50 protein-coding genes and 2 pseudogenes (2 of these 52 cut by a window edge) are annotated in these 57,671 nt (G+C 40.7%); 34 read left to right on the top strand and 18 right to left on the bottom strand.

All coding sequences use genetic code 11. The annotated features are described in order from the left end of the window. The 8 genes and pseudogenes from FCV43_RS06220 to purF form a co-directional block, all read left to right on the top strand. On the top strand, positions 1-1,100 hold part of the coding region annotated (locus FCV43_RS06220; RefSeq protein ID WP_276607064.1) for a FimV/HubP family polar landmark protein (this coding region is incomplete at its 5' end). The annotated region extends 1,057 nt beyond the left edge of the window; 1,100 of 2,157 annotated nt are visible. 149 nt (positions 1,101-1,249) lie between these two features. Then, entirely contained in the window at positions 1,250-2,044 is a 795-nt protein-coding gene (truA, locus tag FCV43_RS06215; protein WP_017053067.1) for a tRNA pseudouridine(38-40) synthase TruA, read from the top strand. Between the two features lie 175 nt (positions 2,045-2,219). Beyond that, positions 2,220-3,146 (top strand): acetyl-CoA carboxylase, carboxyltransferase subunit beta, encoded by a 927-nt coding sequence (accD, locus tag FCV43_RS06205; protein WP_017053068.1) that lies wholly within the window; start codon positions 2,220-2,222, stop codon positions 3,144-3,146. A gap of 44 nt (positions 3,147-3,190) precedes the next feature. Next, positions 3,191-4,453, top strand: a complete 1,263-nt coding sequence (gene folC / locus FCV43_RS06200) for a bifunctional tetrahydrofolate synthase/dihydrofolate synthase (protein WP_136994343.1) — start codon at positions 3,191-3,193, stop codon at positions 4,451-4,453. Beyond that, a pseudogene (locus FCV43_RS20830) lies at positions 4,454-4,679 on the top strand (cell division protein DedD); the annotation flags it as partial. 68 nt (positions 4,680-4,747) lie between these two features. After that, a pseudogene (locus tag FCV43_RS20825) lies at positions 4,748-5,029 on the top strand (SPOR domain-containing protein); the annotation flags it as partial. A 60-nt stretch (positions 5,030-5,089) separates the two neighbouring features. Then, positions 5,090-5,581, top strand: coding sequence for a CvpA family protein (locus tag FCV43_RS06190; RefSeq protein ID WP_017053071.1), 492 nt, complete (start codon positions 5,090-5,092; stop codon positions 5,579-5,581). A gap of 34 nt (positions 5,582-5,615) precedes the next feature. Further along, positions 5,616-7,130 (top strand): amidophosphoribosyltransferase, encoded by a 1,515-nt coding sequence (gene purF / locus FCV43_RS06185; RefSeq protein WP_136994341.1) that lies wholly within the window; start codon positions 5,616-5,618, stop codon positions 7,128-7,130. 107 nt (positions 7,131-7,237) lie between these two features. Here the strand turns inward: purF and FCV43_RS06180 are convergent, their stop codons facing one another. Beyond that, entirely contained in the window at positions 7,238-8,113 is an 876-nt protein-coding gene (locus FCV43_RS06180) for a LysR family transcriptional regulator (RefSeq protein ID WP_017053073.1), read from the bottom strand. Positions 8,114-8,356: 243 nt separating this feature from the next. On the opposite strand from FCV43_RS06180, the gene FCV43_RS06175 reads away from it, so the two are divergent. The 7 genes from FCV43_RS06175 to recR all read left to right on the top strand — a co-directional run bounded on the left by FCV43_RS06175 (position 8,357) and on the right by recR (position 14,289). After that, on the top strand, positions 8,357-9,460 hold the full coding sequence (locus FCV43_RS06175) for a response regulator (protein WP_029203424.1): 1,104 nt from the start codon (positions 8,357-8,359) through the stop codon (positions 9,458-9,460). A gap of 153 nt (positions 9,461-9,613) precedes the next feature. After that, positions 9,614-9,775 carry a hypothetical protein gene (locus FCV43_RS06170; protein WP_170961611.1) on the top strand — a complete coding sequence of 54 codons (162 nt, stop codon included), beginning with the start codon at positions 9,614-9,616 and terminating at the stop codon, positions 9,773-9,775. A 75-nt stretch (positions 9,776-9,850) separates the two neighbouring features. After that, the gene (locus FCV43_RS06165) at positions 9,851-10,216 is read left to right on the top strand and encodes a YbaN family protein (protein ID WP_017053075.1); all 366 of its coding nucleotides are present in this window, start codon (positions 9,851-9,853) and stop codon (positions 10,214-10,216) included. A 164-nt stretch (positions 10,217-10,380) separates the two neighbouring features. Further along, positions 10,381-10,926: an adenine phosphoribosyltransferase gene (apt, locus tag FCV43_RS06160; RefSeq protein ID WP_017053076.1), complete on the top strand. Its 546-nt coding sequence runs from the start codon at positions 10,381-10,383 to the stop codon at positions 10,924-10,926. Positions 10,927-10,983: 57 nt separating this feature from the next. Further along, a complete protein-coding gene (dnaX, locus tag FCV43_RS06155; RefSeq protein ID WP_136994339.1) occupies positions 10,984-13,266 on the top strand; it encodes a DNA polymerase III subunit gamma/tau in 2,283 nt (760 codons plus the stop codon). 76 nt (positions 13,267-13,342) lie between these two features. Further along, the gene (locus FCV43_RS06150) at positions 13,343-13,672 is read left to right on the top strand and encodes a YbaB/EbfC family nucleoid-associated protein (RefSeq protein WP_113799868.1); all 330 of its coding nucleotides are present in this window, start codon (positions 13,343-13,345) and stop codon (positions 13,670-13,672) included. A gap of 17 nt (positions 13,673-13,689) precedes the next feature. Continuing rightward, positions 13,690-14,289 (top strand): recombination mediator RecR, encoded by a 600-nt coding sequence (gene recR / locus FCV43_RS06145; RefSeq protein ID WP_029203426.1) that lies wholly within the window; start codon positions 13,690-13,692, stop codon positions 14,287-14,289. Between the two features lie 29 nt (positions 14,290-14,318). Here recR and FCV43_RS06140 read toward each other — a convergent pair whose 3' ends face one another. Next, entirely contained in the window at positions 14,319-14,567 is a 249-nt protein-coding gene (locus tag FCV43_RS06140; RefSeq protein WP_084654963.1) for a YkgJ family cysteine cluster protein, read from the bottom strand. Positions 14,568-14,714: 147 nt separating this feature from the next. Between FCV43_RS06140 and FCV43_RS06135 the strand changes: the two genes are divergently transcribed. Next, positions 14,715-15,155, top strand: a complete 441-nt coding sequence (locus tag FCV43_RS06135) for a YcgN family cysteine cluster protein (RefSeq protein ID WP_017053080.1) — start codon at positions 14,715-14,717, stop codon at positions 15,153-15,155. Positions 15,156-15,375: 220 nt separating this feature from the next. Then, a complete protein-coding gene (locus tag FCV43_RS06130) occupies positions 15,376-17,052 on the top strand; it encodes a mechanosensitive ion channel family protein (RefSeq protein WP_136994485.1) in 1,677 nt (558 codons plus the stop codon). A gap of 104 nt (positions 17,053-17,156) precedes the next feature. Here FCV43_RS06130 and FCV43_RS06125 read toward each other — a convergent pair whose 3' ends face one another. The 6 genes from FCV43_RS06125 to gap form a co-directional block, all read right to left on the bottom strand. Continuing rightward, the gene (locus FCV43_RS06125) at positions 17,157-18,734 is read right to left on the bottom strand and encodes an alkaline phosphatase (RefSeq protein WP_136994338.1); all 1,578 of its coding nucleotides are present in this window, start codon (positions 18,732-18,734) and stop codon (positions 17,157-17,159) included. A 295-nt stretch (positions 18,735-19,029) separates the two neighbouring features. After that, positions 19,030-19,383, bottom strand: a complete 354-nt coding sequence (locus tag FCV43_RS06120) for a hypothetical protein (RefSeq protein WP_136994336.1) — start codon at positions 19,381-19,383, stop codon at positions 19,030-19,032. Positions 19,384-19,620: 237 nt separating this feature from the next. Then, positions 19,621-20,598 carry a ChaN family lipoprotein gene (locus FCV43_RS06115; RefSeq protein ID WP_136994334.1) on the bottom strand — a complete coding sequence of 326 codons (978 nt, stop codon included), beginning with the start codon at positions 20,596-20,598 and terminating at the stop codon, positions 19,621-19,623. A 121-nt stretch (positions 20,599-20,719) separates the two neighbouring features. Next, on the bottom strand, positions 20,720-21,538 hold the full coding sequence (gene rlmA / locus FCV43_RS06110) for a 23S rRNA (guanine(745)-N(1))-methyltransferase (RefSeq protein WP_136994332.1): 819 nt from the start codon (positions 21,536-21,538) through the stop codon (positions 20,720-20,722). A 152-nt stretch (positions 21,539-21,690) separates the two neighbouring features. Next, the gene (locus FCV43_RS06105; RefSeq protein ID WP_136994331.1) at positions 21,691-22,575 is read right to left on the bottom strand and encodes a D-hexose-6-phosphate mutarotase; all 885 of its coding nucleotides are present in this window, start codon (positions 22,573-22,575) and stop codon (positions 21,691-21,693) included. 280 nt (positions 22,576-22,855) lie between these two features. After that, positions 22,856-23,851, bottom strand: coding sequence for a type I glyceraldehyde-3-phosphate dehydrogenase (gene gap / locus FCV43_RS06100; protein ID WP_029203427.1), 996 nt, complete (start codon positions 23,849-23,851; stop codon positions 22,856-22,858). Positions 23,852-24,170: 319 nt separating this feature from the next. Here gap and msrB point away from each other — a divergent pair, with 319 nt between their 5' ends. Next, positions 24,171-24,608, top strand: coding sequence for a peptide-methionine (R)-S-oxide reductase MsrB (gene msrB, locus FCV43_RS06095; protein WP_136994483.1), 438 nt, complete (start codon positions 24,171-24,173; stop codon positions 24,606-24,608). Positions 24,609-24,675: 67 nt separating this feature from the next. Here msrB and FCV43_RS06090 read toward each other — a convergent pair whose 3' ends face one another. Then, positions 24,676-25,503 (bottom strand): DUF2989 domain-containing protein, encoded by an 828-nt coding sequence (locus tag FCV43_RS06090; protein WP_136994329.1) that lies wholly within the window; start codon positions 25,501-25,503, stop codon positions 24,676-24,678. 103 nt (positions 25,504-25,606) lie between these two features. Here FCV43_RS06090 and FCV43_RS06085 point away from each other — a divergent pair, with 103 nt between their 5' ends. Continuing rightward, positions 25,607-25,891: a YeaC family protein gene (locus tag FCV43_RS06085; protein ID WP_136994327.1), complete on the top strand. Its 285-nt coding sequence runs from the start codon at positions 25,607-25,609 to the stop codon at positions 25,889-25,891. Between the two features lie 95 nt (positions 25,892-25,986). Here FCV43_RS06085 and ansA read toward each other — a convergent pair whose 3' ends face one another. Beyond that, positions 25,987-27,000, bottom strand: a complete 1,014-nt coding sequence (gene ansA, locus FCV43_RS06080) for an asparaginase (protein ID WP_113799886.1) — start codon at positions 26,998-27,000, stop codon at positions 25,987-25,989. Positions 27,001-27,127: 127 nt separating this feature from the next. Further along, positions 27,128-28,978 (bottom strand): signal peptide peptidase SppA, encoded by a 1,851-nt coding sequence (gene sppA, locus FCV43_RS06075; RefSeq protein WP_136994325.1) that lies wholly within the window; start codon positions 28,976-28,978, stop codon positions 27,128-27,130. Between the two features lie 302 nt (positions 28,979-29,280). Between sppA and FCV43_RS06070 the strand changes: the two genes are divergently transcribed. The 3 genes from FCV43_RS06070 (at position 29,281) to FCV43_RS06060 (ending at position 34,025) form a co-directional block, all read left to right on the top strand. Continuing rightward, entirely contained in the window at positions 29,281-31,293 is a 2,013-nt protein-coding gene (locus FCV43_RS06070) for an NADPH-dependent 2,4-dienoyl-CoA reductase (RefSeq protein ID WP_170961612.1), read from the top strand. Between the two features lie 131 nt (positions 31,294-31,424). Beyond that, complete coding sequence (locus FCV43_RS06065) at positions 31,425-31,976, top strand: NAD(P)H nitroreductase (RefSeq protein WP_017053488.1); 552 nt, start codon at positions 31,425-31,427, stop codon at positions 31,974-31,976. A gap of 114 nt (positions 31,977-32,090) precedes the next feature. After that, positions 32,091-34,025, top strand: a complete 1,935-nt coding sequence (locus FCV43_RS06060) for a DNA topoisomerase III (protein ID WP_136994323.1) — start codon at positions 32,091-32,093, stop codon at positions 34,023-34,025. 107 nt (positions 34,026-34,132) lie between these two features. Here the strand turns inward: FCV43_RS06060 and FCV43_RS06055 are convergent, their stop codons facing one another. Then, on the bottom strand, positions 34,133-36,415 hold the full coding sequence (locus FCV43_RS06055; protein ID WP_136994321.1) for a beta-prism lectin domain-containing protein: 2,283 nt from the start codon (positions 36,413-36,415) through the stop codon (positions 34,133-34,135). 299 nt (positions 36,416-36,714) lie between these two features. Here FCV43_RS06055 and FCV43_RS06050 point away from each other — a divergent pair, with 299 nt between their 5' ends. Then, the gene (locus FCV43_RS06050) at positions 36,715-37,878 is read left to right on the top strand and encodes a glycosyl hydrolase family 28-related protein (RefSeq protein ID WP_136994319.1); all 1,164 of its coding nucleotides are present in this window, start codon (positions 36,715-36,717) and stop codon (positions 37,876-37,878) included. Here FCV43_RS06050 and FCV43_RS06045 read toward each other — a convergent pair. Continuing rightward, on the bottom strand, positions 37,875-38,654 hold the full coding sequence (locus FCV43_RS06045) for an RbmA family biofilm matrix protein (protein ID WP_136994317.1): 780 nt from the start codon (positions 38,652-38,654) through the stop codon (positions 37,875-37,877). The genes FCV43_RS06050 and FCV43_RS06045 overlap by 4 nt on opposite strands. 495 nt (positions 38,655-39,149) lie before the next feature. Here FCV43_RS06045 and FCV43_RS06040 point away from each other — a divergent pair, with 495 nt between their 5' ends. The 11 genes from FCV43_RS06040 (at position 39,150) to FCV43_RS05990 (ending at position 51,892) form a co-directional block, all read left to right on the top strand. Continuing rightward, positions 39,150-39,617, top strand: coding sequence for a low molecular weight protein-tyrosine-phosphatase (locus FCV43_RS06040; RefSeq protein WP_136994315.1), 468 nt, complete (start codon positions 39,150-39,152; stop codon positions 39,615-39,617). 205 nt (positions 39,618-39,822) lie between these two features. Further along, positions 39,823-40,941 (top strand): non-hydrolyzing UDP-N-acetylglucosamine 2-epimerase, encoded by a 1,119-nt coding sequence (gene wecB / locus FCV43_RS06035; RefSeq protein WP_136994313.1) that lies wholly within the window; start codon positions 39,823-39,825, stop codon positions 40,939-40,941. Positions 40,942-40,956: 15 nt separating this feature from the next. Then, positions 40,957-42,198, top strand: coding sequence for a UDP-N-acetyl-D-mannosamine dehydrogenase VpsB (gene vpsB, locus FCV43_RS06030; RefSeq protein WP_136994312.1), 1,242 nt, complete (start codon positions 40,957-40,959; stop codon positions 42,196-42,198). A 100-nt stretch (positions 42,199-42,298) separates the two neighbouring features. Further along, positions 42,299-43,447 carry a VpsD family glycosyltransferase gene (locus tag FCV43_RS06025; RefSeq protein ID WP_136994310.1) on the top strand — a complete coding sequence of 383 codons (1,149 nt, stop codon included), beginning with the start codon at positions 42,299-42,301 and terminating at the stop codon, positions 43,445-43,447. After that, entirely contained in the window at positions 43,434-44,843 is a 1,410-nt protein-coding gene (locus tag FCV43_RS06020; RefSeq protein WP_240697131.1) for an oligosaccharide flippase family protein, read from the top strand. The genes FCV43_RS06025 and FCV43_RS06020 overlap by 14 nt, the downstream gene beginning before the upstream one ends. Continuing rightward, positions 44,840-46,048, top strand: a complete 1,209-nt coding sequence (locus FCV43_RS06015; protein ID WP_136994308.1) for a VpsF family polysaccharide biosynthesis protein — start codon at positions 44,840-44,842, stop codon at positions 46,046-46,048. The genes FCV43_RS06020 and FCV43_RS06015 overlap by 4 nt, the downstream gene beginning before the upstream one ends. Positions 46,049-46,369: 321 nt before the next feature. After that, entirely contained in the window at positions 46,370-47,701 is a 1,332-nt protein-coding gene (locus FCV43_RS06010) for a phenylacetate--CoA ligase family protein (protein ID WP_136994306.1), read from the top strand. A 2-nt stretch (positions 47,702-47,703) separates the two neighbouring features. Continuing rightward, on the top strand, positions 47,704-48,789 hold the full coding sequence (locus tag FCV43_RS06005; RefSeq protein WP_136994305.1) for a glycosyltransferase family 4 protein: 1,086 nt from the start codon (positions 47,704-47,706) through the stop codon (positions 48,787-48,789). Continuing rightward, positions 48,782-49,951, top strand: coding sequence for an aspartate-semialdehyde dehydrogenase (locus tag FCV43_RS06000; RefSeq protein WP_136994303.1), 1,170 nt, complete (start codon positions 48,782-48,784; stop codon positions 49,949-49,951). The genes FCV43_RS06005 and FCV43_RS06000 overlap by 8 nt, the downstream gene beginning before the upstream one ends. 49 nt (positions 49,952-50,000) lie before the next feature. Beyond that, entirely contained in the window at positions 50,001-50,753 is a 753-nt protein-coding gene (locus FCV43_RS05995; protein ID WP_136994301.1) for a WecB/TagA/CpsF family glycosyltransferase, read from the top strand. A 98-nt stretch (positions 50,754-50,851) separates the two neighbouring features. Beyond that, positions 50,852-51,892 (top strand): acyltransferase family protein, encoded by a 1,041-nt coding sequence (locus FCV43_RS05990; protein WP_017053505.1) that lies wholly within the window; start codon positions 50,852-50,854, stop codon positions 51,890-51,892. Positions 51,893-51,980: 88 nt separating this feature from the next. Here FCV43_RS05990 and FCV43_RS05985 read toward each other — a convergent pair whose 3' ends face one another. The 5 genes from FCV43_RS05985 to vpsO all read right to left on the bottom strand — a co-directional run. Further along, positions 51,981-53,321: an O-antigen ligase family protein gene (locus FCV43_RS05985; protein ID WP_136994299.1), complete on the bottom strand. Its 1,341-nt coding sequence runs from the start codon at positions 53,319-53,321 to the stop codon at positions 51,981-51,983. A 68-nt stretch (positions 53,322-53,389) separates the two neighbouring features. Continuing rightward, on the bottom strand, positions 53,390-54,301 hold the full coding sequence (locus tag FCV43_RS05980; protein ID WP_136994297.1) for a hypothetical protein: 912 nt from the start codon (positions 54,299-54,301) through the stop codon (positions 53,390-53,392). A gap of 127 nt (positions 54,302-54,428) precedes the next feature. Next, positions 54,429-54,875, bottom strand: a complete 447-nt coding sequence (locus FCV43_RS05975; protein WP_136994295.1) for a VanZ family protein — start codon at positions 54,873-54,875, stop codon at positions 54,429-54,431. After that, complete coding sequence (locus tag FCV43_RS05970) at positions 54,872-55,579, bottom strand: VpsP family polysaccharide biosynthesis protein (RefSeq protein WP_136994293.1); 708 nt, start codon at positions 55,577-55,579, stop codon at positions 54,872-54,874. Before FCV43_RS05970 ends, FCV43_RS05975 begins: the two co-directional genes overlap by 4 nt. Further along, positions 55,579-57,671, bottom strand: the 3' portion of a protein-coding gene (gene vpsO / locus FCV43_RS05965; RefSeq protein ID WP_113799922.1) for an exopolysaccharide regulatory tyrosine autokinase VpsO. Its footprint extends 115 nt past the window's final position; the window shows 2,093 of its 2,208 coding nt (coding positions 116-2,208); the start codon falls outside the window, past its right edge; the stop codon is at positions 55,579-55,581. Before vpsO ends, FCV43_RS05970 begins: the two co-directional genes overlap by 1 nt.

The raw sequence follows: 57,671 nt of genomic DNA, 5'->3' as shown, positions 1-57,671 counted from the left end.
AGTCGCTTCTAGATGAGTCGCTTATAGACGAACAGCTTGTCGATGAGCCAATAAGCAATGAATCTGTTGCTGAAGATTCTGAACCAGAAGCACCAGCACAACCCTCAATGCAAGAGTTCGATGAGCTAGAGCTTCCTGAATACGGCGAAGAAGATGCCCTTGCGGATGCATTTGCAGAACCAAGTTCAGACGCGGATATCGCTCAAGAACCTGAACCTGCGACTTTAGCGCAAGAGTTTGATGAGTTAGACCTTCCTGAATATAGCGAACAAGATGCTCTTGCGGATGCATTCTCTAGTGTGGGAGCTGATACTGGCTTCGACCTAGACTCAGATTCAGATCTAGATCTAGGTAGTGAGGAGGGCGAGGTAGAAGCGGTTCAAAATACGGCCCCTTTCGAAGACAATTCCGATAAAGATGCTCTACAAGATCTGTTTTCAGCAAGTGCCGATGAAATCTTAGAAGAAGATATTGTTGGGGACTTTGATGAGTCAGCACTAGCGGAATTGCTATCAGAAGATGTCCAGCACTCTGTGGACGATATGTTCCGTCAGCCGATGGATAGCCGTGCTTCAGATAGTGCCGGGTTAGATATTGAAGCGATGCTTGATGTTGGCGGAGAAGATTGGGATGGATTCAATTTATCTCCAGATCAGAACGCAAGTAACTTAACCGGAGTTCCAGAAGATCAGCGTGAGGTTTGGCAAGATGATGCGCAATTAGAGCAGCCAAAAATCCAAGCTGAGGATTGGGGCAATCAAAATGAATTTTCTGATTTTGATGCAAAAAAATCGGAGTTCATGACCATTGACCAATTAATGGCTGAAGTCGATCAGAATGAGCCACAACCGAATCCAGATGAAGAAGAGTTAAAGCTTGATGTAGGCTTAAATGAATTCCCGGATGTGATCGGCGACAATGGTGATGTGGATGTCGACAGCCATGGTGAAGCGGCCGGCAAGCTAGATTTGGCTAAAATTTATATTGAGATGAATGATAGCAACGGTGCGATTAAGTTATTGGAAGAGGCGATTGTTTACGGTGATGATACGATTCGCCGAGAAGCAAAAAATTTAATCGATACCTTAAATCGTCAATAACGGGTTAATCGTCCGCAATAAGTAAATTCAAAGAGCAGCAATTTTGTTGCTCTTTTTCTTTTTTAACGATAGAAGAAATCACCAACGAGATTAGAAATCTCAATGGATTGATATTATACTCTTCGCCCCATTTTCAAAGAGAGCACAACATGAAAATTGCTTTAGGTATTGAGTATGACGGTACTCACTACTATGGTTGGCAACGCCAGAAAGATGTAATAGGTGTCCAAGAGAAATTAGAGAAGGCACTGGCTATTGTCGCTAACCATCCTGTTGAAGTGTTTTGTGCAGGTCGTACTGATGCTGGTGTACATGGTACTGGGCAGGTTGTTCATTTTGAAACGACCTCCACACGCAAAATGGTGGCATGGACAATGGGCGTAAATGCAAACATGCCTAAAGATATCGCGGTACGATGGGCTAAAGAAGTCCCTGATGAATTCCATGCTCGCTTTACTGCCACAGCAAGGCGTTATCGCTATATTATCTATAACAGCCCGTATCGTCCGGGAATCATGTCTTCAGGTGTTAGCCATTACCATGGTGAGCTTGATGAGGCGAAAATGCAGGAAGCGGGGCAGTATCTATTAGGCGAGAATGATTTTACTTCATTTCGCGCTTTGCATTGCCAATCAAGAAGTCCATGCCGAAATATGATGCATTTAAATGTCACACGACATGGTAAATACGTCATTATTGATATCAAAGCAAACGCCTTTGTTCACCACATGGTGCGCAATATTACGGGCAGTTTGATTGCAGTCGGGCGTGGAGAGAAAGATCCGGAATGGATCAAATGGCTATTAGAAGCAAAAGAGCGAAAGCTGGCAGGAGCGACCGCAAAAGCAGCAGGTTTATATCTGGTTGATGTGGACTATCCGGCTGAATATGAGCTGCCAAGAGAGCCGATCGGACCGTTGTTTCTCGCGGATAATTTGAACTAATTGTGAGACTTAGGTTCAAAAACTAATATTAATGGGCAGGTAAGATAGAATTTGAAAATAGGTACAACCAGTTTTTTATCTACACTTGCCATTTATTGTGGTTTAATCCTCACGCATATATTCCAAATTTACATCTTTCGCAATCAAGTGAAAGAGCTGACAGAAAAGGTCTTCCATGAGTTGGCTTGAAAAAATTTTAGAAAAAAGCAACATCGTTACTTCACGTAAAGCGTCTATCCCTGAAGGGGTTTGGACTAAATGTACTTCATGTGAACAGGTTCTTTATCATGCAGAACTAGAACGTAACTTAGAAGTTTGTCCTAAATGTGATCATCACATGCGCATGAAGGCTCGTCGTCGCTTAGAAACGTTTTTAGATGAGAATAATCGTGTTGAGCTCGCGACGGAGTTCGAACCACAAGATAAACTGAAATTTAAAGACTCTAAGCGTTACAAAGAGCGAATCTCAATTGCACAGAAGAATAGCGGTGAAAAAGACGCGCTTGTTGTTATGCAAGGTGAGTTGCTAGGCATGCCATTGGTAGCTTGTGCTTTTGAATTCTCATTCATGGGCGGTTCAATGGGCTCTGTAGTCGGTGCTCGTTTTGTCGCGGCTGTTGATGCGGCTATCGCAAGTAATTGTGGTCTCGTTTGTTTCTCTGCAAGTGGCGGTGCTCGTATGCAAGAAGCACTGATGTCATTAATGCAAATGGCAAAAACCAGCGCGGCTCTTGAGCGATTGTCTTCAAAAGGATTACCGTTTGTATCTGTGATGACAGACCCAACAATGGGTGGTGTTTCAGCGAGTTTAGCTATGCTAGGCGACATCAATATCGGTGAGCCTAAAGCGTTAATTGGTTTTGCTGGTCGTCGTGTTATTGAACAAACCGTACGCGAAGACTTACCTGAAGGTTTCCAGCGTAGTGAGTTTTTGCTTGATCATGGTGCTATCGATATGATCGTTGACCGCCGTGAAATGCGTCAGCGTGTCGGCAGTTTAGTTGCGAAAATGACGAATCATAGCTCTCCATTAGTAGTTTCTGTGAACGATTCACCAAATGAAACGACTTATGAAGTACCAGAAGCTTCTGAAAAAGGGTAAAGTAGTCGCTAACAAACCAATATTAATTGATGGTTATTAGTTAGATGAGTCAAAACCCAACCCCACAAGCCACATCACCTCTATCGATGTGGCTTGATTATTTATCAAACATCCACACGAGTGCTATCGACTTAGGCTTAGATCGCGTACAAGCCGTTGCTGCTCAAACCAAGCTTACTAAACCCGCACCTAAAATCATCACCGTTGCTGGAACAAATGGCAAGGGCTCTACCTGTGCCTTAATGGAAGCCATCTTGCTTGATGCAGGCTATTCTGTTGGCGTTTATAGCTCTCCCCATCTGATCCGTTATAACGAACGCGTACGTGTTAATGGTCAAGATCTACCTGATGAAAAACATGCACAGGCTTTTTCTTATATTGAGCAACAGCGTGGTGAAATCAGTTTAAGCTTTTTCGAATATGGCACCTTGGCAGCTCTGAGACTGTTTCAAACGGAACAGGTCGATATTGTGTTGCTGGAAGTTGGTTTAGGTGGTCGTTTAGACGCGACAAACGTTGTTGACCATGATGTTTCTGTTATTACCAGTTTAGCGGTTGATCATGTTGACTGGCTTGGTGATGACATTAACGTGATAGGTTTTGAAAAAGCGGGAATTTTCCGTTCTAACAAACCTGCTATTTGTGGGCAACCTAAGCCTCCTGCAACTGTTGCCGCTCATGCCGATGATATTAATGCAGAGTTTCATCAAGTCGGTATTCAATTTGATTACTCGCTGACAGGTGATACTTGGGTATGGAAAAGTGGGTCGTTTACATTAGAGGCTTTACCTATTCCTCAGTTGCCTTTACCTAACGCCGCCACAGCGATAATGGCATTGGGTTGCGCTGAACTTGATGTTAGCGACGTGAATATTGTTAATGGGCTTAAAGCTGCATCACTGCCTGGTCGAATGCAGACGCTTTCCGAGGCTCCGAAGATCATTCTTGATGTCGCTCATAACCCCCATTCTGCTGAATATTTAGTTAAGCAGATGCAGGCGCACTATTCAGAACATTCGATCCATGTTGTCGTTGCGATGCTGCATGATAAAGATGTCGCGGCGACACTTGAGGCACTAAAACCTATAGCCAACTATTGGTATCCTGCGTCTCTTTCTGGGCCTAGAGCGGCTCTGGCCTCGGAATTGTGTCAGTCCCTTGAAAGTGATGTAGAGCAGTACCTTACGCCTGTTGATGCTTTTAACGCTGCGTTGGCTACCGCGAAAGATAAAGAACTTATCCTTGTAGTCGGTTCATTTCATACCGTAGGTGAAGTACTCGATTACTGGCAAAAAAAAGGAATCTAGATGGCAAGTAAATTTCAAAGCCGCTTAGTTGGAACGATCATACTGGTTGCGATGGGTGTGATTGTTTTACCCGATGTTTTAGATGGTCAAAAACTGCATTACAAAGAAGAATTTGCCAGCATCCCAATTAAACCAGAGCTTGATAGTGACGTAGAAACTTTCGAGTTGCTGGATCCCATTGAAGATGAATCGGTTCTGCCAGATTCACCTGTAGAAGTTGTGCTTGATTCGAATGTGGATCGCTCGGATGTAAATAGCTCGAAGCCTTCGACGACATCTGCATCTAAGGATCAGGTAAAAACGGTTGCGAAAGTCGTACCTGAAAAGAACGATTATCAAGACAGTGCGTGGATCATTCAACTGATGGCATTAAAGAGTGCAGATAATGCTAAAAACTTAGTGAAGGATCTAAAGAAACGAGGTTACCAAGCTCATACGAAGAAAGAAAATTCATTTACTCGTATTATTATTGGCCCTGATGTATCAAAAACGAAACTTGAGCGACAAGTTAAAGAATTGGAAAAAATAACTGGTTCTAAAGGTCAATTGCTCAAATTTAAACCACTAAACCCATAAGAAAACGTTTGCGTCGCGTTTTTTTCTGTTAAAATGCGCGCCAACTGAGATGTAGAATTCATGAATTGGTTAGATTTTGTCATTTTAGGTGTGGTCGGATTTTCAGCTCTGATCAGTTTAGTTCGCGGCTTTGCAAAGGAAGCATTGTCATTGGTGATTTGGTGTGGTGCATTTTTTATTGCCAGCCAATACTACGCAAAACTTGCGGTGTATTTTACCAATATTGCAGATGATATGTTCCGCAACGGAGCCGCAATCGCAGCACTATTTGTTGCAACGCTCGTAGTTGGGGCTCTAGTTAACTATGTTATCGGTCAGCTAGTGCAAAAAACAGGGTTATCGGGTACAGATAGAGTTCTTGGTGTCGTTTTCGGCGGCTTACGTGGAATTCTAATTGTGTCAGCACTGCTGTTTTTTATGGATACATTCACCGCCTTCCCAAGTTCTGAGTGGTGGAAGAACTCGCAATTGGTTCCTGAATTTAGTCGAATCATTGCACCGTTCTTCGAACATTTACAAGCAACATCAAGTTTCTTATCTGGCGCAGTTTAGCGCCAGTAACTGTCGCCAAATTGAGGATTAGGACATGTGTGGGATTGTTGGAATCGTGGGTACATCACCTGTAAACCAGTCTATCTATGACGCGCTAACGGTTTTACAGCACCGTGGCCAAGATGCCGCTGGTATTGTTACCATAGAAAGCAATCGTTTCCGTCTGCGTAAAGCAAATGGTTTAGTGAAAGATGTCTTTGAAGCAAAACACATGCAACGTCTACAGGGCAACGTTGGTATCGGCCATGTTCGTTACCCAACAGCAGGTAGTTCAAGTGCTTCTGAAGCGCAGCCATTTTATGTTAACTCCCCATTTGGTATCACCTTAGCTCATAACGGTAATTTGACTAACGTGAATGACGTGCGTGAAAAACTCTTTGAAAAAGACCGCCGCCACGTTAACACCACTTCAGACTCAGAAGTGTTACTCAACGTTCTTGCTCATGAGATTGATACTGTTAAAGGGAACGTGACGTCTGAAGATGTATTTCGGGCTGTCGCGAATGTCCATCGAACCATTCGTGGCGCTTACGCGGTTACAGCAATGATCATCGGACACGGCATGGTGGCGTTTCGTGACCCTCATGGTATCCGTCCTTTGTGTTTAGGCAAGCGCGAAGTGAATGGGCAATTTGAATACATGGTGGCTTCAGAGTCAGTTGCGCTGGATGCGGTTGGTTTTGATTTTGTCCGTGATGTTGCGCCGGGCGAAGCGATTTACGTTGCGTTTGATGGTCAACTCTTTACTAAGCAATGTGCCGACAACCCTCAGTTGAATCCTTGCATTTTTGAATTCGTTTACTTCGCACGCCCAGATTCGTTTATTGATAAAATATCAGTATATAGCGCACGCGTAGAGATGGGAAAAAAGCTAGGTGAGCGCATTAAAGATGAATTTTCACATCTAGACATTGATGTTGTTATCCCAATTCCAGAAACATCATGCGATATCGCTTTGCAAATAGCTCAAGCGATTGATACACCATATCGCCAGGGGTTTGTTAAAAACCGCTATGTTGGGCGTACTTTTATCATGCCGGGGCAGCAGCAACGTAAGAACTCCGTTCGCCGTAAACTGAATGCGATTCGCTCTGAATTTAAAGACAAAAATGTGCTTCTAGTCGATGACTCGATTGTTCGTGGAACAACATCTGAGCAAATTATTGAGATGGCTCGAGACTCAGGGGCGAAGAAAGTCTTCATGGTGTCGGCTGCGCCAGAAGTTCGATTCCCGAATGTATATGGTATTGATATGCCAAGTGCAAGTGAGTTAATTGCTCATGGTCGTGATAACCAAACTATTTGCAACCATATTGGTGCAGATGCGTTAATCTATCAAAAACTTGAAGACTTAGTGGATGCCGTCGGTCTTAGTAATCAAGATATTGCGCGTTTTGATGCGTCGGTATTTAATGGTGAATACGTGACGGGTGATATCGATCAAAACTACCTAGATTTTCTAGAATCGCTGCGCAATGATGACTCGAAAACTGCACGAGAAATGCAGCAAGATTTAGCCAATTTAGAACTGCATAATGAAGGAGCCTAAACTCTTGATGTTTAACATTCGTTCTTCAAGAATTTCAGTTATCTAGTTGAAAAAGAAAACCCAGAGTCAACAGGCTCTGGGTTTTTTATTGTCGCGGAAACCAACGTTTAATGAAGGCTGTAGGCAATCATAAAGTCGATAAACAGACGCACTTTTTCTGGTAGGTGATCTTTGTGATTGTAAAGCATGTAGATATCACGCGAGTTTGCACTCCACTCCTCAAGGATCTGAACAAGGCTGCCGTCTTCAATGTACTCTCTGATCATGACATCTGGCATCAGCGTAATCCCAAGCCCATCAGAACAAGCATGACGAATCACATTCAGTGCATTGGCTTGGAATCGACCTTTCTCACAGTTAACAATGGTTTCACCGTTCGAGTTTGTCAGTTGCCATTTGATTAATGGGCGACCTTTCAACAATGAATGTTGTGTTAGCTCTTCAGCATGCGTAGGAGCCGGGTGGGCTGCCAAATAGTCAGGACTCGCTACTAAAATATCTTTTACTTCACTCAGTTTTCTTGCGATCAGGCTCGAATCTCTTTGTGGACCGACGCGGAAAATAACATCCCACTCTGTTGGGTCGAGCTGATCGGCTTGATTGCTCATAGTGAGCTCCAGATTAATATCAGGATACTTTTTCATGAACTCACAAAACATTGGCATCATCATGCGCTTTGTTAAGTTTGATGGTGCCGATATTTTAATTTTACCAGAGGCACCACGACATTCGTCCGTTAGCTCTTCAGTGGTTGAGGCTAAACTCTGCAATAGAGGAGAGCATTCATTGAAAAAACGTTCGCCAGCCTCGGTTAATGAGAGTTTGCGAGCGTGACGATTTAAAAGCCTTAAGTTTAAAGAATCCTCTAGAGCTTGGATACGTCGGGTAATTGTTGCAACAGGAATCATGGTTTTACGCGATGTTGCAGTATAGCTTCCATTTTCGACAACGAGTCGAAATAGGTTTAAATCGTCTAATTTCATACTTTCAGACACACTTTGTTACGAATCCAGTTAATTTAAACGCAAATCCGTGATCAATGTTTGCGTCACATCAACATGTTGCGTCATTTACAATAATCCATATATATAGTATGCATCACTAATAACGAGTGGCGCATTTGTATAAATGGCATTTCGAGGCTACTTTTTATATTAGTGTGTATTTGAACAACAATAATAAAAAATACAATGATTAATTGACTAAGCATTGTGAGGCGCAAGCTTATGTATAAAACTCACAGTCGATCCATAATGACCTCGGCACAAGAAGCGATCAACCCAAAACTGATCATGTTGGTCGATGATGACCCAATCTTTCGACGTATCACAACAGCGTATTTAGAAGTTCAGGGCTACAAAATTATTGAAGCAGAGAATGGTTTAGATGGCTTACAGAAGTTAAGACATTCAGAACCTGATCTGATCCTGTGTGATCTCTCAATGCCAATATTAGATGGCATCGAATTTGTAGAAGAGGTCAGTTTAGAGTATCCATCGCTTCCATTGATTGTTGTTTCTGCAACAGAAGAGATGTCAGATGTTGCCAAAGCATTGCGTTTCGGGATTAAAGATTTTTTACCCAAACCCATCGATAACCATGAGCATCTAACCTCTGCAATTGAAAATACCTTAGAGGATACGTTTAACCACCTCGCCGATCAGCGCGATTTTGCCAGCCAATGGTTTCGCGTGGATGATGGTGGTGACATACCAGCGGATCAAGAATTGCATTGGCATTTAGAGTATTTAGAGAATAATCCATCCTCGGCTCGTAGCTTGCTTCATGCGTTGTTACCCGACAAAGATACATCTCAAGGCAGCTGGAAGTGCAGTTATCGATTATTACAGTCAATCGATAACATGCCGTTGGTTTTTGATTATGCTTGGTTGATCAACGGACAGTTTGCTTTTTATCTCGTCGATTCCTCTTCAATAGAGGAGGGTGGGGTTGCCACGACTTTACTAGTTCGTGCACTTTTTGATGATTACTTACGTAATTTGAAGTGCTTTAATGCCGATCTCAAAGATATGGCGGAAATTCTGGAGAAAGGGCTCGCTTGTTCAGAGTGTGCTGCGCCAGTTGAGGCGTTATTTGGTGTCGCTGATTTATCGCAAGGTACGTTGTCTATCTTACCTGCGGGTTTAGATGGGCAGTGGTCTAATGGATATGTAAGTCAGCACCTTCCCGCGGGAGTTCGGTTAGGGGAAAATTGCGTTAAAAATTTCATCACGATGGATTTACCGATTCAGTCTGGCTGCCAGCTCTCATTGAGTAAGTTGGGGGCAAGCAGCTTTAGTTTGGATATTCATCAAGGCTCTAGCCAATAGTCTTTCACAGCAAGATACATAAATAGCAAGATTACATAGTAATAACCTTACATAGCATCGGTTTTTCTGTTAATTGCTTTCAGGTATAGTCTGCCACCTAAAACAATTAACACTCAACCCATTAACTTTTGGTTAACGGCATTGGGTGGAAAAGTGAAACATCTACATCTGGAAGAGCTCATGGCAGACAACGAAACATTTAACGAACCGTATAATATTTTTTATTTTTTGGGGTTAGTGGCAGCATTGCTAATTCCGACACTACCTGCAACACTGACGTGGATTCGTATATTCAATGGTTACGCTGTTTTTTAAGCGATACTACGTCAATTTAAGCTCATGTTGAGCAGATAGGAGGTCATCATCAGTATTCGGCATTTAGGATTGAATGTGATTGGTGGCCTTAGTCTTCTACTGGGTATCGTGGGGATCGTGCTGCCACTCTTACCTACCACACCCTTTTTATTGCTTTCTAGTGCTTGCTTTGTCCGCAGTAGTCCTCGGTTCCATCACTGGTTGCATACTCAAAAAACGCTTGGCCCCATTCTAGAAAACTGGCAAAGAAACGGCGCTGTTACGAGCAAAGTTAAAATGCGCGGTTTGGTTCTCATTCTGTTGAGTTTCTCTTTTTCTATCTTCATTGCCCCGATTCTTTGGGTGAAATTTACCCTGATTGCTATGCTTGTGGTGCTGATCACTTGGTTTGTTCGTATCCCAGTGCACGAGCCAGTTGCTAACCGGCAAGAAAATCACTAGCATTACGTAGAAATGTGCCTGCTTTTCGAAGTGGGCGTTTGTTTTTTCAGCATTATGAATATTCAGCCTTATTGATAACTGTTGAGAACTAACCGTTCTTTACCCCTTGCGATAAAAAAATAATATTTAGGATGTAATGAGCCAATCTAAGTAAATTTATTATTATGACTACAGAAACAATTTCTCTGATCAAATCAAGCATCAAAAGCATCCAAGATTACCCAAAAGCGGGCATTTTATTCCGTGATGTAACAAGCTTGATGGAAGACCCAGCGGCATACCGCGCAACAATTCAATTGCTGGTAGAAAAATACCAAGGCATGGGCTTTACCAAAGTGGTAGGAACGGAAGCTCGTGGGTTCCTATTTGGTGCTCCTCTTGCTTTAGAATTAGGGGTTGGTTTTGTCCCAGTTCGTAAACCTGGAAAACTGCCTCGCAACACTATCGCGCAAACTTATGAGCTAGAGTATGGTGTTGATACACTAGAAATTCACACAGATGCGATTGTGGAAGGTGATAAAGTTCTTGTTGTTGATGACCTGCTGGCGACTGGTGGCACTATTGAAGCGACAACTAAGCTTATCCGCCAATTAGGTGGTGTAGTGGAGCATGCTGCTTTTGTTATCAACTTGCCAGAAATTGGTGGTGAGAAGCGCCTTCAAGGTTTAGACCTGAACGTATACAGCATTTGCGAATTTGAAGGGCATTAATCTGCCAATCGTAAGAATGAAAACGTTGTTATATACAAATTCGTTGGAAATTAGTTAATGAGTTATCTTGCCTTAGCGCGAAAATGGCGTCCAACCAAATTTAATGAAGTGGTTGGTCAAGCCCATGTTCTTACAGCATTGGAGAACGCACTTAGCCAGAATAGGTTGCACCATGCTTACCTGTTCAGTGGCACTCGAGGTGTGGGAAAAACCTCCATCGGTCGCCTCTTTGCTAAGGGGCTAAACTGTGAAACGGGAATTACTTCCGAACCTTGTGGTGAATGTTCTACATGCCGTGAAATTGATGAAGGGCGATTTGTTGATTTATTAGAGATTGATGCAGCGTCTCGTACTAAGGTTGAAGATACTCGAGAACTACTCGACAACGTTCAGTATAAACCGGCTCGTGGTCGATTTAAGGTTTACCTGATCGATGAAGTTCACATGCTCTCAAGGCACAGTTTTAACGCGCTTTTAAAGACGTTAGAAGAGCCGCCAGAATATGTGAAATTCCTTCTTGCGACCACAGATCCGCAAAAACTGCCGGTGACGATTTTATCTCGTTGTCTTCAATTCCATTTGAAGCCAATCAGCGTTGATAATATTCACCAGCAGTTAGACCGAATTTTAGAACAAGAGCAAGTCACAGCAGATGCTCGTGCTCTAGGCATGATCTCGCACGCTGCTGACGGCAGTATGCGTGATGCGTTGAGCTTGACTGATCAAGCGATTGCTTTGGGTAATGGCAGTATTATCACTGATACGGTTGCTCATATGTTAGGTACGCTTGATACCGATCAGGCGATCCGACTGTTAGAGGCGATTAGCAGCAAGCAAGCTCAAGTGGCAATGGATAGTATCCAAACGCTTGCGGAAAATGGTGTTGAGTGGGATGGCTTACTGCGCCAGTTGTCTACTCAGTTGCACCGTGTTGCTATGTACCAAGCTTTACCATCAACACTGGATCAAAGCCAACCTGATGCGGCTAAAATTGAGTTGTTGGCTAAAAGCTTAACGCCGCAAGACGTACAGCTCTATTATCAGATTGCACTTAAAGGTCGTGAAGATTTACCTCTCTCTCCAACTGAACGTGTTGGGTTAGAGATGATTGTCTTACGTATGATGGCATTTCGCCCCGCACAAAGCGTCGAAGCAAGTGCTATTACGAACAGCGATAATACCGCAGCTTCTGCACCAGTAACTGCTCCAAGTCAGCAAGAGCAACGCAGCAAACCGGAGCCTCAGCCGAGTACTTCTCAAAGAGTACCGTCTCAGCCAGTTGGTCAAGATCAGTCTGCTCCAGTTACTCCGACACCATCGAGTCCACGACAGGCTGCGCCAACGCCGCAATCGCAAGCTCAGTACAATCAAGCTTCGCAAGCCCCAGTCTCTGATCCGCATTATGATCAGATGGTTCCGCAGTATGATGATGTTCCTCCGAGCGACTACCATCATGGGAACGTACCACCAGAATATGGAAACAGTCCGTACCCTGATAGCTCGTATTCTGATGGCAAGCATGCGAATGAATCCTATGCGAACTCAGGTACAGCACAAGAGTCGCCTGTAACGAGACCGGCTGAACGACCTGTTCAAGCGCCCGCGAGCAATACGCCTGCGTCCCCTGTGAGTAGCCTTCGTCATCAGTTACGCTCTCAGCGTCGCAATCAAAGCGGCGACAAGCCAACGTCTGGTTCTCCAGTAAAAAAGGCTAAAGCGGCATCAGCAAAAACGTCAGTATTAGACCGTGTAGCGCAAAAGCACGGTAATTCTGAGTTGGTGTCGCCACTTTCTCAAACTCATGCGCCGCAAACAGATAAAAAACCAGATGATGAAGCATATCGCTGGCGTCCATCTAAACCTGTTGTGGCTGAAGAGAAAAAAGAACTTACACCGACTCAGATAAAAAATGCATTAGAGCATATTAAAACCCCAGAAATGGTGGAAAAATTACTGCAAGAATCTGTGGGGGAAGATGCTTGGTCTGCAACCATTCAAGGGTTAAATATTCCTAAATTGGTTGAGCAGCTCGCATTGAATTCGTCATTTAAGAAAACAGATTCGTCGATTGAACTTCACTTAAGGGCGACACAAGCCCACTTGAATACCGATCGTGCACAGAGTGAACTACTACAAGCACTGAACACTGCGTACGCTGAAGAGTGTCATCTAACGGTGACGATCAGTGACGAAGGTGAAACACCTTTGGAACTACGCGAAAAACTCTATCAAGCGAAGCTTCAACAAGCATTTGTCAGCTTAGAAAGTGATTCAGTCGTACAATTTATTGAAAAACGCTTTGCGGCAGAGCTTGATCGCGATAGTGTTCGACCAATTTAACGCAGAATGCGGGTTGAATAGTCGATGATTCAACCCCATCTATTTGAACATAACTCAATAAACCAGAGAGATTAACATGTTTGGTAAAGGCGGTATGGGCAACCTAATGAAGCAAGCCCAGCAAATGCAAGATCGCATGCAAAAGCTTCAAGAAGAAATTGCAAATATGGAAATAACAGGCGAGTCAGGTGCTGGTCTAGTTAAAGTTACTATCACTGGTAGCCACAGCGTTCGCCGTGTTGAAATCGACGAAAGCTTGATGGAAGACGACAAAGAGATGCTTGAAGATCTTATTGCTGCTGCATTTAACGATGCTGCTCGTCGCGTTGAAGAGACTCAAAAAGAAAAAATGGGCTCAGTAACTGGCGGTATGCAATTACCACCAGGCATGAAGATGCCATTCTAAGAGTAACGATATAAATAATGCGTACTAGCCATATGCTGGAGCATTTGATGGAGGCCTTACGCTGTCTACCTGGGGTTGGTCCCAAGTCGGCACAACGTATGGCCTTTCATTTGTTACAGCGAGACAGAAAAGGTGGTCTGCAACTCGCGGATGCACTTTCTCAAGCAATGACTGAAATAGGGCATTGCAATGAGTGTCGAACTTTTACAGAAGAAGAAACATGCCATATCTGTACGAATCCAAAGCGTCAAGAAAATGGACAGTTATGTGTGGTGGAAAGCCCTGCTGATATCGCAGCCATTGAAGCGACAGGCCAGTTCTCAGGCCGATTTTTTGTTTTAATGGGGCACCTATCTCCATTAGATGGGATTGGTCCGAGCGATATTGGTTTAGATACGCTGGATTATCGCTTACGTCGTGGAGATATCTCAGAAGTTATCTTAGCAACCAACCCAACGGTTGAAGGGGAAGCGACGGCTCACTACATTGCTGAGCTTTGCCATGCCCATGAAGTTGGCGCAAGTCGAATCGCTCACGGTGTTCCTGTCGGTGGTGAGTTAGAATTGGTGGATGGCACAACATTGTCTCATTCGCTACTGGGTCGACAACGAATCTAAAAATGCCGCTCAACGAGAGCGGCATTTTTTTAGGTGATTCGTTCGAGTTCCGTGATGTTGTCTAGCGCTTGTTGATTGGTTTTCCCGCAAACATCCGGACAAGCTTTAAAAGCGTGACACACCTTTGGTCGTTCCGGCTTACCAAAGAGTTTGCACAAGTTGTCATCGTTAAGTTGAATACAACGAACTCCTGCCGGCTTTCCTTTTTCCATCCCTGGTATAGAAGAAGATATGCTAGGGGCGATACAACAAGCGCCACATCCGAGTCTGCAATCCATAATAAGTACCAGTTGAAATGATTAAGGGGCGCGATAGTAGCAGAAATTATCCATGCGCACAGCAAGGAGGATAACTTTTTATCCTTGCACTTTGTGTGTCATGGCGGTATAAATCGCCTCCCACGTAATAAGTAAAGAAGTAGACTGATGAGCACTCCATTCTGGCAAGAGAAAACCCTAGGACAAATGACTGAACAAGAGTGGGAATCTCTTTGTGACGGTTGTGGGAAGTGTTGCTTGCATAAATTAATGGATGAAGATAGCGATGATGTTTACTACACCAACGTTGCGTGCAGCTTACTCAATAGCAAAACCTGTTCATGTAAAGATTACCCAAACCGATTTGAATCTGGTGAAGAGTGCTTGAAGCTAACTCGCGATAAAGTTGACGAGTTTAACTGGTTGCCTGAAACCTGTTCTTACCGAGTGCTAGCGGAAGGAAAACCTTTACCTGCATGGCATCCACTGATCACAGGTTCAAAATCTGCAATGCACGCAGAGGGTGAAAGTGTACGAAATAAAGTAGTATACGAAATTGATGTGGTTGATTGGGAGGACCACATTTTGAATCACCCAAATCGTAACTAAAGACATGCACTAAGATATATCGTAGCCCAATAGATAGCCAAATTTCTAAAATAAAGCCAGCGGATAATTCCACTGGCTTTATTTTTTCGATTCATGCCAGTTCTCGTCCACCCAAATACTATTCACTAAACTCTAACGAATATTCACCACTTATTTAGAACTCGTGGTGTACACTTAGACTATCTATATGAAACAAAGACTTGTCATAGGTGAGGTTGTCATGGAACCGTTTTTCCGTCGCTATTCAATTTTCTCTTTTTTTAGTTTGTTGGTGTTACTTGCCACTTTTGTTATGCCTAGAGCCTTAGCCGAGGAAGAGGTTGAGGCTCCGGTTTTATCGAAAGTGGAGCAAAATATTGCGCAAGTTAATCAGGATATTCAAGAGTTATCGAATGCATTAACTACCGCAACAGGTAATGAGAAAGACGCGATTCAACTTCAACTGTTCCAAAAAAATGATGATCTACGCTCTTTTTTGGCTGGAGCGGTTAGCCGAGGAACCATCCCTAAAGATAAACTGATTTCTCAAGTTAAAATGCAGCAAAAATACTCCCAAGGCGCTGCGATTTATTTAGAAGAGAAAATCCGAGCGCTTAATGAAAAAATAAATGCCGCCACGGATGAACAACGGCTTGCAATGCTAAACGAGTCTCAAGAGTTGCAAACCTATCTTGATACGGTTGTGGAGGCTAATTGGCAAAATATCGAATGGCTTAAAACCCTCGGGGTGGACGAAAGCAAACCGGAGAAAATGTATCGGGAGTTGGTAGCAAAGCGGCTAAGGCTGACCTATGCATCTGTTGAATATTTTAACCAGCAGGTCAAAAGTGTTGGAAAGCAGTTAGCGGTGAGCCCTGAATCAGAAAAAGCGTCGCTTCAATTGAGCCAGTTAGTCATCAACCAACGACTTGATATTGCGGTTGATAGTTTGCGCTCCATGCTCTCTATTGCCGATAAGCTTGATATTGATACCTCAGAATATAAGCGTTTGATGTTTGAAGTGACGGGAAGTATCACTCAGGATTTACTCGACAGTAAAGTGCTCTGGTCTTTGGTGACAAATTGGTCTTCGGACCTTTGGAGTTGGGTGGCGAACAATGCGCCTCAGCACGTCTTCCAGTTATTTGTGTTTGTATTCATTCTGTTTGCAAGCAGTGTTGCGGCAAAGTTAGTACGTAAGATCACTAGCAAAGCGGTTGTATCAAAAAACCTGAAATTATCGCAATTGATGCAGAACTTTTTTATCACCATATCGGGCAATGTGGTGTGGGTTCTCGGTATTTTAGTCGGGCTATCTCAATTAGGGCTTAATTTAACACCAGTTCTGACCGGTTTCGGTATCGCGGGTGTCATCATCGGTTTTGCATTGCAAGATACGTTATCGAACTTTGCAGCAGGTATGATGCTGCTGATTTATAAACCATTTGATGTTGGCGATTTTGTTTTTGCTGGTGGAGTCGATGGTAAGGTGAGCCATATGAGCTTGGTTAACACAACGATCAAAACCTTTGATAACCAAATTATTATTGTGCCCAATAGTAAGATATGGGGTGATGTGATTAAGAATGTGACGCATGAAAGAGTTCGCCGAGTCGACATGATTTTTGGTATTGGCTATGGCGATGACTTGCTAAAAGCGGAGTCTGTTTTGACTGACATTGTTACCACCCATCCTGCTGTGTTACGAACGCCTGAGCCCGCAATTAAAGTACATACGTTGAACACGTCTTCTGTGGATTTCATAGTCCGCCCTTGGGTGAAAACTGAGGATTATTGGGATGTGTATTGGGACGTAACGAAAGAGGTTAAACTGAGGTTTGATCGTGAGGGGATCTCGATTCCATTCCCACAGCAAGATGTTCATCTGCATATGGTGAAAGGTCAGCAAGAGTTCTGAATAGGTGTGTAACAGACACTTTCTTCCATATGATCTGTATGACTACTTTATAGGTATGGCTACTTTAAAGTAAAAAGCGCTCCGTTCAGAGCGCTTTGACCTGATTATTTTACTTGGTCTTTAATATATTGCCCCAGTTCAGAGTGGTGCATAATTTTTGACACTGGGATAATGTTTTCTGCTGGTCCCCACGCAAAAACGTTCACTGGCGTGTGCGTATGAGTACCAGTACCCCAAACGGTGTTTTGGCCAGTTGCTTGTTCTCTTGCGAGTAAATTACCACGGTCGTTGTAAGGGAAAAATGCATCAAAGTCGTTTATCGCTGGTACATTCTCGGCACCTAAATATTTATGGCCAGCAAGTCTGTATGGGTTGGGCTTACTCTTCATTACTTTTTCCGCTTGAGCTTCTGTAATTGGGAATTCACTATTTTGGTTCACTATCTCTGCCAGTTTTGCTGGTGTTTGTTGGGCTTTATCGAGTTTTTCAAATGCGCTGATCATGCCGTAATAACTCTGTTTTTGATTGTACAGGCCATCTAAAATTTCAAACTTTCCGAAATTGAAGTTAGGGGCATAACTGCGTTTCTCAAAAGCTTCGCCAGTGCGTTTTTCTGGTTTTGGTAACTTATCTGAAGAGTAACTAAAGCCGAATGAGCCTGTCTCATGGTCGGCAGTGACGATAATAATTGTATCTTCACGACCTTGAGCCCACTGGTAGACCGAGTTTACCGCCTCATCAAACTTAATCATTTCGTGCAGCATTGTTCCTGCATCATTGCTATGACCTGCCCAGTCGATCTGTCCTCCTTCAACCATCAAGAAAAACCCATCCTCATCTTTTGATAAGACATTGAGTGCTTTTTCTGTCATCTCTTTAAGCGAAGGTTGAGTGCGGTTCGGATCGCGTTTCGAGTTGGTATAAGCGATGCCGTCATTCATTCCTGAATAGGCGAAGAGCCCTAATAATTTATCGCCTTGAGCACTGTCTAACATGGTTTTGTTAAACGCTAAGCTGTAGCCATCAGTTTGGGCTTCAGCGAGTAGATTTCGCTCATCTTTGCGTTTTGATTTAAGGTATACATCACCGCCTGTCAGAGCTTGTAGATCTTTATAAGTTTGTTTTTTGTCATTCGTCGACTTCGGGATCCAGTGACGTAATCCGCCAGACAACATGACATCAACACCAGTATGTAGCATATCTGATGCAATATCATTCTCTAAAGAACGATGAGGTTGATGAGCCGCAAAAGAGGCCGGAGTCGCATGCGTTAGACGTGTATCTGACACCAACCCTGTCGCTTTACCCATGCGTTTGGCTTGCTCTAATACTGTTTCAACATGATCGCCATTTGAGTTGATACCGATAACCTCTGAACCCGTATAGATACCCGTTGCTAGCATTGTAGCTGAACACGCGGAATCAACCACAATCGCATCTTCTGGATGAGTTAATGATGATCCAATTACGCCTTGTTGAGCGAGCTTATAGATAGCCGTTGTTTCTCCTTTATATACGGAGTGCGGCGCTCGATTAGCGTATGTTTCAAGTAAACCAACTTGTTGCGGTCCCATGCCATCACCAATCATTAGGATGACATTTTTTATCTCAGCAGATAGAGCAGAGAAGGAGAGCGTATAGGTTGCTGCGGCTAAGATAAGTGGTTTGATTAACGGCTTCATTTTCTATTCCTTATTGATAAAAGCGGGCTTAGTTAATCATTGATATGTGACAGTTTTAATAAACTAATAGAAAACTATTATGACAGAAAAGAAAATTCAAGAAGTGGGTTATCGGTTTGTGCTATTTACAAGTAAGGTGATGGCTGCCGTGTGAGATTGTTGTTTTTGAGGGAGGAAGCTAAGAAAAGGAAGAGTTTACGTTCACGGCAAATTCTGGGTGAGATACCCATTAACGAAATTAGCGTATAAGGTTGTGTAATAGATCGTTCGAATCAGTTAACCCGACTTAGCTGAGTTACGCTAAAGCTAAAATTATGCCGCCAACGGTTACCGCTGCGGAAAGATATTGCCCTGCCGAATATGAGCTGTCTTGCTCCTCTTCAATTTTTTCAGGACTATCCATACCAAGTGCGCCATGTGTGAATGCCTCCACTTTTTCTCCAACCGTTTTATCTTCTGCTGGTTTAGTGCTCTCTTTATCAATTTCTTGTAAAGCAGCAAGGAGAGCCTTACCTTCATTGGATAGCGTGACAGTATTTTTCTCTACTTTCAACGAGGTAGCAACGGCACTGGCTTTATCGCTGTCTATTTGAGGCTTGATCTGTTGCTGAGTGTTAACTGTTGCTGAACTCATACCTACAGGTGTCATGGTGCTCTCCTTTCCTAACCTTCAGATAATATATCGGCAGGTTCGTGAAAAACTTGTGTAAATTAGATTCAATTTGGATAAAAAACGCTCGAAAGGTAATGTGCAAAAAATGAGCCATCTTGAACGTATGGGTATTAGGTAAGAGGAGGGGATTTGAGTTTTAGAAAGGAAATAGATGTATCTCTTGGCCCTGTTACTTATTAAGTGAATAGGCACCAAGAGAAATATCATTAAGGGCTAGTCACACTTCAGATCTTTGTTGCGTTGGCTGAGAGCTTTATAAGCTTTCATTCTATTTTCAGGTTTAACAAAACGGGTTGGGGGATCAAGAACAAGCAGTTGATAATCTGAACTGTTGGGTTGAAGCTGAGTAACTGGCGTGATCACCACAATGTTCAATGCTGAGTTACGATTGAGGATTGAAGTTGCGGTGCCCAATCCACCCTCAGTATGAAACTTTCCTGCAATGTGCATCACTTGTTTATCAGGGTTTTGAGCTAAGTAATGGGTGATACTTTCTGCCATCGTTTCATCCCAGCTAATCTGTGCGGAGTACTGCTTTTCTGTCTGCTCTGGTGTTCCGTGGTGCAGTGATGCCATGAATTTTTCTTTATATTCAGACGCAGAATTATCGACCGTTTCGGCAATGTCGCGACGTTGTTGAACGGGAAGCGTTTCTAAATACTCTAGCCCAACTCTCCCTATACACTGAACGATGGCTTTTGGCGCGTTTGCTGCGATCACATCGACCTGATTCGACTTAGCATATTCGATGAGAGGACGGTAATCACTTTCATAATTGGGCCATGCATTCGCTTGCTTCGTGAATGGTTGTTCGCCAATCTCTCCTGCAAGATACTGATGAAGTACAGGTTGTGAATCTCGTGAGAATTGCTCCATCGACAGAGTGATATTGGCCTTTTGAGTATTTAGCTGTTTGAGCAAATCGGTTTGAAAACGGTGTATCGCTGAGTGCGTATGCCACTCGCCAATTAAAATGACATCGGCGTCAGTAATGTGTTCAGGAAGCGCACTTATTGACAGTATTTGGCCAGTCGGAGTGGCAAGTTGATAGTCGTAGAATGTGTGGACTTGCTGATTTTGAACCGCAGAGACGGAAGCCGAGTGGAGCACATTTTCAGATTGTGGGCTAAAAATAGACGCTGCCGAGCAACCTGTGAGTAGGGTGGTGAGAAAAATAAAAATAATACGCATATGCGCCGCCTCCAAAAAATAAGATGGTGATAATAATGGAGGCGATTATATTTATCAATAATAATGAGTATCATTCTCGATAAATAATGGCAAAAGCCTTTTTGACTTTTTGATAAAAGCCTTACTGTTTGCGGTAGACTCTAAGCATAAAATCAGCTTCGCACTGAAATAGTGATGCTGATTTAAGTTCTTGTCGAAGTTCATCGCTGGCTTTCCAAGCAAAAGGGGTCATTTGTAATAAGTCGAACGCCTCTTGGCCTGGCAAATCCATCATGTAGTTCAATTTTTGCTGATGCTCCAGCGCAAAGCCTTCAATCTCTTCTGCTTCTTCACTGTGTAGCTTTACTCCATCATAAATACGCTCTCTAAGCTGATATAAATGACGGCCAGCAGGTGTTACGGTGATAACAACACCATGATCAGACACGCAGCGTACAAGCTCATCTGCTTTACATGGGGCATAGATACGTAAAATGGCATCAAGAGAATGATCTGCGAAAGGTAAGCGATGGCTTGAGGCTACTGAGAAGTGACAATTAGTGTAGCGTTTAGCTGCATAACGAATGGCAACTTTAGAAATGTCGAGTCCAAATACGCGAGCATTTGGCGATTGAGCCGTGATGCTTCGTTCGAACTGATCGGTGTAGTAACCTTCGCCACAACCTATATCAAGAAGTTGATGGTTGGTATCTGCTAAATATGATTGGCATAGGCGAGCGACTTCTTGACGCATAGGATCGTAGTGATTTCCTTCCAGAAAACGTCGACGAGCTTGCATCATCTCCTTATTATCACCTGGATTTTTACTGTGCTTATGATGTGCCGGCATCAGGTTTACATACCCCTCTTTTGCCAAATCAAATTGATGGTTCTTGACGCATTTAAAGGTTTTGTCTACTTGCGAAAGAGCCTGTTGGCATAGTGGGCATTGATAAGCCATAACGATCCTTGGGAGTTATATTGCTACTAAAAAATAAGGCGCAAGTTTACCAAAACCGCGCCTCATGTCACCAATAAATACGGCGACGCTCTCTCGCCGAATTCATTTTATTCAATTAACAATTTTTATGCTTACTGAGTTATTCAATTGGATTATTTAACCAAAATTTCAGTAACGAGTTGGTGGCTTTCACCTGGCTGCAATGTCTTACCCATTTCGATGCTTGGGGCATGTAAAGCCGATTCTACACATAACATGGTCAAGTAGCCGTCATCAGTCATATCACTCATACCCTGAGCGCCTTGAGCCCACGGGTTCCACAATACGGCTGAATTATCGCCTTGGTTTTTAACCACAAGAGTGCGTTGTAGTTGGTCATCTTGAACTTCAATCTGTTCCGCTGGAGAGGTGTAAACGCGATCAATGGTATCGGTGAGTGTTAGCACTTCTCCACCTTGGCATACTTTCGCATCAAGTAGGCTATCAATATATTCAGAACCCATACCGGTAGTTTGAGTTTGGTGAATATCACCAACATTGAGGTAGGTATGGAGGGCTCCTGAGAAAACCCATGGCTTGGTATCGGTGTTGCTGACATCCAGAGTGACTTTCAGTGTTTCTGTTATTTCGATGTTTACGCGGGCTTGGAATTGATGCGGCCATATGGCAAGAGTGCGCTCATTTTGTTCGAGCCCTAGGCTAACGATGACGCCATGATGGTTTTCTCGGTGATCGATCAGTGTCCATTGGCTCGTACGTGCAAAACCATGAGCAGGTGCGGCGATGCGACCAAACCAAGGCCAGCAGATAGGAATGCCTCCACGAAATGCTTTTTCAGTATCGAATTCTGCATTGTCACTTAGCCAAATGACATCATCTTGTCCTTGAGGTTTGAACCATAAGACGTGCCCACCGTGCAGAGAAATACCTGCTTCTGCTTTTTCGTGGATCACTCGAACAATTTTAATACCGTTTTTTTCAATGATGGTGACGTTGTCAGATAGAACTGACACTGTTGGAAAGTGGCGTAAAGTCATTAGATACTCCTTGAGTAAGATTGCATTCGATTGCCGACGTGCACATGGGCAATCGAATGCATTTTAGTAAATGTGTGTTTGCAGTATTGAACCGAGATATTGCAAGACGATCCTAAGCTTTAAAATGTGCAGTTAGCAGTTAGCAGTTAGCAGTTAGTTCTGATTTCTGAGGTTAATGCTAAATAGCAGGTACAAAAAAGGCGACAATTAAGTCGCCCTTTATACTTAAAAGATTCGAAAACCTTTCAAGTTAGCTTTCAAAGAAAGTCTAAACTAATGCTTACTTAGAGATGTGAGCGATTAGGTCTAGAACTTTGTTTGAGTAACCGATTTCGTTGTCGTACCAAGATACAACTTTAACGAATTTGTCAGTTAGTGCAACACCAGCTTTAGCATCGAATACTGAAGTTTGAACTTCACCGATGAAATCTTGTGATACAACTGCGTCTTCAGTGTAACCAAGAACGCCTTTAAGTTCGCCTTCAGATGCTTCTTTCATAGCAGCACAGATTGCTTCGTAAGATGCAGCAGTTTTTAGGTTAACTGTTAGGTCAACTACAGAAACGTTAGCAGTTGGTACACGGAAAGCCATACCAGTTAGAAGGCCGTTTAGTTCTGGAAGAACAACGCCTACAGCTTTAGCAGCACCAGTTGAAGATGGGATGATGTTTTGAGAAGCACCACGGCCACCGCGCCAGTCTTTAGCAGAAGGGCCATCTACAGTTTTTTGAGTTGCTGTAGTAGCGTGAACTGTAGTCATAAGACCAGATTCGATACCGAACTTGTCGTTAAGAACTTTAGCTACAGGAGCTAGACAGTTAGTAGTACAAGAAGCGTTAGAAACGATGTCTTGACCAGCGTAAGTGTCTTGGTTAACGCCCATAACGATCATAGGAGTTGCGTCTTTTGAAGGACCAGTAAGAACAACTTTCTTAGCACCAGCAGTGATGTGCTTACGTGCAGTCTCGTCTGTTAGGAAAAGACCAGTAGCTTCAGCAACAACGTCTACGTTGATTGCATCCCACTTAAGTTCTTCTGGGTTACGCTCAGCTGTTACACGAACAGTTTTACCGTTAACGATTAGGTTACCGCCTTCAACTTCAACAGTACCGTTGAAACGGCCGTGAGTTGAATCGTATTTTAGCATGTAAGCCATGTAGTCAAGATCGATAAGGTCGTTAATACCTACAACTTCGATGTCATTACGTTCTTGTGCTGCACGGAATACGAAACGGCCGATACGACCAAAACCATTAATACCAACTTTGATAGTCATTATGTTGCTCCACAACTTAATTTCTGATTTAAGATAACTGGTAGTAAAATTACAGAACCCGGTTACCATCTGCAATAGATAATCCGTCTTAACTTGTTTAAAGTCAAAAAAAAGCATCGCTTTTCTTAACATTCTTATGCAAATGATTACTTTTTGAACGTAAACGCCTGTTCGGGGCTCTTCCAGTTGGGGTAAAATGCCCTAAAATGATAAAGCAATTTAAATGTTTTGTGTCCAATATGTCACGGAAAGAAAGTATGTGCTACAAAAGGCCGTTGGTGCAAGTTTTTATGCAAAATAATGAATGAACTAATTGCAGATATGGAGAGATGTTAACATGAATAATGATGTTAATAAGATGCGAAAGCCTGATAAACACTGGCGTGGGGCTTTGTCTGATGCCGAATATAAGGTTTGTCGGGAACAAGGAACAGAAGCGCCTTTTTCTGGAAAATTATTGCACAATAGAGAGACGGGTATCTATTGCTGTACCTGCTGTCAGTCGCCGCTGTTTATCTCAGATAACAAGTATGATTCAGGTTGTGGCTGGCCAAGTTTCGATGCGCCGATCAATGATGAAGCGATCCGATATTTAGAGGATACAAGTCACGGAATGAAGCGACTCGAGATCCGCTGTGCTGCATGTGATAGCCACCTAGGTCACGTTTTTCCTGATGGGCCTCCAACAACAAATGAAAGATTCTGCGTCAACTCAGTGTCGTTAGTTTTCAACAAAAAAGAAAAAAGCGGTGAATAATTCACCGCTTATTGTCTCATTCTTTCAATGCTTTATTAAACGAGAAGCTCAACTGAGCGCATAGTGTTTATTGTAGCTTGTCTATTTTAGGCAGCATGTTTCGAGAATAGTTACCGTCTTTTATCTCGTCAGCGATATTTTCAGCGATGGTGTTGAGTCGGTCGACTTTTTCTTGATCAAAACCATACATTCGCTGTAAGTCTCGTTCCGAAGCAATGGGAACTTCAAACTCTTTACCGACAATAGCCCAAATATAGGAATGTTCAGAATACCCAAGAGACTGGTTAATGCTCGCAAGCGATTTTACGATTTCGCTATTTAATTTATCTGGCTTGGTTAAGACTAGGGCATTGTGCAATAAAGAAATGGTTTTCGGTTTATCACGAGTCGTGTAGAAGGTCGCAAGTGCGTACTGTAGCTCAGCGGTTTCGAGTTGTTTTGTCCCTTCTAAGCGCAAAAATTTTCTACGTGCATTGTCACTGCCAATTTGGCTCCATAAAAAATAGAGCGTGTTGGGCGCAGTAGAGTTTTTTAACTCTCCGGCAATACGTTCTTTTTCCGCGATGCTGTGTATCAGAGCGTTAAAACGTTTTTGTTTCAAAAGAGTTTGATCGATAGGGGCGATTTGAGATGCGAGTTCTAGGCACTTGCTGTAAGCAGCGACAAATTCATACTCTTTGATCTTATTGCCATCCGTTGGATTTTTCTTCACTTCAAATCGGTGCCAGATAAGATCCGTTCTCGGTAAACGGCATTGACCATCATTCATATTGAGTTGGTCACAACGTAGATCTGGGTTGTTATTACACAGTTTTTCTGTGGTGTTATTATTTTCAAAGCAGCCACTAACGATGAGCGGGACAGAAAGAGCGACTAGCCATTTTAGAGTTTTCATTGTTACTCTCTTGTGATCGAATAGACTTATTTTTTTAACAATCCTTGACTCAGTTTATCAACGGGTTATGTTCTGTCTGCAAGTGGTCAATATAAGGTGCATTATGAACCCAGAACAATTACTCGACGCGATGACTCCTGAAGTTTACGAACGTTTAAATTTTGCTGTAGAAACAGGCAAGTGGCCTGAGGGTACATCACTTTCTAAAGAGCAGCGAGATTCATGTATGCAAGCTGTGATGTTGTATCAATCTAAGCATAATGTAGATGCGCAACATATGACAGTTGCGGCTGGTGGTGATATTAGCTTTAAGTCGAAAGCTGAATTAAAAAAACAGTTTCGAGCCGATCAAAGTGATATCGTGAGAATGAACGTGAGTCGTGGCTAATACGCCATTTCTAATACTAAGCTTAATAAAAAAGGGTTAATGAATACGTTCATCAACCCTTTTTTGTGTGTCATGACGGTAGTGTGGGTACTATTTTATAGGCTCATTTCACCACGCAGAACTTGCTGCATTTTGGTTTTAATTTCGTCATAGCTTAAGTTTTGGCTAAGTAAAAAGTGTAGCTTAGCTAACGCCGCTTCTGGGGTCATGTCGAAGCCGCTAATCACACCTGATTCCGCAAGAGCACAGCCTGTTGCATAACCCCCCATATTGACTTTTCCAGCCAGACATTGCGTTAGGTTGACCACTATCACGCCACGCTCAGACGCATCTTTTAAGTGGCTTAGCAACTCAGGGTTTTGTGGTGCATTACCTACTCCAAAAGTAAGTAAGATCATTGCTTTTACAGGCTGTAGCAATGTATTGCGAATGACTTCGTGTGAAATGCCAGGGTACATTGTAATTACACCAATAGGTTGAGGTGTAATATCGTGAACCTTAAAAGCGCCTTCAGGTTGCTGGTTGACCGTAATGCTGCTGTTTATCTGGATGTTAATCCCTGCATCTAGTAGTGCTGGCATGTTTGGTGAAGTAAATGCGCTGAAACCATCTGCGTGAGATTTAGTACTACGATTACCTCTCATCAATTGATTATTGAAAAAGAGCGACACTTCATTGATAGGGTAGTTGGCTGCAATATGAAGCGCATTAAGCAAGTTAGCTTGACCGTCAGAACGTAACTGAGCCAGAGGGATTTGTGAACCCGTTACGATGACTGGTTTGCCTAAGTTCTCAAGCATGAACGATAAGGCCGAAGCGGTATATGCCATGGTATCAGTACCATGAAGAATAACGAACCCATCATACTTATCGTAGTTTTCTCGAATATCATCAGCAATTTGTTGCCAGTCCATTGGTGTCATATCTGAAGAGTCGATCAGAGGTTCGTATTCGTGGATCGTGTAATCTGGCATTTCTGGTCGATGAAACTCAGGCATGCTTTGTAATTGTTTTTCCATGAAACCAGCGACAGGAACAAAGCCATGATCTGATTTTTGCATGCCGATGGTTCCGCCTGTGTAGGCGATATAGATATGTTTTCTAGCCATAGCTTGAAATCACTTAATGTTATGTAGGGAACAGGGCTGCGATTATATATCCAATCGTCACGCAATAAAAAGGGGAGCCTCACATAGAGACGCCCCTTTTATTCGATAGTTGATACTCAGTTAACTATTATTGAACTTGGCAGTTTAAACAAAAAGCATATTGCCCTTTAGGGTCGTTAAAACTGTTGAGTAATTGAGCGTCTTGAGTTAATTGTTCTGAGATAGGGCGAATGCTCGCAGGAAGCAAAGAATTAACATCTAGCCCAACGGATATCTGAACTTGATTGATAAACTCCTGTATAAATTGCTCTGCTGGTGAAAGTGGCTCTTCCACCCAGTAAATATTGTATTCACTTAATTGTGCTAGCTCAGCAGCAAGCGCAACAGCATCATCGAAATCACCCATTTTATCGACCAGGCCATGTTTCAATGCATCTTGGCCTGTCCAAACTCGGCCTTGAGCGACAGAGTCCACTTGTTCACGGGACATGTTACGGCTCTCACCAACTAACCCAAGGAAGCGATTGTAGCCATGTTCAATTCCTAGTTGGAAGGCATCGGCTGCGCCTTTGGATAAACCTTTCGTGATCCCAACGTCGGAGAATGGTGATGTTCCTACGCCATCAGTGTATACCCCTAGCTTATTAAGGCCTTTTTCGAACGTCGTGATCACACTGAAAATACCAATCGATCCAGTCAATGTTGTCGGCTGAGCCATAATTTGATCGGCCCCCGCGGAAATCCAGTAGCCACCAGAAGCAGCAAGACTAGACATAGATACAACTACGGGTTTTCCAGACGCTTGAATCGCTTGAACTTCGTTGCGAATAACTTCTGATGCGAACGCACTTCCACCCGGGCTATCAACACGTAAAACCACCGCTTTAACTTTGTCATCATTTCGAGCCTGACGAAGTAGAGCGGCTGTTGTGTCTCCACCGACAGTACCGCGTGGTTGCTGGCCATCAAGAATAGCGCCACTTGCAATGATCACTGCAATATCGTCACTCGCAGTATTGAGCTGTGGTGCAAGTGTGGTGCGATATTCGTAATACCCCATAGCGTTGTAGCTGTCGTTACCATCACTGCCAAATACATCAGCCATTGCTGCTCTAACTTGTTGTCGAGTCGCAAGTTCATCCACTAAACCTAGTTTCAAAGAGAGAGCTGCAAGATCACCATCGACGGATTTCATCAGAGCAAGGAACTCTTTCATTGAAGGGTTCAGTGTTTTGACATCTATTTGGCGATTATTGGATACGTCATCAACATACGCGCCCCATAATTGAGTCAACCAACGTGATGCAGATTGTTTCGCTGCCTTTGACATATCATCGCGAATGAAAGGTTCAATGGCTGATTTATATGTACCGACACGGAAGACATGGGTATTGACGTCTAACTTTTCTAGTAAGGTTTTGTAATATAAGGAGTAAGCACTATACCCTTTGATCATTACGCCACCATCAGGAGACAGATAAACCTTATCGGCATAACTGGCTAAATAATATTGGCTCTGATTATAAAAATCGCCAATGGCGTAAATAGGTTTACCTGAAGATTTAAACTCATTGAGTGCTTTAGCGATGTAACGCAACTTCGTTAAATTGGTTTCTGGTAATTCACGCAAGGCGAGCACAATACCTGTGATTTTTTCATCGTCTTTTGCGGCTCGGATGGTTTCCACAATATCGAAAAGCACATTCTCTTTTGGAAGATCTTGTCCAAGCAGTGAGCCTGTGACTGAATCCATTGGATTGATTTGGCGACTTTGCTCCACAATCGGCCCAGAAAGATTAAGAACCAGTGCTGACTCTTTCTGTACTTGCGGTTGTTCGGCATTACCATGGAAATAGACAAAATAAACAATGGCAATACTGAGCAAAAAGAGCAGGTTAGCCAGAGCAAGACGAATAAAAGTAATGGCTTTCCAAATACCTTTAAAAATCATGCGTATAAAGTTAAATACTGTTTTCATCGGGTCCCCACAACTCATATGGATGAGTGCTGATGATTAGTTGGAGAGTAAACTCAATAATATTAGTTACTTATCCTACGTTAATTGTTTGAAGCAAACCACCTCAAGATTGACACGCCAGCGTTGATTCTTATCTATGTGATTATCAACCATTAGTTTTTATTTTAGCTTCTCTTTCAATGTTTTGTTGCTATTTGAAAGTAGAACAAGATGATCGGTGTTACAAAATTGTAAACGGATGTTTGATTTTTTGTCTGGTGAGTAATATTGTGGTCAGACCACAAAAACTAGAATGAAAAGTGATGTCAGCCATGTACCCACATTTATTAGAGCCATTAGATCTAGGATTCACTCAGTTGCGAAATCGCGTTTTGATGGGATCGATGCATACAGGTTTAGAAGAGCACAAAGAAGGTTTGCAAAAGCTTGCCGCGTTTTACGAAGAGCGAGCGAAAGGCGGTGTTGGCCTAATAGTGACTGGGGGCTTCTCTCCGAACTTACGTGGACGTTTACATCCATTAAGTGCGGAGTTTAGTAAGCCAAAACATGCGCGAGCTCATCAAGTGGTCACTGAAGCTGTGCATAAACATGGTGGGAAAATAGCACTGCAAATTTTACATGCTGGTCGTTACGCGATGCACCCTTTTGCTCAAAGTGCGTCTGGCATGAAAGCGCCTATCGCTAAATTCTCTCCAAGCGAAATGAGCCCTCGTCAAATCAGAAAAACCATTGATGCCTTCGCAAACAGCGCCGAACTTGCACAGCTTGCAGGGTATGACGGTGTAGAAGTGATGGGATCAGAAGGGTATTTGATTAACCAATTTATCTGCAAACGCACCAATATGCGATATGACGATTGGGGCGGTAGCTACAAAAAACGCATTCGATTCCCATTAGAGATAGTGAAAGCAATTCGTGCCGCCGTCGGAAAAGACTTCATCATTATTTTCCGTTTATCCATGCTCGACTTGGTTGAGCAGGGCAGTACATTCGAAGATGTTGTTGAGCTTGCGCAAGCACTCGAAGAAGCAGGTGTCACCATTATTAATACGGGCATTGGTTGGCATGAAGCACGAATTCCAACGATTGCCACGCAAGTACCGCGCTCAGCATTCTCTTGGGTCACTGAAAAAGTAAAACCTTATCTAAAAGTACCAGTGATCACATGTAATCGAATCAATACGCCGGACGAAGCCGAAAAAATATTAAGCACTGGGCAAGCCGATATGGTGTCAATGGCGCGTCCATTCCTTGCCGACCCTGAATTTGTATTAAAAGCTGAGCAAAATAATGCGCAATTTATTAATACCTGTATCGGTTGTAATCAAGCGTGTCTAGATAATGTATTTAAAGCGAAACGAGCCAGTTGCCTAGTCAACCCGAGAGCATGTCATGAAACCGAGATTGTCGTTCAGCCTGCTGAAGTGAAAAAACGTGTCGCGGTCATTGGGGCTGGCCCAGCGGGGCTCTCTTGTGCAACCACCTTATCGGAACGAGGACACCAAGTGGATCTCATTGAGCGAAATGATCGAATTGGTGGTCAATTTCGCTTAGCAATGCAGATCCCGGGGAAAGAAGAGTTCAGGGAGACGATTCGATACTTTGCTAACCGTATTGATGAGACAGGTGTGAACTTGAAGCTGGATACTGAAGCGACATTCGAGATGCTTAATGATTATGATGAAGTGGTGATGGCATCTGGTGTTGAACCGCGTAAAGTGAAAATTGACGGTATTGATGATCCCGACAAAGTTGTCGATTACCAGACATTGATCAGAGAAAAAACACCCACGGGTGAAAAAATTGCGATTGTTGGTGCTGGAGGAATCGGTATTGATGTCGCAACCATGTTAACCGAACCTGTCGGGCATAATTTAGATGACTGGTTGCATGATTGGGGTATTGATAAAGAGATGTCACATCCGGGGGGCTTATATCCATACCCAGATTCATTCAGTGATAAAACGGTATGGGTTCTACAGCGTAAAGTAGGACGAGTAGGAAAAGGGCCGGGTAAAACGACAGGATGGATCCATAAGCGCACATTAGAAAAACGTGGTGTGAATTTAATGGGCGGGGTTAGTTACAACAAAATTGATGCCGAAGGGTTACACATTTCGATTAAAGGTAAGCCGCAGTTACTTGAGGCTGATAAAATTGTCATTTGTGCAGGTCAGGAATCGGTGCGTCCGTTTGAAGACAAATGGCATGATTTAGGGGAAAAACTTCATGTAATCGGCGGGGCGGATCATGCCGGTGAACTGGATGCCGTTAGAGCAATACGTCAAGGGGTTGAATTGGCGATTAAGCTGTAAGCTATTGAAATAGTATTGAGGTTTAAAGTGTTCACATTGAGACTTATTATCGTTTATGTTCTATGCTAGAGTGAAAGGAGATGGATATTTCCTAATAAAAAGAAAAACAAAGCGATAAATAAGGATTCATTATGGATGCGTTAGATCTCTTGCTTAATAGACGTTCAATTGCCAAATTGTCATCACCAGCACCAGAAGGTGTTGTGCTTGAAAATATCATAAGAGCAGGGTTGCGAGCGCCAGATCATGGAGCGTTAACCCCTTGGCGATTTGTGATTTCACAAGGTGAGGCGGGGCTACAAAAGTTAGCGGATATTTTAGTGAAAGCGGCAGTTTCTGATGAAAGTGAAGATGCGGTGATAGAAAAGGTAGGGAAAGCGCCTTTTCGTGCACCCATGGTCATTACCGTGATCGCGAAAGTGACGGAGCACGATAAAGTGCCTGCATTTGAACAACATCTTTCTGCTGGCTGTGCGGCTCAAGCGATGCAAATGGCTGCTGTAGCACAAGGTTTTCAGGGATTTTGGCGCTCGGGAAAATGGATGTTTCACCCTCAAGTTCGCGCAGCTTTCGGTCTTGAAGGGGAGGACCAAATCGTTGGTTTTCTCTACTTAGGCACGCCGGGTTGCACACCAATGCGAGTTCAAGAGCGAGACTTGGATAAATATGTCGAATATTTATAACTATTATTAGCAATAGCTGTATAAAAAAACAGTTTTTCTTGATTTGTTGAGGCCACATTAGATAATGTGGCCTTAATTGTTTCTAATCTGTCTCAAAAATAGAATTTCATTACTATGCCTCGTCTTATTATCGCCGAAAAACCCAGTCTTGGCCGTGCTATTGCAGCGGCACTTCCTAATCCTCAAAAAAAAGATCAAGGTTTCATTCGTTGTGGTAATGGGGATATCGTGACTTGGTGTATTGGACACCTGTTAGAGCAAGTAGAACCAGACTGCTATGAAGAGAGATATAAAAAGTGGAACTTAAATGATTTGCCTATTGTGCCGCAGCAATGGCAATTAAGAGCGCGTAAAACATCGAGTAAACAGCTTACGGTTATTCGTAAGTTACTCAAGGAGGCGACACATATCATTCATGCGGGTGACCCAGACAGAGAAGGACAGCTATTAGTTGATGAGGTGATTGACTACTGCAAAGTGAGTAAGACAAAAAAATCGGCGATGGAACGGTTGTTGATCAGCGACTTAAATTTACCTGCTGTGAAAAGAGCACTTACACAACTTCGAAGTAATAATGACTTTATTCCATTGTCAGTGTCTGCATTAGCACGCTCTCGAGCCGATTGGTTGTATGGCATGAATATGACCCGCGCATATACGCTATTAGGGCAGAAAGCTGGTTATCAAGGCGTGCTCTCTGTTGGGCGAGTTCAGACACCAATATTAGGGCTAGTCGTTCGTCGAGATGAAGAGATAGAAAATTTTATTCCTAGAGATTACTTCACCTTACATGCTTTGATCCCTTATCAAGATGGCAATCAGCAATTTGATATTCGGGCCCGTTGGAAGCCGAGCGAAGCCTGTTTACCGTGGCAAGATGAAGAAGGGCGTGTGCTGAATCGTAAACTTGTGGAAAATGTGGCTCAGCGAATAATGAACCAACCAGCAACGGTAACTGAGTCTGAACAGAAGCAAACCAAGCAATCTGCACCATTACCTTATTCGTTATCTGCACTGCAAATTGATGCTTCTAAGCGATTTGGTATGAGTGCTCAACAAGTGCTGGATGTCTGTCAGTCACTATACGAAAAGCACAAACTGATCACTTATCCACGTTCTGATAGTCGTTATTTGCCAACGGAACATTACTCGCAAGCTAGGTCGGTGACTGAGGCGATAGGCAGTAACAGTAAAGAGTTAACAGAAGCGGTTCAAAACGCTAATTTATCCCTTAAATCAAAAGCATGGAATGATAAAAAAGTCGATGCGCACCATGCCATTATTCCAACGCCTAAGAAAATGTCGATGAATAGTTTGTCTGCCGATGAAATGAAAATTTATCAGCAAGTGGCAAGGCAATATCTGATGCAATTTTATCCAGCAGCCGTTTATGCAGAGGCTAAATTGGTGTTTGATATTGCTGGTGGTGTGTTTATTGCGAAAGGCCGTCAATTGGTGTCGCCTGGCTGGAAAGCCTTGATGGGAAAAATTGAAGATGATAATGCAGGAATGGATAGTGTTCCACCTTTAACAAAAGGTAGCGTATTAACATGTCGAGAAGGTGAGATTAAAGACCGAAAAACTGAACCGCCAAAGCATTTTACTGAAGCCACTCTATTACAAGCAATGACAGGTATAGCTCGATTTGTCGAAGATAAAGAGTTGAAGAAAATTCTTAAAGAGACGGATGGATTGGGCACTGAAGCGACACGAGCAGGTATTCTTGATACCTTGTTTAAAAGACAGTTACTCAAGCGCCAAGGAAAAACCATTTTAAGTAGCGAAGCGGGTCGTGGGTTAATTCATGCTTTACCTTCTGAGTCTACCTATCCCGATATGACAGCGCATTGGGAACATCAACTTCAAGGAATGGCAGAAAGAAATCAAGCCTATCAGCCATTTATGCAAGCGTTAGAAACTCGAATCGACCATTTAATGCACACCGTAAAAACAGGTGATATTCCAGAATCATTGAGGCAGCTCCCTAAGGTTGAACGCCCTGCTTTTAAAAGAAAGAAGCGAGCTTACAGCAAAAAGAAAAAGCAGTAAGGTTCATGGGTAGAGAGGAAAGAGAACAGTTTCTTTGATCTCCGTATTCACTTCATTAATAAAAAACCCGACTAATGTCGGGTTTTTTAGTCTCTAACGGTTAGATATTAGTTTAGTTCAAATTGTAATCCGTCAACTAACCAACCACTGGTCCATACATTCATCTGTTGTATTTGCTTTCCTTGAGGAATAGTGAATGTTTCCACGACTTTGTTTGAAGCGTAATGTTTAGAGCCCATGAGAATTGATGAGCCATTTTTGAAGGTGAACTTTAAAGCAATAATATGATTGCCACCCCAGTAATAATCACCAGAGGTTACTTGGATAGATTCAACTTGAGCTAAATTGACAGGCGAACGCAATGCTCCACCATCCCCACCGGCTAAATGATCAAGGCTTGTACCTAAAGCGTCAATCGCGAAACCAGAACGTACAAATAACGTTTGATCGTTTAATACATGATGGCTAGAGATCTCTCCTGTTTGGCGACCAAAAATGGGAGACTTCGTATTGTTTACAACGCCACGTAAGGTGCTTGAACGATAAGTATTGTGTGTTAACCAGCTAGATGTTGCCCTGCTTGGGATCGACCCATCTTGACTGATATTCGAGAAATGGTAAGAGTGTTGGTTCCAAATACGTGTGGCATTTTTCCATGGCTTATCATCGTCCGCAGATTCATACACATAGACACCATGATTTATTGCATAAGGACGGTCATAATCATTAGCAACGACAATTAACTCTGCATTATCGTCACCTGCAAGATCGACAACAATTGGATATTCCCACAATGTACCTGAAGAGTTATCAATAGAGCTTAATACACGACCTGTTTGACCATCAAGAATACGAACGGTTTGACGATCTTGAACTAACACCTCATCAATGTCGTCATTATCGAAATCGAAAGCGGATACCCCAATTTTGCCACTATTTATGTCATCATTTGGTACTGACCACACTTTTTCCCCTTTGAAATTATACATATCCACGGCTGAATAGCCCGCATAAACGATGCCTTTGACATCGTGGTTGTCAGGTACTGATGCGATTTGAAACTGCAAGCCATCGACCAACCAATATGATGTCCAGACATTGATACTTTTGATAAAGGAGTTGTGTGGCACGGTCACTCGCTCAGTTTTGATATGATGAGAGTAGTAACGTTTTGAGCCCATCGATACTTGGGAGCCATCTTTTAAATAGAAATCTAAGGCAAGGACATGATATCCCCCCCACCAATATCGACCTGAAGTAATATCTATTGCTTCAACTTGAGAGAGATCTATTGGGCTATTTAAATACCCGCCGTTACCTCCTACTACTGAACTAGGCGCAGTCCCAATCGCATCGATAGCTGCTCCAGAACGAATCCAAAGCTTATCACTCTCTTCAATGGTAATGGTTGCTGAAGGTGAGCTGTGGTAATTGGCGTAACCGAAAATTTTTGACAAGCTTGTTGTTATTTGAGTTTCACGACCTAAAAAATTTGATACAGCTTGAACACCTCCCCCTGAATTTTCGAGGTTGGTCACTTCCCACTTTGTGGTTCCATCATGTTCCAAGACAGTAAACACACTATTTTCAGCTGAATTATACGTTGCTGGTACAGACACGATAACTTCTGGTTGCTTATCGTCATCGAGGTTGACTAAAGATGAGAACCAGACTGTATCATTGGCCTGGTATTGCCAATCGAAAGAACCGTTACCTTGATATAAAGCACCACCAGTAAAGACTTCTGCTCTTGAGTCGCCATTAAAATCACCACTAATCGATGACGGAGCCCAAGGGTGACTGAACACTAAACCAGTATCGTAATTGTATACAGCATTGGCTGAGAGAATCTCAATCGAGGCATCACCATCTAGATCGGCTAAAGAGATATCACCGACAGATCTCCACCCACTTTCCACCTTTGGAATTTGTTTTTTTATATTGCCGTCGACATCAAGAATATTGATAAAGTTGCTAGAGCTACTGGTTGTGACAATTTCCACAACGCCATCACCATCAAGGTCAGCAACTGCAGGAGAATAACGAGCATCAGCGATAATAGCACCGTTATTGTAAGCCCACAGTTCAGCACCGTCCGTGCCACTTAGAGCTCGAATTATACCGCCTTTCGCGTAATCTTTGTTCTTAAAGGTGATGATGATGACATCAGCGACATCATTATTATCAATTATATTGTCGCTATTATCGTCATTGAGTTGAGCGACAACAGGGGTTGCCATTACCTGAACCGAACTTGGCTCAAATTGACTCTGATTCCACGACCATTTTAAATTTGTATATATTTCATTCGAGTGAATCGTATCTGCGTGTGCTGTGGATAGGGCTGACGATATAGCGCCTATGGTAAGAACAAAATACTTGAGCGACATGAAAGCTTCCTTCTAATTCGCATGTTTGATAATTATTAAAATAATATAGGTGTGTCTGAAATATTAAATTAGTACTGGTAGTTATGAGCAAATCAGGTTAGGGGATGCTCTAGGGGGAATTGTCTATATCAGGTAGATAAAGTTCAACTGAAAAGGAGGATAACATTGACTCATTAATGAGATGTTTCATAAATAAGAATTAAATTAAGAGGCTCTCACCATTAATAATAAAAATTAAATACGGATTGATATGCTACTATTCTCTGTTGGTTGGTATGTTTTTTTTGAGGCTATAAATTATGAAAGGATTAATTTTACTATTTGCATCTCTTAGTCTACCGATCATGAATGCACAGGGTAATATATACGATGTGACCTATTTTGGTGCCATAGCAGATGATGGTAAAGATGACAGTTTAGCTTTTCAGTCAGCGTTAGCAGAATTAAATGATGACGATACGCTAATGATCCCAAATGGGCTTTATGATATTTGTCGAACTATTTCGTTGTTCAGTAAAAGAAATATATCGATTATAGGGGCAGGAAAAGCTGAACTAGCAAAGTGTGATGACTTTGTTGGTGAGTATCTGTTGTATATTAAGCACACGACAGATCTGATGATCTCTGATGTCGTATTTACTGGATTGAATAATGGAAACAGTAACCAAGTTTGGGGAGAACAGGGGCTGTACTTAGCCAGTACCAAAAACAGTATGATAGTAAATAACGAGTTCTATCATTTTGGTGATGCGGCATTAAGGATAACGACAAGTCCTGACGAAGGAAAATATGCCGTTGGTTCTGAAGACATAATAGTAATGAAGAATAAGTTTCAGGGATGTGCTCAAGTAACAACGACTCAAGCAACAAAAAATACATTTGTCGGAGGGAGTAATGATATTTCTATTATCGAAAACCAATTTGTTGAATGTTCACTTAAATTATCATCAAGAACAGAAGTGTCGAATGCAAAAGTTATAAATAATGACTTCAATAATATTAACGGAAGCGCCGTGGAGTTAAGTTATTACTCAGACGTTCTTTTTGAAAATAACAATTTATCAAACATTGATGGATTCTTGTTGAATATCTACCCAAACTCTAGATCAGACAGAAAGGTTAGTTGGGGTGGATTGAGAATTAATAATAATCAGTTTAGCTATTCTCAGCAAGGAATTAGATTGCAGAGTTATTCTGATTGGGAACAAGCAACTAGCCCTATTGAAAATATATCTATAACAAACAATGAATTTCAAGTCATCACATTTGATGGTGTGAGTAACCCTCAATATCAAACAGCGATCCGTACAATAACAAAGGATGAGCGCTGGTCATTTTCTAACGTCGCTATAAAGAATAATTCATATAGAGATGAATATACGTTTTTATTCATCGATAAAAACGTAATTGATATCGATATTGAGGGAAATAATAGTATTCCAGTTGAGGCTAGTATCGATTAGTCTTTGAATACGCTTAGAGAATACTCTATGTGCTGACCAGATGCTACATCATACATCTGCGTAGTGAGCACATACTCACCTTTAGGATAACTTGCATCGAATCTGAATCCACGAGCTTTAGTATACGAGTCTTCTCCGCCAATAGTTAGAGCTTGTCTAGAGTTAATTGGGATGTTGAGTCCGTCAGGGCCTTCTGCGGTTATCCAAAACTCAACACTAGCAGGGATTTCTCTGGCATTTTGAACATCAATATAAAGAGGTAGGTAACCGCCCTCACTTGGAATACTCGACGCAATAGATAAAGAAACTTGTAAACTTAGACCGTCAATAACTGCTGGATTTAATAAATCAACGCCCTTAACAAACTGGCTTGACTCTTTAAATATTACCCCGGTGTCAGTATTTACACCTTCAATAGATACAGTATATAAGCCATCTTCCATATAATCACGAATCCAAATTCCTCGACTGAAACTGAGAATACTTCCAGTTTCTACCGTCTCAATATTAGAGTTATCGCCTTGCACTACTGATTTAGCAGGGAAAGATAAACCTTTTGGGCCTTTTACTGATAGCCAATATTTAATGTTTTCGAAGTCATTGCTTTTATTATTTATGAATATATCCGCAGATAAGTAGCCACCAGTTTCTTGGATATTTTGGGTTGATAGTTCAATGTTTGCAGATGTTTGTTGAGTGCTTTCATCGGCACTAACTGACATTGTCGTAAATAAAGAGGTAAAGCTAATCAAGAGCGAAGAGTATAATTTGTTCATCTTAACACCATAAGTTATTTAATAAGGGGTGAATTTATTTCGAAATGAGTCTAGCAAGCAAATATTCAACGCACAATAGGCGTTGATTTATCAATAATAGAGTCAGAATAATAAATTAAAAAATTTTATTTCGATGAGAAATTTATCAAGGAGATGATAACCAAGGCTCACTTTTTACTTTAATAGTAGGCGTTTTTGAAAAAATGAACTTGTTATAACTTACTGTAAATAAAGCCTTTTAATGTTATTTAAGAATGGATCAGGCGGGTGAGGGCAGATGACTGAGTCAGATTGCAAAGCTGATGGTTGAATTTTGAACACAAGCTGCTTCTATGTCTTAGAGCATGAAATTGTCAGCATAAAATAACTTTATATTTAATGTTAGTTGCAATTATGAGACAAACTCAGGTCGCGTCTTAAGATATTATCCTTGCCATCAAAAGACACAGGATATTCAAGAAGCGATTATCCTAATTTAGGAACTTGCTATTTGTCATGGAAAGAAAAAATCTATCAATTCTTGTCGTATGTGCTGGGAATATATGTCGTTCTCCAATGGCGGAAGCCGTTTTGAGGCAAAAGGCGCAGCAGAGAGATTTATGCTGGAAAGTTGATAGTGCTGGTGTCTTAAAATTTATTCAAGGGAAGGACCCCGATCCTAAAGCTATATGGGTTGCTAACAATCGTGGTTACAATCCTCTAGTTTCAAAGTCTAGGAGAATAATAAATGATGATTTTGAAACGTTTGATCTAATTTTAGCTGTTGATAAATCAACGCTTGCAGGCCTTTTTGATATTTGTCCATTTGAATATAGATATAAATTATCTCTATTTTTATCCCATAGTCTCATTAATGAAACAGAAATTCCCGATCCATACCAAGGTGGGATATCACTTTTTGAACAAGCATTTGACTTAATTGATGTTGGTTCTGAAGGGATCTTTAATAAATTTACTGCTTAGCGTGAGCCCTAATATCACGCAGAGCGCGAAAATATAAGTGTTTATAAACAATGATTATGTTGTTACTGCTGTAAATAGCACTCTAGAGGCGATATCTAGTGGCGGTAGCGTGCTCAAAATTTGTGATATCTACTGATTTCAATGTTGTGAAGTGAATCTCGACCTTGAGTAGGTATTTTAATTGGAATAACAGGAAGTCGATATTGTGAAAAAGGTTCTAATAGCATTTGGTACACGGCCTGAAGCGATAAAAATGGCACCATTGGTTCATAAAATGAAGCAAGACAGTCGTTTTGAAACGAAAGTATGTGTGACAGGACAACATAGAGAAATGCTTGATCAGGTCTTGGCATTGTTTGAAATTATGCCTGATTTTGATCTGAATATTATGGAGCCTGGTCAAACGTTAAGTACCGTGACAACTAAGATTTTAAATGGAATGGAGGGCGTCTTAAAGACGTTCAAGCCTGATGTAGTTCTCGTTCATGGGGATACAGCGACGACTTTTGCTACATCACTAGCCTGTTATTACCAACAAATAGCGGTTGGCCATGTAGAAGCGGGTTTGCGAACTGGAAATATTTATTCGCCTTGGCCTGAAGAAGCAAATAGGAAACTAACCGGAGCACTGACTCAATATCACTTCGCACCAACAGAGACGTCAAAGCAAAATTTATTAAGTGAAAATTATAGCGCTGACACCATTCACACAACAGGTAACACTGTTATTGACGCTCTATTTATGATCCGCAATAAAATCAACAGCGATTCATACTTGAAAGAGACGTTGGACCAACAATTTTCAATGCTCGATAAAGAAAAAAACCTCATTTTAGTCACAGGTCATCGACGCGAAAGTTTTGGCGGAGGTTTCGAACGTATTTGTGAAGCATTGTTGAAGACCGCTAAACAGCACCCTGAATGCCAAGTTCTTTATCCTGTCCATCTGAACCCAAATGTGCAAGAGCCAATCAATCGGTTATTGCGCGACGTTAACAATATCTTCCTCATTGATCCGCAAGAGTATCTCTCTTTTATCTATTTGATGGATAGAGCACACATCATTTTAACGGATTCTGGTGGTATTCAAGAAGAAGCGCCATCGTTGGGTAAACCTGTTTTGGTTATGCGAGATATAACGGAAAGACCAGAAGCGGTACAAGCCGGTACCGTTAAGCTAGTCGGTACAAATACACAAATTATTTATGAAGAGCTAACTCAATTGCTTTTAGATGGAAAGGCTTATGAATCGATGAGCCAAGCGCACAATCCATACGGTGATGGTCAAGCAAGTCAGCGTATCGCAGATATTTTAGCAAGATAAAATTTGAGGAAAAAAATGTTTAGTAAAGTTTCAGTTATTGGTTTGGGGTATATCGGGTTACCGACTGCGGCAGTGATTGCATCACGAGGAATTGATGTAATCGGAGTTGATGTCAATCAACACGCTGTCGACACCATTAATAAAGGTGAGATTCATATTGTTGAGCCGGATTTGGATATTGTCGTCAGAAGTGCGGTGATGACAGGAAAGCTGAAAGCTACGGTTACACCAGAATCTGCGGATGCATTTTTGGTTGCCGTACCTACTCCATTTAAAGGGGATAATCACGAGCCTGATCTTAGTTATATTGAAGCCGCGGCAAAAGCGATTGCACCAGTACTTGAGAAAGGAAACTTGGTGGTTCTAGAAAGCACGTCACCTGTAGGGGCAACAGAAAAACTGTCAGGTTGGTTGGCAAAGGCAAGGCCGGATTTAACTTTCCCGCAGCAGAAAGGCGATGGGGCCGATATTAAAGTGGCTCACTGTCCGGAGCGCGTATTACCTGGCTATGTATTGCAAGAACTCGTGAGTAACGATCGAGTGATTGGTGGCATGAGCAAGTCTTGCAGTGAAAAATCGGTGGAGCTGTACAAAACGTTTGTTAAAGGGGAGTGCATTGTAACCAACTCTCGTACAGCTGAAATGGCGAAACTGACAGAGAACTCATTCCGAGATGTGAATATTGCTTTTGCAAATGAGCTATCTCTTATTAGCGAAAAACTTAAAATTAATGTGTGGGAATTGATTAAGTTATCCAACCGTCACCCACGCGTTAACATCTTGAACCCTGGTCCAGGTGTAGGTGGACACTGTATTGCGGTAGACCCGTGGTTCATAGTCAATAGTTGCCCAGAAGAGTCAAAACTGATTGCCGCGGCACGTAATGTTAATGATGGCAAACCACAATGGGTTGTTGAGCAAGTTAAACAAGCCGCGGACCAATTTAAAAAACCAGTAATTGCATGCCTTGGTGTTGCATTTAAAGCGGACATTGATGATCTACGTGAAAGCCCGGCATTAGATATTACAGCGAACTTAGCTCAGGATGATATTGGGCAGATTCTCGTTGTTGAACCGAATATCTCTGATTTACCGAACCAATTAGCAGAAGCGGGTGTTGAATTAGTGACACTTGAGCGAGCGATGGAAATTGCCAATGTTGTTGTTGTTCTTGTTGATCATAAAGAGTTCAAAGCAGCAGATAAAACCTCTTTTGCAAAGAAAGTGGTGATTGATACTCGAGGCGTAGTCGCTTAACAAACAGATGGCTTTCACTGATCTGCACTGTCTTATTGCAGTGTGATGCAAACTTAATTAAGGCAGCGTTATTTCTTAATGTTGCCTTAAAGGAAACGTAATGAAAAAGATATTGCTTATTGTTCCTCTCAGCACAGTCAAGTGGGGAAGCGAAAATGCAGGAGGAGTAGATAGTGTTTGTCAGCAAATTGTAGAAAAATTATCGAATGATCCACCTTCAGGTTTTGTATATGAAGTTCTTGCGATAAAAATAGGTATAACTGAGATTAATTATAATCATCGTTATAAATTACATGACCGAGTATCTATTAGTTTTATACCAAAAAGTACTTCACTATGTGGAATAAGAGTACCTGGATTTTTATATCACAATTTTGTTTTATATAATGTCTGTAAAAGATTTAAGCCAGATGTAATACATAGTCATATATTTAGCATGCCGATGTTCAGATTAAAAAATACAAAATCATTGATAACCCTTCACTCTATAGGGAAAATAGGTAGAATCTCTAGAGGATTTATGAATAACATTATTTTTGAACATGTGTTGCCTAAAATAACATTGTCATTAGTTGACGTTATTACATGTGTTGGGAAAGTTATTAGTGATGAAATAGAAAAAAAATATGGAAATAAAACTATTGGGATTGGAAATCCAGTTGATGTTTGTTTTTTTTCAGAAATGGAAAAGAAATTAAAACCATCAAAAACTATTCGATTGATAACTTGCTCACTAATAACGAAGAACAAGCAGATTGATAAGATTATAGAGTTAGTGAGCATTCTTAACAAGAAAATAGATGCTGAGTTAAGCGTTATTGGTCCCGGGGATAGTAAGTATTTGAAAGAGCTCAACCAAAAAGCTATAAATATGAAAATTGATCATAAGATAAATTGGTTAGGGCCGATGTCAAAAAAACAAGTAATTAATAAATATAAGCAGTCTGATGTCGGTGTTTTCCTATCAAAAGAAGAAACATTTGGCCTAGCCCCTCTAGAAATGTTGGCTGCTGGTTTACCTCTAATCGCAAGTAGAGTAGGGATTCTTGAAGAGCAAGAAGAATATTTTCGTGATTTTGGTGTTTGTTTTATAAATGCTGGAGATGTTTCATCTGAAATGATAAATATAATAGACTATGTAAATAGTCCAAAGAGAATGGATAGAGGAAAAATTAAAGACAAATTTTCTATAGATAATGTTATCAAAGAATATCAAACTGTATATGGAAAATTGAATGTTGATAGGTAAGTTATTTAAATATGCACCTGTTCAAATATGCTCTGCATTTGGCCTGTTTTTACTCATCTCAATTCAGACGAGATATTTATCTCCAAATGAATACGGTTTGTTAGCAATTTTCATGGTATTTACAGAAGGAGTTCGCTCTGTACTGGTTCAATGGATTAATAATTGCTTAGTGCGATTCTATTCAACATTATCATCAAAGTTGAAATTTGTATCACAGTTGTCATTTTGGTTGTTGATTTGCTTGTTTTTATCATCATTTGTTATTTTTATATGCATGATGATGTTTAATGTTTTCTCCGTGACAAATTTTGCAGCCATTTATCTGTTGTTAATATCAAAAAGTTTATATTTATATTTAACGGAATGTGCAAGGGTTGAAGAGCGAGTAACCCATTATCGAAAAGCTGTTTTTGTTCAATCAATATTATCCATAACAATAAGTTATATTACCCTTTTGTATTATGAGAATATTATATCAGCTATATTTGCATTGATTGTAAGCTATACAATTTCATTAGTAATTGTTGGATATCATGGAGCAATATCTAATAAATATAATAAATCGATGAAAACTACACTTCTTAGTTTTGGCCTTCCATTAATGATATCTGGATTACTAGGTATACTAGCATCACGTAGCGATCGGTTGCTCATTGCATCATTAACTGATCTGGAACAGGCTGGTTTATATTCTGCGGTTTCTAATTTGTTAATGGGAATTATGTCACTAGTGTTTATGGTCGTAGCATTACCACTTTTCCCTGAGTTGACGAAAGTCGCTAATGACAAATCAGAACTGTATAAGAAGCATCAATACTATGGTGGTGTTATATGCGCACTCAGTATACCGTCGACAGTTGGTATATGTTTGCTAGCACCACATTTAATTAAATTATTCTTAGGTGAAGCCTACCAAGTTATGGATCTAAAGGTATTTTACGCTTTATCTATTGCTACTTGGTTTTTTAATATTAAGTGTCATTTTTTGGACCATGGATTTCAATTCGTAATGAAAACAAAGTGGATGCCAATTTTAACCTTAAGTGCATTTGTCATTCAGGTCGGAATTTCGTTGGCACTAATTCCAGAGTATGGAGCGATAGGTGCTGCAATCAGTTTTATGTTAGCGTTTTTTGTAGTTTCAATCTTTACTTTAATCGTGGGGATGCGACTTGGGTATCGGTATCCGTGTCCTCAACATCTACCTGAAACTTTATTGGCAACCATTATGATGGCTATATCTGTAAGTATTACTGGCATGTATACAAATATACTACCGAGTTGGCTTGTTATTATCATCTTTGTCACCGTTGGATTTTTATCATATGGGTCTGTGCATTTTATGTTAAATAGTTTTTCTATCAAAGACTACATAAAGGGCTTCATTTTTCAATGAAAAGCACTAGTATCTATCTCTATGTTGTAATTTCTATTATCTTGTCGGTAACTCTTGGTGGGTATTTTCTTGAAAATATAGGGATTCCTTATGTATCAAATGGTGGTCCCGCATTTGTAAAAATACATATTTATGCATATATTATTATGTTTTCCTTTGCAATTGTTACATTAAATTTGGGGCCTCGATGGTTTGAATTATCATTAGGGAAATTGAATAGTGTTTGGTACGTAAGTATTTTATCTTTACTATTTGTTGTGGTCTATGGGTTTGTTCGACATGGAACATCAGGGATGGCATATTTGATTAATACATTCCTCTCACCACTGTTGTTAATACCATTGCTTTCAATAATAAGCAAAGAGCAAGCAAGTAAAGTACAAAAATTAATTGCTTATTTGATACTCATAAACTCGATTATAGCAATTATTGAATACTTACTGCATTTCCGTGTGGTCAATGTTGAGTTTAATTCTTTTTCGTTTTTTCGTTCAACAGCTCTGCTCACACATCCGCTAAACAATGCACTTATTACTGCAAGCCTTGCAATTCTTATTTTCAACAGAAGTGTAGTGCCAAGTTTTCTGTATGTGTTGATTATTCTTTTATCTCTTTTTTCTTTTGGAGGAAGAGCTGCTTTAGTCATATTTTCTGTCACAGTTTTTCTTTATTGTCTTCCTGTGTTGTGGCGATTTTGTACAACTGGTATCAATGGGGACAAGTTTAAAATCTCAATGCTGTTGCTTTTAGGGTATTTTTCACTGCTTATATTTATATTTGTTTTGATTGATTCAAATATTTCAGAACGAATTATGTCAAAGCTATATATGGATAATAGTGCTTCAGCCCGAATTGATGTGTTTTTTTTACTTGAACAACTTAGTATGTCGGAGTGGGTTTTTGGCGCTAGTGATAGACTTCTTGAATCGATAGAATTGTATATTGAGATAAAAGTCATAGAGAATTATATCATTGGTTGGATTTTTACATTTGGACTGTTAGGGATGATACCTTTAACAATATGTGTTTTTCTCCCAATAATTTTCTTCGCTATAAATGGAAGATATCCAGATAAGTTAGCTCTGATGACATTCTTCATTATAGGATTAACAAATAATTCTTTAACAACAAAAACTCCAGTATTACTACTGCTTCTATGTGTTTTATATTTGAGATATAAAGAACTAAAGGAAAAAAATAATTAATGTTGATGGCGTTATTATTAATTCAAAGGCATATATTATGCTTATAAACAGTATAATCTAAAGTAACTGGTGGATTTAATATCGCTATTTAACAACTGTCACCTTTAGAACTACTTTATTGAAAAATAATCAAGCTTACTATGGTGATTTTGGATGTGAAATGTATAAAATACCGCAGATTGAAAAAATTATTCATTTGGTTATGCGATTGTAATTGATAGTTTAGCTAAGAGATATTATGGGTGTGGTTTTGTATTTATTACATCTAATGCAGTTTTTATCTCAGGTGTACCACCATCAACTTTATTTAAGGATCGAGACATGTTTTTAAGTGGAATATATATTAACTCTCCAATCTTTGTTCAGAATACATTGTTAAGTGTACGGGCATTAATTAGAGTTGTTATTCGTGAAGGAAAAAGTCAACAAGGCTTAACTAAAAAATTACTAGCACATGATAAAAACCTTAATCAGTTGAAGAAATATTCTGAATTAGAGTTAAATTCGGTGATTAAAAAATCAGAAACAGTACCAACTTATAAAAATTCAAAGTTAGAGTCTGATGGATTAGAGAGTTTTCCTGTCATTAGTAAAGACGATATCAAATCGAATAGTGAAAATTTTGTTTCGGATGCAAAAAAGAAAAATGTTATTCATGGTGCAACAAGTGGCACTACTGGGACTCCTTTGTCCATCCCTCAAGATATTGAGTCGGTTATTCGCGAGCAAGCATTTGTTGCTCGCCACCTCGATTGGGCAGGTTATCAAAAAGGTGACAAGCGCGCGTGGATTCGAGGCGACATGATTGTTCCCTTAGAACAGAAGACCGTCCCATTTTGGCGATACTCATGGTTCGAAGATTTGATTATGTTGTCATCCTTTCATATGACAAAAAATGCGTTACCACACTACATTAAAGCGATGGTTGATTTCGATGTTGAAATTATTCAAGCCTACCCGTCATCAATCGTTACCCTTGCTAAATATCTAGAGTCGCAAGGCGAATATTACCCATTAGGCCTTAAGTCCATAATTACTTCTTCAGAATCGCTATCAGATGAAGACAGACGAGTAGTAGAAGACAGGTTCCAATGTACAGTTTTTGATTGGTACGGGTTATTTGAACGAGTGGCGGCAATCGCTAATTGCGAGCATGGTCGTTATCACGTGTTAACTGATTATTCTCATGTGGAGTTTTTTGACGCTGGGAATGGAACTCACGAAATCGTTGGAACCAATTTTAACAATAAACATTTTCCCTTAATTCGATATAAAACGGGTGATCATGTCGTGTTGTCTGATGAGACCCACTGCCCATGCGGGAGAGTCTTCCCCATCATTAGTAAAATTGAGGGCCGTGTAGGTGATTATCTTATCGGTGAAGATGGTCAGAAGGTTCATATTTTGAACCACATTCCCAAAGGGGTAGATGGCTTACTTGCATGTCAATTTATTCAAAATGAACCGCGCTCAATCGTCATTTCGGCGGTCATAGATGAGACTGTGTTTGACTCAAACCAGGAATCAAAACTTATTGCTAACACCAAAGATAGATTGGGGCAAACAATGAGTGTGAGCATTAATTTGGTTAATTCTTTAGATAGAACACGAAATGGGAAAATAAGACAAGCAATATGCACAATCAAGGAATAGATGTGAATAAAAAAATTAATATTACAGTGGCAACCGATATTCATGGTCAAGGTGGTGTTGCTACCGTTTTAAGTGTCTATAAAGAGTGTGGTTTTTTCGAAAATAATCGAGTGAAATTAATTACTAGTCACTCCTCTAACAATAAATGGGGACACCTTGGCGCAGCGCAGTTGTTCGTCATGTGCATATTCAAGTTAGCTTATTATATTTTATTTCATGACGTTGGTTTAGTTCATATCCATATGTCTTCACGTGGAAGTTACAAACGTAAATCTCTGTTAGTCAGAATGGTAAAAGCATTAAACACTAAAGTGATTCTTCATCTACATGGTGCTGAGTTCAGAGAGTTTTACGCCAATGAATGTGATGAAAAGAAAAAAACGCATATCAGAAAAACTTTTGAAATGTCAGATAAGGTTATTGTTCTTTCGTCACACTGGCTTGATTGGGCGTATCAAACACTTAATAAGAGTGATCATGTCAATGTTATTTATAATGCAGTTCCAACTTTATCGATAAAGAGATCCGAAGTCCAACCTGGAACGATTGCTTTTTTGGGAAGGATTGGCCCACGTAAAGGTGCACTCGATCTCATTCATGCTTTCAAGCAAATTAAACATGCTTTACCACATGCAACATTAATGATGGCTGGTGATGGAAATATTTGTGAATACAAGGAAGAAGCAAAAAAGCTGGGTATTGACGACTCAGTTCACTTCTTAGGTTGGGTTAGTGGTCAGGAAAAATTAGATATCTTGAAAAAAGCGGACGTGTATTGTTTACCTAGCTACAACGAAGGGTTTCCTATGGGAGTCCTAGAAGCTATGTCTGCCGGTATTGCTGTCGTTTCAAGCTATGCAGGGGGTATTCCAGATGCCATATCTGATGGTGTTGATGGCCTGCTAGTTGATGCTGGAGATATTAAAAATTTAGAGCAAGCCTTGATCACTATGATTTCAGATCGTGATGCAAATAGAGAGTTTGTTAACGCGGCAAAGACTAAATTTGATGATAATTTTTCTCTTGATGCAATTATCCCTCAGATGCAAAAAGTTTATGATGATACGTTGGGCTTAGAAAATGAATAACATTGTTGATGTAAAAGATACTATTTTTCAACAGGCGAAGTTACGAAACTTTGCTGGATATGATCCATTTGATGGTTTGAATGCCCGTTTTTTCAGTCATTTCCCAAGCTTGAAAGATAGCATCGTTGGACTAGCTTGGATCCAATTATTTAAGCGTTCACCTATCAACTTTCGCCCGTTATTTGGGGTACCTGAAAAAAGGAATCCTAAGGGGATCGGTTTATTTGTTTTAGGGATACTAGAAGAGTACAAAAGTACAAAGGACTCGAAATTACTTGCTGAAGCTGAAGAGTTAGGTAATTGGTTACTTGAACAAAATTGTGCTGGTGATGAATGGACCTCTTCTTGTTGGGGTTATCATTTTGACTGGAAAGCGCGTGCTTTTTTTGTTCCTAAAGGTAAACCTAACGTGATCACCACGGTTTATGTGAGTCGCGCATTATATCAACTCGGGCTCCAATTAGGACGCGACGATATGGTCAATACCGCCTTAAGCAGCGCTGACTTTATTGTGAACCATCTCTATACGAACATTGATAATCAGGAATTTTTTGCCTATATACCGGGTGAGACCGCTTTTGTCCACAACGCTAGTCTTTGGGCTGCTGCTTGGGTGGCATTTTCTGCCAGTCAAACCGGAAATAGGAAATATCGAGACTTGTCTTTAAGGATTGCTGCCCGTAGTGCTGGGCAACAATCTATAGATGGTAGTTGGGTTTATGGTGAACGGCACCATCACCAGTTTATCGATGGGTTTCATACTGGATACAATCTAGAAGCGCTGTATGAAATTAAAGCAGCGTTAGATACTGATCTTTTCGATGCGACGATAAAAAAAGGGCTCGACTATTACATCAATAATTTCTTCGAAAAAGATGGTACTGCGAAATACTATAATACTAATCGATATCCAATTGATCCTCATTCTGTCGCCCAAGCTATCATCACATTAATAAAAGTTGACCCTACATCAGAACATATCGCTTTGGCAAAAAAAATACTGAATAACTCTGTTGATACTCTGTACTCAGCAGAGAAGAAACAATTTATTTATCAGAAGAATAATCGGTTCTCTATTGGAATCAATTACATTCGTTGGACTCAAGCTTGGATGTATTATTCATTTTCTGTTTATTCTAACCGAAATCATAACCACTCATAGCCATCCGAAATCACCAAGTAACATCGAAAAATACTGTTAGAGAAAAATTATGGAAAGCGAATTAGTTAACAAAGAAATAAATTTTTTAAATGTACCAATGCATGTTTTGTCTATGAAGGAAACGGTTGAAACAATAAAGCAGCGTGTTGCGGATCAGGTTTTTACTCAACATGTCGTTGTCAATGTCGCAAAGATAGTGAACATGAGAGCGGATGTTGAACTTGCTGATTCGGTCACTGAGTGCGATATCATTAATATTGATGGAATGGGGGTTGTCTGGGGGGCTCGTTTTATGGGCCATAATGTTGGGCAACGCGTGGCTGGTGTCGATCTGTTCCATGAACTTAATGCTATGGCAGAACAAGAAAAATTTCCTGTTTTCTATCTAGGAGCGGAGGAGAAGGTTGTCGGCAAAACAGCACAAATCATGCGAGAAAAACATCCTAACTTGGAAATCGCAGGTTTTCATCATGGGTACTTTTGGGATGATGAGCTTGCTTTGGTTCATTTAATTAAGGCATCTGGAGCTAAGCTACTTTTTGTAGCCATTACCTCTCCAAAAAAAGAAAATTTTATAAACAAGTGGAAAGATGAGCTTGGCGTCGACTTTGTTATGGGGGTTGGTGGAACATTTGATGTTGTTGCTGGAAAAGTTTCGCGAGCACCTTTATGGATGCAAAATTCTGGCTTGGAATGGTTATATCGAGTAATTCAAGAACCACGTAGAATGTGGAAGCGATACTTGATAACAAACAGCAAATTTGCTTGGCTACTTATAAAAGCTAAATTAAGAAAATCTTAAGAAGTATGCCAGTGTACTTAGGTGTTTATCAAATTTAGGTAATTGCTCCTTATCATTCATGTTTTATTATAATTTATGCGTCATTGTTTAGGGCTTCCATGCATATCAACTCTTTTACGCAATTTAGAGCTATTGCAATCTTGTTTATCATTTCAGGGCACTCTTTTTCAGTGGTTGGGATGAGTTTTGATAGTTTATTTGATAAAGCTGTAATGAATTTTATATCGGGTGGGACATCACTCTTTGTTTTTATCTCAGGGTTTCTGTTTCATCATGTATTTTATTCAAAGTTTAACCATAAAAAGTTCATCATTAAAAAATGTCAAAATGTGCTGTATCCATATTTAATCATAGGATTGGCTCCTATTACACTCTATGTGGTAACACAGAGTAGTGCCTTTGACGGATATTTCCTCCCCAATGGTGAGGGGATTTTAAGCGAATATATTGTACCCATTATTAAGTATTATATCTCTGGAAGATTTATTACTGCTTACTGGTATATCCCATTTATCATGATAACCTTTTTTCTTTCTCCCATACACGTGATGTTTATTCGTTTAAACTTAAAGTTTCAGATGATGATTATCATATTATTATCACTAGTTGCGGTTTTCATCCATCGCCCAATTGATAATATCAATGTCATTCAGAGTTTTGTCTATTTTACACCAGTATACTTGATTGGAATGGTGGCCTCGATTCATAAAAACCACATATACAAATACCTAGGAAGTAAAGAAATTTATATCTTTGTTTTTATTTTCTTAGTGCTTTTATTGCAAATCTATTGGGGATGTGAGGGGAGTTCTCATAAACAGCCTTTTGAATTTGTGGGCTTAGATTTAATGTTTATTCAAAAGATTGCATTGTGTTTCTTCTTTATGGTACTTCTACATCGATTTGAGGATGTGGACAACAAATACATAAATGTTATTGCATCAACTAGTTTCGCTGCATTCTTTATCCACCCATTTGTTATCAGTATCATATCGAGGCTTAATTTACATTATATTCAATTAGACTCATGGTTGTTCTTTCTCTTTTTCGTTGGGTTGCTGCTATCAGCTTGTATTATTGCATCGTTATCCGTGAAAAAATTAATTCCTAATCATAGTAGGTATATCTTAGGCTATTAGCTTTGTTGACAAATATGTGGCATAAAAACCCTCTATGATGATGTTATAGGGGGTTTTTAGTTATTAGGATGCTAATTTATTGTTTAACCTATCTGTGGTTAACTGTGGCAACTGTAGTTCCCCGAGTTTTGTAGGATGAACTCGGAATCTTTAATGACCAATGAGCCATCATTAAACATAGTATAAAATACATTGCTGTTGCTGGTGCTTGTAGAGGGAAATCTACACTCATGTGAACAGTCATGCCTATAATTGCCATTAATGAAGACAGACCAATTCCACGCATTAGTCGGTTCTTTCTTCTTTTGAAGGCTTTAAGACCGTGGCGTGCGGAGAGCACAATCATTCCCCCTAACAACATGACAGTAACTAGGCCGTACTCTAATGTAAATTGGATATAATCATTATGTGTATGATCATAGAATAATTGGACATTACCTTGGTTATACGCCGGAAAAGTTGAATAGAAAGTACCAGCGCCAAAGCCTGATAATGGTCTTTCTTTAACAGCAGCAAGTGAGTATTCAATCACATCATCTCTGGACTCTGTTTCTAAACTCGTCGCCACAAGCCTTTGCTTTATTTTCTCAAGTCCAAACCAATTACTGACGATAAATGTATCCACAATGAATAGACTGAAAATTAAAATATAAACACTTTTTGATTTCAACTTATAGTGTTTTAGCAAGAGGGCACACCCTACAACTAGTGCAATAAAGAAAGACACATTTCCCATCCTTGAACGTGTCAAAACCAATGCGATAACCATTATTATTAGCCCGAGGCGCACAAACGTTTTGTCATTGAGTAGTACAGACAAAAAATGAGCCATATTGTTTTTGATCCCAACGGATTTTGAGTCTGCTAGCTGAGCTGTCAACAGACCAAAGCCAATACAAAGGTTTAGCATTAAGAAGTTAGCCAGATGATTATGATAGACAAAACTGCCTGATGCTCTACTTCCAAGTGGCAATTCAAATATTAATGAATGGTCAAGATGGAGTAGGTTGATAACGCTTGCATAAAAAGCCTGAGTGATACCGGCTGCGAGCATGACAGTGGCAAGCAATTTTAGTGTTGTTGAATTATAGATAAGCACTGAAGATACTAAACAAAGTTGCAGATAGTGAAATCCCTTAAGCGCAGAGACTAACACTAACCCAGGATCTTGAGATAAATGCAGGTTCGGAATGCTTTGAATGAGTGACCATGTTGCTGTTATCAGAAGTGGTAATACGATGACAATTGTACGTTTTATGCAGTTGACCCAATGCTTTAATGGGAAGATAAACAGGCAAGATAGCATTATCAGAGCAAGCCATATTTCGTTGAAAGACCAAGCAAGTGGACGGTTGCTTCCTAGAGGTATGGGGAGCCAGAAGATGAAAATTAAGAACAGGGTAAAGGTTATTTTTTCTATAAAAGGCATACGATAGTTCGTCAAATGACGAAGGTTAGCTTAACCAACCTCCGGGGTAAGGGGATTATGATAGAGTGCTAATTCGTTGATGCGGTACCGCCGCCGCTACCACTACCCGTTCCTATAGTGGATGTGTTTCCAGGATTTGTCAGAACAGGGGGGGTTGGTAGTGTCGTAGGTACATCCGTAACCGGTAAGTTAGCAATAGGTATGTTTCCGTTTTCGGGAGCACTAATTGCAGGTGCATTATTCACTGGTGTATTACTCAAAGGTGCATTGTTTGCGATAGGAGTGTTATCGGCAGCCGGAGAGTTGATCGTTATCGGAGAACTAGCAACTGCAGGCGTATTCGTCGTTAAAACTGGTCTGTTCGCCGCAGGTGTATTAACTGTTTCAGAAGTTCCATCTGCTGTCGGGGAGTTGACAAGGATAGAGTTATCGTTTGTCACAGGTAAATTATCAGCGGCAACTAATGCTCCAGCGGTCGGTGTACCTGCGGCTGTTGGTTCAGTAATGCTTGCCGGGTCAGCACCGCCACTAATTGCAGCTAAAATTATATCTGTTGGATCCATCGCTCCTATTTTAGCCACAGCATCAACGATCTCTTGCGCTAGAGCTGGATTTACTTCTACAGCAATTTGTACAAGTTCAGCTTGTAAATTTTTAGGTGCGATTTCAACAAGCATTGCTGTTAATTCTGCAATATCACTATTAGGAACAATTTCCAAAACCGACTTTAGGATTTCTGCCATTAAAGTGGGTTGTATTAAAGAAGCCAGTTTAGCCATTTCTTTTGTCATTTTAGGGCACTGTGCAGACAATTTCTTGACTAAGCCTACAAGGTCATCTGCCTGCTCTAACTGTTCTTTTATTGCCTCAGTGCTTGAACAAGCCGTGTTTGTTTTATTGTTTATATTAGGTAACGTTAATGCAACGGTTAATCCTAATGAAATTGTGATGAGTAGTACTAGCCAAAGTGTTTTTTTCATGTCTGTATCCTATATTCCAGATAGACAAATTATAATTATGTTATTGCTGCTAATATAGGATGGCTAGAGTAAAAACCGTCTATTTCTCATTTTTAAGGCGATCTGATTATGTCTATTTTCCAGATAATTAGGTTTTTTCGACAATATGTTTTTTCGTTCGATATTTTAGTTGACCATGAGCATGGTTGAGCATATAAGCGATAACAACAGCAAAAGTTATACCGGATAAACTTGCTGTAATATCTAGCCAAGAGAATGTCCTCGTACTTGAAAATATTTGTAAACTTTCATCAATCAAGCAAAATGAAGAAATTGTAATAAAAGCGAAGATCGTACTGAATTTAACGCCATGCAATGCTGTAAGTACCCTAATAAACATCAGTGCAATGAGCAAAGCGCAGATAAAATGTAAATATAAATCTCCCCCGAGGTAGTACTCCAACAAATATGTGCTATTGCCATGGCTATTCAATGTTTTCGATAGAGAGAGTAGAGCGGTGCCCAGTGAGATTAAGGTCAAAACGAGCAGTGCTATCGGGCGTCTATTAATCACTTTATTTATTGTGGAATTCATTGTAGAAACCTATCGCAAAGAGGAACATTATTATTATAGTCCCTAGAGTGTTTAACAATAGCAGTACATACAGAGTGTAATTGGCCTTGTGATTTAAGGTAACGATACATGTCACCCCTGGTTTTGGGATGAGTTAAAGCTCGTGCTGCATGATCTAGCGCTAGTTTTTTTTGTGGTGAGGTAAATAATTGCCAGTTTATGAGTCCAACTTGTGAAACGGTTTGGTTTACTTTAGGCGTAAATGGCCCATATTTATCGGCTTTATTTATATATTGCACGATATTTTTACTATCTAATTGCGAGTCGACTACAATTAAATCGGCCCAAGTATCAGGCCATATTGGCCTTAATGATGCGCTTTCTAAATAAGCATTTTTAGCGTGGATCAAACTATTTTTTCTGTCAGTTGAATTCTTGAGAAAGGCTTCCCACTCATAGATCTTACCTAGTATATTAAAGTAGTGAGGATGAGAAGGTTGGAGACTAATTGCTTTTAATGCGATTGTTTTTGTTTCTGATACGTTTTCTAATGTTACGCTATCTGGACGAATGGACCAACGCTCTATATTTTTCTCGGCAGCAGAGGCGTAGACAGATGCTACGCCAAAGCAGAATGAGAAATATACCATCGCCAAGGCCCCAAAGATGGCAAGCCATCTAAGAGGTTTGAAATAAAAATTATATTGTACTTTTGAATTGGTCATTAAGAGTTTTCAGAACCATAGTAGGATTGGTACTGATGATATCCACCATAATGTGCTGCTTTCTTGACGTTTAGTTTGTTTAGAATAACGCCATCAATTCTGACGCCTTGCTGTGCTAATTTTCCGACCACATCACGGACAACTTTAGTTCTAGTATGTGCCGCATTAATGACTAATATCGTCGAGTCGACATATTGAGTCAGCATAAAGCTATCACTTACTGCAAGGCAAGGTGGTGTATCAATAACAATCCTTGTGTAGACAGTTTTTAGCTTATTTATTAATAATTTAAATTCCTCTGAAGAAATAAGCTCTAACGGGTTATTGGTTAAAACACCTGCCGTCAAAATATCTAAATTCGACTCTTCATCTGTGTATATGCAATCTTTATAGCTATGAGTTCTCGTGAGCAAGTTGGTTACACCAGGTTGAGACCCTGGAACATCAAAGCGATGTGCAATAGATGGTTTTCTTAAGTCGCAATCTATAAGAAGTGTTTTTTCCATTTGTGAAAGCGAAAAAGCTAAGTTGATGCTTGAAGTTGTCTTTCCTTCTTCTGGCAACGATGATGTGACCATCACAACATGGGCTTCTTTGTTGGTGTTGGCGAGCAAGTATCCTGTTCGAATTGTTCTGATCGCTTCTGTTAAATCTCTGAATTTACTATCAAAGTAGGACTTAAGCTTTAACTGACCTTTCACTTTTATTTCTGGAATTACGCCTAAAATGCTTAATGAAAGTTGCTTTTCTACTTGTTTGATATCAACGAACGTGTCATTGACTGCATCGGCCATGAATGCCATGACACAAGCAAATCCGAAAGAGGCTATGAAAACCAGTACCACAATTAGTTTTCTGTTTGGCTTGCTTGGTGACAATGGAGGATTTGCAAAATCAGTAAAACGCGCAATGGTCGCATTAAAGTCACTGGATGCGCTGGTCTCTTTCTGACGACTAAGAAATAGGTCAAATAGCTCGCTATTGGTTTGTACTTCGCGTTTTAATTCAGAATATTTTGCATTTTTTACAGTGAGTGTTTGAAACTCTAGTTTTCTTTTCTTTAATTCTCTATGTAATGACTTTTCCGCCTGCTTCGCTGCTTGAAGTTCATTATTGATACCATTTAATAACTGTCTGAGTTCAGAGTTCAGGTTTCGTTTTACGGATGTTAATTCTGCTTGTGCTGACTTGAGAGATGGGTGTTTAGGACCGTAACGTTTAGATAAGTCTGAAACCTTTCTTTCAGCTTGAACTTCAGCGAGTTTTACATCACGTATAATAGGGTGATTGGATATTTCAGGAATAGAGGCGAGCGAAGACAAATCACTATCTTTACGGCTGTATGATTGAGCGACTAAAAACAGAGTTTCAGCTGCAACTCTGCGATCTCTGGTTTTATTGAGTTGTGATGTTAGCTCGGCAAGTTCTTGAGATGCTAAGCTCTCTACACCTTTGATATCAACCAGACCTTCGGTTTTTAAGAAGTCTTGCATTTGTGCTTCAGATGTTCTTAACTTTCCTCTTAACTCTTCCATGCGATTGTTTAGCCATGTATTGGCTTTCAACTCGACTTCCAGTTTTGCTTCAATGTGGCTATCCATAAAAACACGACCAATTTCATTGGCAATGTTTGCTGATAGTTTTGGATCCTTGCTTGTATAAAGAATACTCACGAGCTGAGTTTTTCTGATAGGCCTAATTTCTAGGCCCCGCTTGAATTTGGCAAGAACCAAGCGGCTGTTGCGATACGCTGCTGCTTCTATTGACGCAGGAACCTCTTCTTTTTTGAAGGCTTTCAAGACTGGAAATTGTTCAAAAATGTCAATATTCAATCCAAACATTGGTTTTTTTTCAACGGTTGGATCAAATTCTGGATTACTGTTTAAATTTAGACGAGCAATAACCTCTTCAGCAATTCGATCTGACTTCAAAATTTCAATTTGAGTAAGGTAGTATTCCTGGCTTTTTGTATCAATACCGTAAACGTCTTCGATGGAGACCGCTTTTGCTTGTTTTGATTCAATGAGCAATGAAGCTTTTGCGGTATATTGTGATGGTATTGATAGCACAATCAGAACTGCAATTGCTGTCA

The sequence above is a fragment of the Vibrio genomosp. F6 genome (genome assembly GCF_005146325.1).
GTDB classification, from domain to species: domain Bacteria; phylum Pseudomonadota; class Gammaproteobacteria; order Enterobacterales; family Vibrionaceae; genus Vibrio; species Vibrio cortegadensis.
The sequence above is the reverse complement of the archived record's forward strand: the minus strand, read 5'-3'. Positions and strand labels throughout refer to the sequence as shown.

Excerpts from the sequence above, each read along its gene's own strand:
- truA (WP_017053067.1), top strand. The coding sequence starts at position 1,250 with ATGAAAATTGCTTTAGGTATTGAGTATGACGGTACTCACTACTATGGT.
- accD (WP_017053068.1), top strand. The coding sequence starts at position 2,220 with ATGAGTTGGCTTGAAAAAATTTTAGAAAAAAGCAACATCGTTACTTCA.
- folC (WP_136994343.1), top strand. The coding sequence starts at position 3,191 with ATGAGTCAAAACCCAACCCCACAAGCCACATCACCTCTATCGATGTGG.
- FCV43_RS06190 (WP_017053071.1), top strand. The coding sequence starts at position 5,090 with ATGAATTGGTTAGATTTTGTCATTTTAGGTGTGGTCGGATTTTCAGCT.
- purF (WP_136994341.1), top strand. The coding sequence starts at position 5,616 with ATGTGTGGGATTGTTGGAATCGTGGGTACATCACCTGTAAACCAGTCT.
- FCV43_RS06180 (WP_017053073.1), bottom strand. The coding sequence starts at position 8,113 with ATGAAATTAGACGATTTAAACCTATTTCGACTCGTTGTCGAAAATGGA.
- FCV43_RS06175 (WP_029203424.1), top strand. The coding sequence starts at position 8,357 with ATGTATAAAACTCACAGTCGATCCATAATGACCTCGGCACAAGAAGCG.
- apt (WP_017053076.1), top strand. The coding sequence starts at position 10,381 with ATGACTACAGAAACAATTTCTCTGATCAAATCAAGCATCAAAAGCATC.
- dnaX (WP_136994339.1), top strand. The coding sequence starts at position 10,984 with ATGAGTTATCTTGCCTTAGCGCGAAAATGGCGTCCAACCAAATTTAAT.
- FCV43_RS06150 (WP_113799868.1), top strand. The coding sequence starts at position 13,343 with ATGTTTGGTAAAGGCGGTATGGGCAACCTAATGAAGCAAGCCCAGCAA.
- recR (WP_029203426.1), top strand. The coding sequence starts at position 13,690 with ATGCGTACTAGCCATATGCTGGAGCATTTGATGGAGGCCTTACGCTGT.
- FCV43_RS06140 (WP_084654963.1), bottom strand. The coding sequence starts at position 14,567 with ATGGATTGCAGACTCGGATGTGGCGCTTGTTGTATCGCCCCTAGCATA.
- FCV43_RS06135 (WP_017053080.1), top strand. The coding sequence starts at position 14,715 with ATGAGCACTCCATTCTGGCAAGAGAAAACCCTAGGACAAATGACTGAA.
- FCV43_RS06130 (WP_136994485.1), top strand. The coding sequence starts at position 15,376 with ATGGAACCGTTTTTCCGTCGCTATTCAATTTTCTCTTTTTTTAGTTTG.
- FCV43_RS06125 (WP_136994338.1), bottom strand. The coding sequence starts at position 18,734 with ATGAAGCCGTTAATCAAACCACTTATCTTAGCCGCAGCAACCTATACG.
- FCV43_RS06120 (WP_136994336.1), bottom strand. The coding sequence starts at position 19,383 with ATGACACCTGTAGGTATGAGTTCAGCAACAGTTAACACTCAGCAACAG.
- FCV43_RS06115 (WP_136994334.1), bottom strand. The coding sequence starts at position 20,598 with ATGCGTATTATTTTTATTTTTCTCACCACCCTACTCACAGGTTGCTCG.
- rlmA (WP_136994332.1), bottom strand. The coding sequence starts at position 21,538 with ATGGCTTATCAATGCCCACTATGCCAACAGGCTCTTTCGCAAGTAGAC.
- FCV43_RS06105 (WP_136994331.1), bottom strand. The coding sequence starts at position 22,575 with ATGACTTTACGCCACTTTCCAACAGTGTCAGTTCTATCTGACAACGTC.
- gap (WP_029203427.1), bottom strand. The coding sequence starts at position 23,851 with ATGACTATCAAAGTTGGTATTAATGGTTTTGGTCGTATCGGCCGTTTC.
- FCV43_RS06090 (WP_136994329.1), bottom strand. The coding sequence starts at position 25,503 with ATGAAAACTCTAAAATGGCTAGTCGCTCTTTCTGTCCCGCTCATCGTT.
- FCV43_RS06085 (WP_136994327.1), top strand. The coding sequence starts at position 25,607 with ATGAACCCAGAACAATTACTCGACGCGATGACTCCTGAAGTTTACGAA.
- ansA (WP_113799886.1), bottom strand. The coding sequence starts at position 27,000 with ATGGCTAGAAAACATATCTATATCGCCTACACAGGCGGAACCATCGGC.
- sppA (WP_136994325.1), bottom strand. The coding sequence starts at position 28,978 with ATGAAAACAGTATTTAACTTTATACGCATGATTTTTAAAGGTATTTGG.
- FCV43_RS06070 (WP_170961612.1), top strand. The coding sequence starts at position 29,281 with ATGTCAGCCATGTACCCACATTTATTAGAGCCATTAGATCTAGGATTC.
- FCV43_RS06065 (WP_017053488.1), top strand. The coding sequence starts at position 31,425 with ATGGATGCGTTAGATCTCTTGCTTAATAGACGTTCAATTGCCAAATTG.
- FCV43_RS06060 (WP_136994323.1), top strand. The coding sequence starts at position 32,091 with ATGCCTCGTCTTATTATCGCCGAAAAACCCAGTCTTGGCCGTGCTATT.
- FCV43_RS06055 (WP_136994321.1), bottom strand. The coding sequence starts at position 36,415 with ATGTCGCTCAAGTATTTTGTTCTTACCATAGGCGCTATATCGTCAGCC.
- FCV43_RS06050 (WP_136994319.1), top strand. The coding sequence starts at position 36,715 with ATGAAAGGATTAATTTTACTATTTGCATCTCTTAGTCTACCGATCATG.
- FCV43_RS06045 (WP_136994317.1), bottom strand. The coding sequence starts at position 38,654 with ATGAACAAATTATACTCTTCGCTCTTGATTAGCTTTACCTCTTTATTT.
- FCV43_RS06040 (WP_136994315.1), top strand. The coding sequence starts at position 39,150 with ATGGAAAGAAAAAATCTATCAATTCTTGTCGTATGTGCTGGGAATATA.
- vpsB (WP_136994312.1), top strand. The coding sequence starts at position 40,957 with ATGTTTAGTAAAGTTTCAGTTATTGGTTTGGGGTATATCGGGTTACCG.
- FCV43_RS06025 (WP_136994310.1), top strand. The coding sequence starts at position 42,299 with ATGAAAAAGATATTGCTTATTGTTCCTCTCAGCACAGTCAAGTGGGGA.
- FCV43_RS06020 (WP_240697131.1), top strand. The coding sequence starts at position 43,434 with ATGTTGATAGGTAAGTTATTTAAATATGCACCTGTTCAAATATGCTCT.
- FCV43_RS06015 (WP_136994308.1), top strand. The coding sequence starts at position 44,840 with ATGAAAAGCACTAGTATCTATCTCTATGTTGTAATTTCTATTATCTTG.
- FCV43_RS06010 (WP_136994306.1), top strand. The coding sequence starts at position 46,370 with ATGTTTTTAAGTGGAATATATATTAACTCTCCAATCTTTGTTCAGAAT.
- FCV43_RS06000 (WP_136994303.1), top strand. The coding sequence starts at position 48,782 with ATGAATAACATTGTTGATGTAAAAGATACTATTTTTCAACAGGCGAAG.
- FCV43_RS05995 (WP_136994301.1), top strand. The coding sequence starts at position 50,001 with ATGGAAAGCGAATTAGTTAACAAAGAAATAAATTTTTTAAATGTACCA.
- FCV43_RS05990 (WP_017053505.1), top strand. The coding sequence starts at position 50,852 with ATGCATATCAACTCTTTTACGCAATTTAGAGCTATTGCAATCTTGTTT.
- FCV43_RS05985 (WP_136994299.1), bottom strand. The coding sequence starts at position 53,321 with ATGCCTTTTATAGAAAAAATAACCTTTACCCTGTTCTTAATTTTCATC.
- FCV43_RS05980 (WP_136994297.1), bottom strand. The coding sequence starts at position 54,301 with ATGAAAAAAACACTTTGGCTAGTACTACTCATCACAATTTCATTAGGA.
- FCV43_RS05975 (WP_136994295.1), bottom strand. The coding sequence starts at position 54,875 with ATGAATTCCACAATAAATAAAGTGATTAATAGACGCCCGATAGCACTG.
- FCV43_RS05970 (WP_136994293.1), bottom strand. The coding sequence starts at position 55,579 with ATGACCAATTCAAAAGTACAATATAATTTTTATTTCAAACCTCTTAGA.